The 54,938-nt window shown below is 74.5% G+C and carries 57 protein-coding genes (2 of these 57 only partly in view); 33 read left to right on the forward strand and 24 right to left on the reverse strand.

Going from position 1 to position 54,938, the window contains the following annotated elements:
* The 4 genes from ACTWM8_RS18550 to ACTWM8_RS18565 form a co-directional block, all read right to left on the reverse strand.
* Positions 1-444: the beginning of a DUF559 domain-containing protein gene (locus ACTWM8_RS18550; RefSeq protein ID WP_446210133.1), read on the reverse strand. Its footprint begins 510 nt before the window's first position; the window shows 444 of its 954 coding nt (coding positions 1-444); the start codon lies at positions 442-444; the stop codon falls past the left edge of the window.
* 119 nt (positions 445-563) lie between these two features.
* Positions 564-1,790 carry an RNA polymerase sigma factor gene (locus ACTWM8_RS18555; protein WP_446210134.1) on the reverse strand — a complete coding sequence of 409 codons (1,227 nt, stop codon included), beginning with the start codon at positions 1,788-1,790 and terminating at the stop codon, positions 564-566.
* The gene (locus ACTWM8_RS18560; protein ID WP_280840507.1) at positions 1,787-2,134 is read right to left on the reverse strand and encodes a YciI family protein; all 348 of its coding nucleotides are present in this window, start codon (positions 2,132-2,134) and stop codon (positions 1,787-1,789) included. Before ACTWM8_RS18560 ends, ACTWM8_RS18555 begins: the two co-directional genes overlap by 4 nt.
* 81 nt (positions 2,135-2,215) lie before the next feature.
* Positions 2,216-2,758: a carboxymuconolactone decarboxylase family protein gene (locus ACTWM8_RS18565; protein ID WP_446210135.1), complete on the reverse strand. Its 543-nt coding sequence runs from the start codon at positions 2,756-2,758 to the stop codon at positions 2,216-2,218.
* A gap of 229 nt (positions 2,759-2,987) precedes the next feature.
* Between ACTWM8_RS18565 and ACTWM8_RS18570 the strand changes: the two genes are divergently transcribed.
* From ACTWM8_RS18570 to ACTWM8_RS18585, 4 genes are read left to right on the forward strand one after another with little or no spacing between them, the layout of a single operon-like run.
* Positions 2,988-3,719 (forward strand): lysozyme, encoded by a 732-nt coding sequence (locus ACTWM8_RS18570; RefSeq protein ID WP_179805420.1) that lies wholly within the window; start codon positions 2,988-2,990, stop codon positions 3,717-3,719.
* 59 nt (positions 3,720-3,778) lie between these two features.
* Complete coding sequence (locus ACTWM8_RS18575; RefSeq protein ID WP_377608546.1) at positions 3,779-4,450, forward strand: peptidoglycan recognition protein family protein; 672 nt, start codon at positions 3,779-3,781, stop codon at positions 4,448-4,450.
* Positions 4,451-4,485: 35 nt separating this feature from the next.
* Positions 4,486-4,848: an ArsR/SmtB family transcription factor gene (locus ACTWM8_RS18580; protein WP_446210136.1), complete on the forward strand. Its 363-nt coding sequence runs from the start codon at positions 4,486-4,488 to the stop codon at positions 4,846-4,848.
* Positions 4,848-5,489, forward strand: a complete 642-nt coding sequence (locus tag ACTWM8_RS18585) for an SRPBCC family protein (protein ID WP_446210137.1) — start codon at positions 4,848-4,850, stop codon at positions 5,487-5,489. Before ACTWM8_RS18580 ends, ACTWM8_RS18585 begins: the two co-directional genes overlap by 1 nt.
* 139 nt (positions 5,490-5,628) lie before the next feature.
* Here the strand turns inward: ACTWM8_RS18585 and ACTWM8_RS18590 are convergent, their stop codons facing one another.
* On the reverse strand, positions 5,629-5,994 hold the full coding sequence (locus ACTWM8_RS18590) for an ADP-ribosylation/crystallin J1 (RefSeq protein WP_446210138.1): 366 nt from the start codon (positions 5,992-5,994) through the stop codon (positions 5,629-5,631).
* Positions 5,995-6,121: 127 nt separating this feature from the next.
* Here ACTWM8_RS18590 and ACTWM8_RS18595 point away from each other — a divergent pair, with 127 nt between their 5' ends.
* Together ACTWM8_RS18595 and ACTWM8_RS18600 are read left to right on the forward strand one after the other, a co-directional pair.
* On the forward strand, positions 6,122-6,724 hold the full coding sequence (locus tag ACTWM8_RS18595; protein ID WP_446210139.1) for an NADAR family protein: 603 nt from the start codon (positions 6,122-6,124) through the stop codon (positions 6,722-6,724).
* An 11-nt stretch (positions 6,725-6,735) separates the two neighbouring features.
* On the forward strand, positions 6,736-7,245 hold the full coding sequence (locus tag ACTWM8_RS18600) for an NUDIX domain-containing protein (protein ID WP_446210140.1): 510 nt from the start codon (positions 6,736-6,738) through the stop codon (positions 7,243-7,245).
* A gap of 154 nt (positions 7,246-7,399) precedes the next feature.
* Here ACTWM8_RS18600 and ACTWM8_RS18605 read toward each other — a convergent pair whose 3' ends face one another.
* Together ACTWM8_RS18605 and ACTWM8_RS18610 are read right to left on the reverse strand one after the other, a co-directional pair.
* Positions 7,400-8,806, reverse strand: coding sequence for an endo-1,4-beta-xylanase (locus ACTWM8_RS18605; RefSeq protein ID WP_446210141.1), 1,407 nt, complete (start codon positions 8,804-8,806; stop codon positions 7,400-7,402).
* 299 nt (positions 8,807-9,105) lie between these two features.
* The gene (locus tag ACTWM8_RS18610; protein WP_446210142.1) at positions 9,106-11,067 is read right to left on the reverse strand and encodes an ABC transporter ATP-binding protein; all 1,962 of its coding nucleotides are present in this window, start codon (positions 11,065-11,067) and stop codon (positions 9,106-9,108) included.
* A gap of 238 nt (positions 11,068-11,305) precedes the next feature.
* Here ACTWM8_RS18610 and pgi point away from each other — a divergent pair, with 238 nt between their 5' ends.
* The 4 genes from pgi to ACTWM8_RS18630 all read left to right on the forward strand — a co-directional run bounded on the left by pgi (position 11,306) and on the right by ACTWM8_RS18630 (position 15,263).
* Entirely contained in the window at positions 11,306-12,943 is a 1,638-nt protein-coding gene (pgi, locus tag ACTWM8_RS18615; protein WP_446210143.1) for a glucose-6-phosphate isomerase, read from the forward strand.
* A gap of 108 nt (positions 12,944-13,051) precedes the next feature.
* A complete protein-coding gene (locus ACTWM8_RS18620; protein WP_446210144.1) occupies positions 13,052-13,777 on the forward strand; it encodes a FadR/GntR family transcriptional regulator in 726 nt (241 codons plus the stop codon).
* Positions 13,765-14,604, forward strand: coding sequence for a sterol desaturase family protein (locus ACTWM8_RS18625; RefSeq protein WP_446210145.1), 840 nt, complete (start codon positions 13,765-13,767; stop codon positions 14,602-14,604). The genes ACTWM8_RS18620 and ACTWM8_RS18625 overlap by 13 nt, the downstream gene beginning before the upstream one ends.
* Positions 14,601-15,263 (forward strand): lysoplasmalogenase, encoded by a 663-nt coding sequence (locus tag ACTWM8_RS18630; RefSeq protein ID WP_446210146.1) that lies wholly within the window; start codon positions 14,601-14,603, stop codon positions 15,261-15,263. The genes ACTWM8_RS18625 and ACTWM8_RS18630 overlap by 4 nt, the downstream gene beginning before the upstream one ends.
* 88 nt (positions 15,264-15,351) lie before the next feature.
* Here the strand turns inward: ACTWM8_RS18630 and ACTWM8_RS18635 are convergent, their stop codons facing one another.
* The 4 genes from ACTWM8_RS18635 to ACTWM8_RS18650 form a co-directional block, all read right to left on the reverse strand.
* Positions 15,352-17,070 carry an acyl-CoA dehydrogenase gene (locus ACTWM8_RS18635; protein WP_446210147.1) on the reverse strand — a complete coding sequence of 573 codons (1,719 nt, stop codon included), beginning with the start codon at positions 17,068-17,070 and terminating at the stop codon, positions 15,352-15,354.
* A 25-nt stretch (positions 17,071-17,095) separates the two neighbouring features.
* Complete coding sequence (locus tag ACTWM8_RS18640) at positions 17,096-17,647, reverse strand: PadR family transcriptional regulator (RefSeq protein ID WP_446210148.1); 552 nt, start codon at positions 17,645-17,647, stop codon at positions 17,096-17,098.
* 109 nt (positions 17,648-17,756) lie between these two features.
* Positions 17,757-18,215 carry a DUF4383 domain-containing protein gene (locus tag ACTWM8_RS18645; RefSeq protein ID WP_446210149.1) on the reverse strand — a complete coding sequence of 153 codons (459 nt, stop codon included), beginning with the start codon at positions 18,213-18,215 and terminating at the stop codon, positions 17,757-17,759.
* A 94-nt stretch (positions 18,216-18,309) separates the two neighbouring features.
* Positions 18,310-18,459, reverse strand: a complete 150-nt coding sequence (locus tag ACTWM8_RS18650) for a hypothetical protein (RefSeq protein ID WP_446210150.1) — start codon at positions 18,457-18,459, stop codon at positions 18,310-18,312.
* 122 nt (positions 18,460-18,581) lie between these two features.
* On the opposite strand from ACTWM8_RS18650, the gene ACTWM8_RS18655 reads away from it, so the two are divergent.
* Positions 18,582-18,902, forward strand: a complete 321-nt coding sequence (locus ACTWM8_RS18655) for a hypothetical protein (protein WP_446210151.1) — start codon at positions 18,582-18,584, stop codon at positions 18,900-18,902.
* 218 nt (positions 18,903-19,120) lie between these two features.
* Positions 19,121-19,930, forward strand: a complete 810-nt coding sequence (locus ACTWM8_RS18660; protein WP_446214593.1) for a sigma factor-like helix-turn-helix DNA-binding protein — start codon at positions 19,121-19,123, stop codon at positions 19,928-19,930.
* 112 nt (positions 19,931-20,042) lie between these two features.
* On the opposite strand, the gene ACTWM8_RS18665 is transcribed toward ACTWM8_RS18660, so the two are convergent.
* Together ACTWM8_RS18665 and ACTWM8_RS18670 are read right to left on the reverse strand one after the other, a co-directional pair.
* Positions 20,043-20,888, reverse strand: a complete 846-nt coding sequence (locus tag ACTWM8_RS18665) for a siderophore-interacting protein (RefSeq protein WP_446210152.1) — start codon at positions 20,886-20,888, stop codon at positions 20,043-20,045.
* 4 nt (positions 20,889-20,892) lie between these two features.
* Positions 20,893-21,924: an ABC transporter substrate-binding protein gene (locus tag ACTWM8_RS18670; protein WP_446210153.1), complete on the reverse strand. Its 1,032-nt coding sequence runs from the start codon at positions 21,922-21,924 to the stop codon at positions 20,893-20,895.
* An 83-nt stretch (positions 21,925-22,007) separates the two neighbouring features.
* On the opposite strand from ACTWM8_RS18670, the gene ACTWM8_RS18675 reads away from it, so the two are divergent.
* The 4 genes from ACTWM8_RS18675 to ACTWM8_RS18690 are packed head-to-tail and all read left to right on the forward strand — an operon-like array spanning position 22,008 to position 26,084.
* Entirely contained in the window at positions 22,008-23,057 is a 1,050-nt protein-coding gene (locus tag ACTWM8_RS18675; protein WP_446210154.1) for a FecCD family ABC transporter permease, read from the forward strand.
* Positions 23,054-24,076: a FecCD family ABC transporter permease gene (locus tag ACTWM8_RS18680; RefSeq protein ID WP_446210155.1), complete on the forward strand. Its 1,023-nt coding sequence runs from the start codon at positions 23,054-23,056 to the stop codon at positions 24,074-24,076. The genes ACTWM8_RS18675 and ACTWM8_RS18680 overlap by 4 nt, the downstream gene beginning before the upstream one ends.
* Positions 24,077-24,119: 43 nt before the next feature.
* Positions 24,120-24,920, forward strand: coding sequence for an ABC transporter ATP-binding protein (locus ACTWM8_RS18685; protein WP_446214594.1), 801 nt, complete (start codon positions 24,120-24,122; stop codon positions 24,918-24,920).
* Between the two features lie 39 nt (positions 24,921-24,959).
* Positions 24,960-26,084 carry an FUSC family protein gene (locus ACTWM8_RS18690; protein ID WP_446210156.1) on the forward strand — a complete coding sequence of 375 codons (1,125 nt, stop codon included), beginning with the start codon at positions 24,960-24,962 and terminating at the stop codon, positions 26,082-26,084.
* A gap of 9 nt (positions 26,085-26,093) precedes the next feature.
* Here ACTWM8_RS18690 and ACTWM8_RS18695 read toward each other — a convergent pair whose 3' ends face one another.
* On the reverse strand, positions 26,094-27,704 hold the full coding sequence (locus tag ACTWM8_RS18695; RefSeq protein WP_446210157.1) for a sulfatase: 1,611 nt from the start codon (positions 27,702-27,704) through the stop codon (positions 26,094-26,096).
* A 343-nt stretch (positions 27,705-28,047) separates the two neighbouring features.
* Positions 28,048-28,830 carry a CDP-alcohol phosphatidyltransferase family protein gene (locus tag ACTWM8_RS18700; protein ID WP_446210158.1) on the reverse strand — a complete coding sequence of 261 codons (783 nt, stop codon included), beginning with the start codon at positions 28,828-28,830 and terminating at the stop codon, positions 28,048-28,050.
* 95 nt (positions 28,831-28,925) lie between these two features.
* Between ACTWM8_RS18700 and ACTWM8_RS18705 the strand changes: the two genes are divergently transcribed.
* The 10 genes from ACTWM8_RS18705 (at position 28,926) to ACTWM8_RS18750 (ending at position 37,113) form a co-directional block, all read left to right on the forward strand.
* Positions 28,926-29,906, forward strand: a complete 981-nt coding sequence (locus ACTWM8_RS18705) for a zinc-dependent alcohol dehydrogenase (protein WP_446210159.1) — start codon at positions 28,926-28,928, stop codon at positions 29,904-29,906.
* 4 nt (positions 29,907-29,910) lie between these two features.
* Positions 29,911-30,309 carry a 6-pyruvoyl trahydropterin synthase family protein gene (locus ACTWM8_RS18710; protein WP_179805444.1) on the forward strand — a complete coding sequence of 133 codons (399 nt, stop codon included), beginning with the start codon at positions 29,911-29,913 and terminating at the stop codon, positions 30,307-30,309.
* Positions 30,310-30,312: 3 nt separating this feature from the next.
* Entirely contained in the window at positions 30,313-31,359 is a 1,047-nt protein-coding gene (locus tag ACTWM8_RS18715) for a glycosyltransferase family 4 protein (protein WP_446210160.1), read from the forward strand.
* Positions 31,356-32,177: a class I SAM-dependent methyltransferase gene (locus tag ACTWM8_RS18720; RefSeq protein ID WP_446210161.1), complete on the forward strand. Its 822-nt coding sequence runs from the start codon at positions 31,356-31,358 to the stop codon at positions 32,175-32,177. The genes ACTWM8_RS18715 and ACTWM8_RS18720 overlap by 4 nt, the downstream gene beginning before the upstream one ends.
* Positions 32,178-32,233: 56 nt before the next feature.
* On the forward strand, positions 32,234-33,259 hold the full coding sequence (locus tag ACTWM8_RS18725) for a lysylphosphatidylglycerol synthase domain-containing protein (RefSeq protein ID WP_446210162.1): 1,026 nt from the start codon (positions 32,234-32,236) through the stop codon (positions 33,257-33,259).
* A gap of 12 nt (positions 33,260-33,271) precedes the next feature.
* Positions 33,272-33,925: a GTP cyclohydrolase II gene (locus ACTWM8_RS18730; RefSeq protein WP_446210163.1), complete on the forward strand. Its 654-nt coding sequence runs from the start codon at positions 33,272-33,274 to the stop codon at positions 33,923-33,925.
* A 1-nt stretch (position 33,926) separates the two neighbouring features.
* Positions 33,927-34,634, forward strand: coding sequence for a RibD family protein (locus ACTWM8_RS18735; RefSeq protein WP_446210164.1), 708 nt, complete (start codon positions 33,927-33,929; stop codon positions 34,632-34,634).
* A gap of 85 nt (positions 34,635-34,719) precedes the next feature.
* Positions 34,720-35,292 (forward strand): sigma-70 family RNA polymerase sigma factor, encoded by a 573-nt coding sequence (locus tag ACTWM8_RS18740; protein WP_446210165.1) that lies wholly within the window; start codon positions 34,720-34,722, stop codon positions 35,290-35,292.
* Positions 35,293-35,396: 104 nt separating this feature from the next.
* The gene (locus tag ACTWM8_RS18745) at positions 35,397-36,092 is read left to right on the forward strand and encodes a response regulator transcription factor (protein WP_446210166.1); all 696 of its coding nucleotides are present in this window, start codon (positions 35,397-35,399) and stop codon (positions 36,090-36,092) included.
* Positions 36,085-37,113 carry a sensor histidine kinase gene (locus ACTWM8_RS18750; RefSeq protein WP_446210167.1) on the forward strand — a complete coding sequence of 343 codons (1,029 nt, stop codon included), beginning with the start codon at positions 36,085-36,087 and terminating at the stop codon, positions 37,111-37,113. The genes ACTWM8_RS18745 and ACTWM8_RS18750 overlap by 8 nt, the downstream gene beginning before the upstream one ends.
* A 94-nt stretch (positions 37,114-37,207) precedes the next feature.
* Here the strand turns inward: ACTWM8_RS18750 and ACTWM8_RS18755 are convergent, their stop codons facing one another.
* Genes ACTWM8_RS18755 through ACTWM8_RS18765 form a run of 3 tightly spaced genes read right to left on the reverse strand, consistent with a single transcriptional unit; the run spans position 37,208 to position 39,188 of the window.
* On the reverse strand, positions 37,208-37,846 hold the full coding sequence (locus tag ACTWM8_RS18755) for a methyltransferase domain-containing protein (protein ID WP_446210168.1): 639 nt from the start codon (positions 37,844-37,846) through the stop codon (positions 37,208-37,210).
* Positions 37,843-38,517 (reverse strand): TIGR04282 family arsenosugar biosynthesis glycosyltransferase, encoded by a 675-nt coding sequence (locus ACTWM8_RS18760; RefSeq protein WP_446210169.1) that lies wholly within the window; start codon positions 38,515-38,517, stop codon positions 37,843-37,845. Before ACTWM8_RS18760 ends, ACTWM8_RS18755 begins: the two co-directional genes overlap by 4 nt.
* Positions 38,514-39,188: a glycosyltransferase family 2 protein gene (locus ACTWM8_RS18765; RefSeq protein WP_446210170.1), complete on the reverse strand. Its 675-nt coding sequence runs from the start codon at positions 39,186-39,188 to the stop codon at positions 38,514-38,516. Before ACTWM8_RS18765 ends, ACTWM8_RS18760 begins: the two co-directional genes overlap by 4 nt.
* 144 nt (positions 39,189-39,332) lie before the next feature.
* On the opposite strand from ACTWM8_RS18765, the gene ACTWM8_RS18770 reads away from it, so the two are divergent.
* On the forward strand, positions 39,333-40,820 hold the full coding sequence (locus tag ACTWM8_RS18770; protein WP_446210171.1) for a hypothetical protein: 1,488 nt from the start codon (positions 39,333-39,335) through the stop codon (positions 40,818-40,820).
* A gap of 171 nt (positions 40,821-40,991) precedes the next feature.
* On the opposite strand, the gene ACTWM8_RS18775 is transcribed toward ACTWM8_RS18770, so the two are convergent.
* A complete protein-coding gene (locus ACTWM8_RS18775) occupies positions 40,992-42,053 on the reverse strand; it encodes an NAD-dependent epimerase/dehydratase family protein (RefSeq protein ID WP_446210172.1) in 1,062 nt (353 codons plus the stop codon).
* A gap of 328 nt (positions 42,054-42,381) precedes the next feature.
* On the opposite strand from ACTWM8_RS18775, the gene ACTWM8_RS18780 reads away from it, so the two are divergent.
* Positions 42,382-43,662, forward strand: a complete 1,281-nt coding sequence (locus ACTWM8_RS18780) for a molybdopterin-dependent oxidoreductase (RefSeq protein WP_446214595.1) — start codon at positions 42,382-42,384, stop codon at positions 43,660-43,662.
* Entirely contained in the window at positions 43,655-44,098 is a 444-nt protein-coding gene (locus ACTWM8_RS18785; protein WP_446210173.1) for a hypothetical protein, read from the forward strand. Before ACTWM8_RS18780 ends, ACTWM8_RS18785 begins: the two co-directional genes overlap by 8 nt.
* Before the next feature lie 36 nt (positions 44,099-44,134).
* Here ACTWM8_RS18785 and ACTWM8_RS18790 read toward each other — a convergent pair whose 3' ends face one another.
* Positions 44,135-44,371, reverse strand: coding sequence for a hypothetical protein (locus ACTWM8_RS18790; RefSeq protein ID WP_446210174.1), 237 nt, complete (start codon positions 44,369-44,371; stop codon positions 44,135-44,137).
* A 201-nt stretch (positions 44,372-44,572) separates the two neighbouring features.
* Here ACTWM8_RS18790 and ACTWM8_RS18795 point away from each other — a divergent pair, with 201 nt between their 5' ends.
* Genes ACTWM8_RS18795 through ACTWM8_RS18805 form a run of 3 tightly spaced genes read left to right on the forward strand, consistent with a single transcriptional unit; the run spans position 44,573 to position 46,301 of the window.
* Positions 44,573-45,226, forward strand: coding sequence for a hypothetical protein (locus ACTWM8_RS18795; RefSeq protein ID WP_446210175.1), 654 nt, complete (start codon positions 44,573-44,575; stop codon positions 45,224-45,226).
* Positions 45,223-45,618, forward strand: coding sequence for a phage holin family protein (locus ACTWM8_RS18800; protein ID WP_446210176.1), 396 nt, complete (start codon positions 45,223-45,225; stop codon positions 45,616-45,618). Before ACTWM8_RS18795 ends, ACTWM8_RS18800 begins: the two co-directional genes overlap by 4 nt.
* A 17-nt stretch (positions 45,619-45,635) precedes the next feature.
* Entirely contained in the window at positions 45,636-46,301 is a 666-nt protein-coding gene (locus ACTWM8_RS18805; RefSeq protein WP_446210177.1) for a DUF3618 domain-containing protein, read from the forward strand.
* A gap of 13 nt (positions 46,302-46,314) precedes the next feature.
* Here the strand turns inward: ACTWM8_RS18805 and ACTWM8_RS18810 are convergent, their stop codons facing one another.
* Together ACTWM8_RS18810 and ACTWM8_RS18815 are read right to left on the reverse strand one after the other, a co-directional pair.
* Entirely contained in the window at positions 46,315-46,638 is a 324-nt protein-coding gene (locus ACTWM8_RS18810) for a hypothetical protein (RefSeq protein WP_446210178.1), read from the reverse strand.
* A gap of 130 nt (positions 46,639-46,768) precedes the next feature.
* The gene (locus ACTWM8_RS18815; RefSeq protein WP_446210179.1) at positions 46,769-47,860 is read right to left on the reverse strand and encodes an NYN domain-containing protein; all 1,092 of its coding nucleotides are present in this window, start codon (positions 47,858-47,860) and stop codon (positions 46,769-46,771) included.
* 272 nt (positions 47,861-48,132) lie between these two features.
* On the opposite strand from ACTWM8_RS18815, the gene ACTWM8_RS18820 reads away from it, so the two are divergent.
* Positions 48,133-48,366 (forward strand): hypothetical protein, encoded by a 234-nt coding sequence (locus ACTWM8_RS18820; protein ID WP_446210180.1) that lies wholly within the window; start codon positions 48,133-48,135, stop codon positions 48,364-48,366.
* Between the two features lie 147 nt (positions 48,367-48,513).
* Here the strand turns inward: ACTWM8_RS18820 and ACTWM8_RS18825 are convergent, their stop codons facing one another.
* Positions 48,514-52,167, reverse strand: a complete 3,654-nt coding sequence (locus tag ACTWM8_RS18825) for a discoidin domain-containing protein (protein ID WP_446210181.1) — start codon at positions 52,165-52,167, stop codon at positions 48,514-48,516.
* A 124-nt stretch (positions 52,168-52,291) separates the two neighbouring features.
* Positions 52,292-54,938, reverse strand: partial view of a discoidin domain-containing protein gene (locus ACTWM8_RS18830; RefSeq protein WP_446210182.1) — the 3' portion only. 221 nt of this gene lie beyond the right edge of the window; only the last 2,647 of its 2,868 coding nucleotides appear in the window; its start codon lies beyond the right edge, outside the window; the stop codon is at positions 52,292-52,294.

Here is a 54,938-nt window from a genome sequence, read left to right on the forward strand (position 1 = left end):
CAGCCGGACGAGCGGCAGACCACCTCGACTCAGGACCTGCGGTGGGGCGAGGGAGAACCCCCGTCGGTGGTGAACGAGAAGGTGTGGCCGGGGGCGGAGCCCGGAGCCGGCGGCCACGTCGAGATGCACCGGCTCACCGAGGGCCTGCCGGCGCAGCCCCCACACGTCGAGGGCGCTCAACTGACTCAACGCAGCCCGCCCGTCGGCGTACGCGAGCGCGGCGCGCTGCGCCGCCGGTGGATCGAGGCGGGCGAGCAAGGGATCCCCCGCAAGCACCGGATCGCGAAGCAACCGGGCGTCGACGTAGACCTGAGGCAGCACCCGGACGAGGTGGCCGGCGCGACAGGCTCGGCGCAGCATCCACTCCGGCACCACCTGCCGCGCCACAGCCCAGGTGACCACGCCGCCTCGATGCCTGACCAGCGACCCGAGCACCTCGTTCACGCCGCAGACCCTGCCGCGCCCCCAACACCCCCACAAGACTCCTGTGGAGAACCAGCTCCCCTGTGGACAGCGCCCATTCACTCCCGCGACCTGCTACGGCCACCGTGATCGGCTACGTGTCAGCGGCTCATCCACCGGCGTGTCGGGTCGCTGAGGCGTAGCCGATCAAGCTGGGCGCGGAGGTACGCGCGCTCGGGTTCGTTGGCGGTGCAGGTGATCGCGGCCTTGTAGGCCGCGGCGGCCTCGGCAGAGCGGCCGAGGCGGCGGAGGAGGTTGGCGCGGACGGCGTGGAAGACGTGGTACGTGACGAGGGGCAGGTCGTCGACGAGGGCGAGCGCCACGGCGGGGCCGTGTACCTCGGCGACGGCCACCGCCCGGTTCAGCGCCACCACCGGGCCGGGGGCGAGCGCCTGGAGCTGGTCGTACAGCTGGAGGACCTGGCCCCAGTCGGTGGGGGCGTCGCTGTGCACGGCGTTGATCGCGGCCTGGAGCTGGTACGGGCCGGGCCGGTTGCGGCGCAGGCAGCGGCGGACCAGGGCCTGCCCCTCGGCGATCAGAGCCTGGTCCCAGCGGGTGCGGTCCTGCTCGGCGAGCGGGACCAGCGCGCCCTGGGCGGTGACCCGGGCGGGGCGGCGGGCCTCGGTGAGCAGCATCAGCGCGAGCAGGCCCAGCGCCTCCGGCTCGTCGGGCATCAGGTCGACCAGCAGCCGACCCAGGCGCAGCGCCTCGGCGCACAGCTCCGTGCGGACCAGCCGCTCACCGGCACTCGCCGTGTACCCCTCGTTGAAGATCAGGTAGACCACGGCGAGCACGGCCCGGAGCCGGTCGGGCAGGTCGGCGTCGCCCGGGACGCGGTACGGGATCCGGGCGTCGCGGATCTTGGCCTTGGCGCGGACCAGCCGCTGGGCCATGGTGGCCTCGGGGACCAGGAAGGCGCGGGCGATCTCGGCGGTGCTCAACCCGCCGAGCAGGCGCAGCGTGAGCGCGACCCGGGCGGCCGGGCCGAGCGCCGGGTGGCAGCAGGTGAAGATCAGCCGGAGCCGGTCGTCGCGCACGGGTCCCTCCTCGGCCGGTGGCTCCTGGGCGTACAGCAGCGCGGCCTGGGCGTGCCGGTCCGCCCGCGAGGCCTCCCGCCGCAGCCGGTCGATGGCGCGGCGGCGGGCGGTGGTGATGATCCAGCCGGCCGGGCTGGGCGGCGCTCCGGTCTCCGGCCAGCGCCGCACCGCCTCGGTGAAGGCGTCCTGGACCGCCTCCTCGGCGAGGTCGATGTCGCCGAGGACGCGGACCAGCACGGCGACCGCCCGGCCGTACTCGGTGCGGAAGGCCGCCTCGACGTCGAGGGTCACCCTTCGCCCTGGAAGGGGCGTACCTCGATCGGCAGCGTGGTGGCGAGGGCGTACCGGCGGCCCCATTCCAGGGCGGCGTCGAGGTCGGCGGCGCGGATGATGGTGAACCCGCCCAGGTACTCCTTGCCCTCGACGAAGGGGCCGTCGGTGACCAGCACCTCGCCGTCCTTCGGGCGCAGCACGGTGGCGGTCTCCGGGGCGTGCAGCCCCTGCCCGAAGACCCACGAGCCGGTCGCCTCGAGCTCCTCGCGGATGGCGCCCAGCTCCCGCATCACCCCGGCCAGGAACTCCGGGTCCGGCGTCCCGCCCTCGGGCTGGTACATGCTCAACAGGTACTGCTTCATGTCGTCCTCCTGGTGTGGATCGGCTTCCACTCTCCACACGAACGGCGGGCGGGCGGATCGACACTCCGGCGACGGATTTCCTCAGGCGCGGTAGCCGGCGGTCAGGATCCGCTGCGCGGACATCGCGTACGCCCGGGGGTCGTCCGGGGTGGCGGCGCCGAGGCCGTCGACGTACCGGTTGTACATGCTGAAGGCGGCGGCGATCAGGACCACGTCGTGGATCTCCCGATCGGTGGCGCCGTGGGCGCGGGCGGCGTCGACCAGCTCGCCGGTGACGGCGCGCCCGTCCTCGCGGACGGTGTCGGCGAGCCGGAGCAGGGCGCGCAGCTTCTCCGGCACCGGGGCGGTCGACAGGTCGGCGAGGACCCGGTCGACCAGGTCGGGGCCGTCGTCGAGCTGGGCACCGGCGATGGCGGAGTGCGACGCGCGGCAGAAGTCGCACCCGTTGCGGCCCGAGACGTACGCGGCGATGAGCTCGCGTTCACCGCGGCTCAGGCTGCTCGGCCCGCGCAGCAGCACCTCGGCCAGGTCCATCAGGGGTCCCGCGGTCTCCGGCCGGTACCGCAGCAGGCCGACGATGCCGGGCTCGCGCCGTTCGTCCACGCCGAGATCGATGTGCGCCATCCGGTCACCCTTTCCGTTGGCCGCGCCCGCCGGGCTCGGCAGCTGGCCCCGCCATTCTGGCGGCTACGTCGACGTGGATCCATGGCCGGACGGTCAGGTGTGTCGGCGGGTCACACTCCATAGATAATCTTGATTTCATCTATTGAAATTTATCTACGCTTCATGACCTAATACTGACAGTTCCTTTCGTCACTCCCGCCGCCCCCGCGGCGCCCCCCAGGGAGGAAAGATGAACCGTCTCCGCGCGGCCGCGGCCGCACTGCTGGCGACCGTCACGGTGGTCGCCGCCGTCGGCCTCGGCACCAGCCCCGCCAGCGCCGCCCCCGCCGGCCTGCCCGGCATGGACGTCTCCAGCCACCAGGGCAACGTGAACTGGTCGGCCGCCTGGAACAACGGCGCCCGGTTCGCGTACGTCAAGGCCACCGAGGGCACCTACTACACCAACCCGTACTTCGCCCAGCAGTACAACGGCTCCTACAACGTCGGGATGATCCGGGGCTCGTACCACTTCGCCCGCCCGGACACCACCAGCGGCGCCACCCAGGCCAACTACTTCGTCGACCACGGCGGCGGCTGGTCCAAGGACGGCCGGACGCTGCCCGGCGCGCTCGACATCGAGTACAACCCGTACGGCGCCACCTGCTACGGCCTGAGCCAGAGCGCGATGCGCAGCTGGATCGCCTCCTTCGTCAACCAGTACTACGCGCGCACCGGCCGGTGGGCCACCATCTACACCACCACCGACTGGTGGACCACCTGCACCGGCAACACCTCGCAGTTCGCCGCCAACAATCCACTGTGGATCGCCCGCTATGCCAGCACGGTGGGCACCCTGCCGGCGGGCTGGCCGACGTACTCCTTCTGGCAGTGGTCGTCCTCGGGCGTCTTCCCCGGCGACCAGAACGTCTGGAACGGCACCCTGGACCGGCTCCGGGTGCTGGCCTGCAACGGACCCTGCTGACCCCCACCGGCGGCGGGCCGCCCGGCCCGCCGCCGGCACCACCGACGAAGGAGGCCCCCATGTCCGTACCCGTGTCCCGCCGGGCCGCGCTGCGCGGCGCGGTCCTGCTCGGCGCCGCCGCCGGCGCCTCCGCCCTGACCCAGCTCGGCGGGGGCCGCGACGCGCGCGCCGTCGCCACCCGCGTCGACCAGCCCGTCATCGCCAACTGCGCGACCTGGGGCGCCCGACCCCCGTCGTCACCGGTCAGCGTGGTGCAGAGCCGACCCAACAAGATCATCGTGCACCACACCGCGTTCCCGAACACCACCGACTACAGCCTGGCCAAGGCGTACGCGAACTCCCGCGACATCCAGAACCTGCACATGGACAGCAACGGCTGGCTCGACTCGGGGCAGCACTTCACCAACAGCCGCGGCGGTTACCTCACCGAGGGCCGGCACGGCAGCCTCTACGCGCTGCTGCACGGGCAGACCATGGTGCAGGGCGCGCACTGCGTCGGGCAGAACAGCCAGGCGATCGGCATCGAGAACGACGGCATCTACCTGGACGTGCAGCCGCCGGCGGCGCTCTGGAACAGCCTGATCGTCTTCTGCGCCTTCACCTGCCAGCAGTACGGCATCGCACCCAGCGAGATCTACGGGCACAAGGACTTCAACAACACCCAGTGCCCCGGTCTGCTGCACGGCCGGCTTCCCGAACTGCGCGCCGCCGTCGCCGCGCGTCTGGGGTGATTGCTTATATAAGCCTCGGCTGATAGAAAGGGTCCGTGCACGCCTTCGACGTCCTCGGCGACCCGGTGCGCCGCCGCATCCTCGAGCTGCTCGCCGAGGGCGAGCTCAGCGCCGGGGAGGTCTGCGTGGTGATCCAGCGGGAGTACGGCATCTCGCAGCCCGCCGTCTCGCAGCACCTCCGGGTGCTGCGAGACAACGGCTTCGCCACCGTCCGACCGCAGGGCGCCCGCCGTCTCTACGCCGTCGACCCGCGACCGCTGCGCGAGGTCGACGAGTGGCTGGCCGGCTTCCGCCGGTTCTGGGCCCCGGCCCTGGACGCCCTCGCCACCGAGCTGGCGCGCGGCCGACGCGAACGGCGCCTGCACCCACCGCCGGACCCGACCGAGGAGAAACCCTGATGACCGACGCCACACACCAGATCAGCGCCGTGCGGCGCACCGTGGGCAGCCGGACCCTGGAAGCCGGCGAGGCCCGGGTGATGACGATCAGCCAGACGTACGACGCGCCCCTGGAGGACCTCTGGGACGCCTGCACCAACGCCGAACGCATCCCCCGCTGGTTCCTGCCGATCTCCGGCGAGCTGCGGCTGCACGGCCGCTACCAGTTCGAGGGCAACGCCGGCGGCACGATCCAACGCTGCGACCCGCCGAAGAGCTTCGCCGCCACCTGGGAGTACGGCGGCGAGGTCAGCTGGATCGAGGTGCGGCTGACGCCGGAGGGCGACGGGCGTACCCGGTTCGAGCTGGAGCACGTCGCGCACGTCGACGACGAGCGCTGGACCGAGTTCGGCCCGGGCGCGGTCGGCGTCGGCTGGGACCTGGGGCTGCTCGGCCTCGCCTCCCACCTGGCCGCCGACGGCAGCGGCATCTCGCCCGAGCAGGCCGAAGCCTGGATGGGCTCCGAGGAGGGTCGGCGGTTCGTCACCCAGAGCAGCGAGAGCTGGGGCGAGGCCAGCGTCGCCGCCGGCACCGACCCGGAGGCCGCGCGGGCCGCGACGGCACGCACCACCGCCTTCTACACCGGCGCGCCCGCCGCCTGACCACCGGGCCTTCCGGGGTACGCGAGCCGATCGGCGCCGTCGGGCCAGGTCGGGAGCGCGCCGGGCTGTGCGGGTATGCACGGCCCGGCGCGCGCCTCGGTGCGCCCCGACCCTCAGCCCGTCGCGGCCGGCACGAGTTTCACCCCGTGGCGGTCGGCGCGGCGCCGAAGGTGTGCACGACCTCGATCCGGCCGACGATGTGCCGGTTGAACTCGGGCAGGTCCTCCGCCGGGACACACAGCTCCAGGATGTCCCGGCCGCCGGCCTGGCGCACCGGGTAGCGGGCGAGGAAGGCCCGGTCCACCTCGAAGCGGGTGACGAAACCCGCGCCGGAGGCGGGCACGTTCCAGTCCCGGGCGATCATGATGGCGTACCGCTCGGTGAGCACCGGGTAGAAGATCGGCTGGTCGGGCAGGCGGGGCGGCCACGCCGTCCAGCCGGAGGCCTCGACCAGCGCCAGCTCCTGCGGCCCGGTCGGTCGCCACAGCGTCGTCGTCTCGCGCATCGTCCTCACCTCGCCCGGTCGTCCGGCGGAGGCTACCGGGGCGCCGGCCCACCGGACGAGCTGGTTTCGGCGGGCCGGGGAAAAACGGGGAGGCGGAGTGTCGGTGCCCGGGGCGACACTGTCGAGCATGCCGCCGCCCCGCACCGCCGCCGACCTCACCGCCCTCGTCGAGAGTGGACAGCGGCTGAAGTACCTCTGTTTCTGGGGGCACCGGCCCCGGCGCGACGGCACCGTCGGCGCGGGCTGCCTGAGCCAGTGGTGGCCGGCGGCGTTCACCGTCGACGGCCGCCGCTTCACCACCGCCGAGCACTGGATGATGTGGCAGAAGGCGGCGCTCTTCGGTGACGAGGAGACCGGCGGGCGGATCCTCGCCGCCGGCCACCCGCACCGCGCCAAGGCGCTCGGCCGTCAGGTGCGCGGCTTCGACCAGGCGGTGTGGGAGGCCCAGCGGTACGACATCGTGGTCGCCGGCAGCGTCGCCAAGTTCGGCCAGCACGACGACCTGCGGGCGTACCTGCTGGGCACCGGGGACCGGGTGCTGGTCGAGGCGAGCCCGGTGGACCGGGTGTGGGGCATCGGGCTGGCCGCCGACGACCCGCGTGCGGAGGACCCGGTCCGGTGGCGGGGGCTGAACCTGCTCGGCTTCGCGCTGATGCAGGCCCGGGAGACGCTCCGGGAGCAGGCCGGTCGGGAGGCGCAACGGTCGCCGGAGCGCCCGCCGGGCCGGTAACGTGCGGCGACATGACCGGCTCTCCCTACGCGCACTGCTCCTTCTGCGGCGCCGCCTACCCGGCGGGCGCCGGCTGGCCGCGGGTCTGCGCGGCCTGCGGCGAGACGGTCTGGCGCAACCCGCTGCCGGTCGCGGTGGCGCTGCTGCCGGTCCGCACCGACGCCGGCCTGGGCCTGGTGGTGGTCCGCCGGGACATCGAGCCGGCGCGCGGCCTGCTCGCGCTGCCGGGTGGCTTCATCGAGTACGGCGAGGAGTGGGCCGACGCGCTGGTCCGGGAGCTGCGCGAGGAGACCGGCCTGATCGGCGAGGCCGAGCAGGCCCGGCTGTTCGCGGTGCACGGGGCACCGGCCGGCGGCACCATCATGATCTTCGGGGAGCTGCCCGAGCGGCCGGCCGACGGGTTGCCGCCGTCGTCGCCGACCGAGGAGGCCACCGAGTGGCTGGTCCTCACCGAGCCCGTCGAGCTGGCCTTCTCCACCCACACGCTGGCGATGGCCGACTTCTTCGCCCGGCAGGGCTGAGCGCCCGCCGAGGCGACCGGGACACCGGCCGGACGGGCGGCCCGCCGCCGAGTGGTGCGGGGGGTGTTCCGCCCGTCTACCGGGAGGCGTCCTCGGTGCCACCCGACCGGGTGATCCGGCGCGGAGGGTCGGCCCTCCGCGCCGGATCACTCGCTCAGCTCGCCGAGCAGGTGGGCGTGGCGGACGGTCCCACACCGGTGCCCTGGAAGCCGAAGGTGGTGCTGGCGCCTGCGCCCAGCTGACCGTTGTAGCTGAGGTTGCGGAAGGTCAGGCTGCCGCTGGTGCCGCTGGGCTGCGCGTTCCAGGAGTTGGTGACCGCGGCGCCGGCCGGCAGGGTGAGCCCCACCGTCCAGCCGCTGACGGCCGACGAGCCGGCGGTGACCCGTACGGTCGCGACGAAGCCACCGGTCCAGGAGTCGAGCGACACGCTGGCCGTGCAGGACGCGCCGCCGGGCGGCGGAGTCGACGGCGGGGGCGTGGTGGGCGGGGGCGTGGTGGTCGGCGGCGTGGTGGGGCCGCCGGAGTTGAGCGCGTCGAGCGTGGCGGTGTATGCGGGCTTCTTGTTGCCGCTGCCGTCGAAGAGCAGCGGCGTGCCGCTGGCCCGCCAGGAGTCGGTGTCCCGGATGCCCCAGACGGTGATGCCGGTGCAGCGGCTCACGGCGAGGCAGGCCCGGACGACCCGGGCGTAGTTGTCGGCCTGGGCCGACCCGGACCCCTCGATGTCCAGCTCGGTGATCTGCACGTCCACACCCAGGTTGGCGAAGCGCTGGAGGTTGGCCTGGTAGTCGGCCGGCACCGGCGAGGCGCTGTTGAAGTGGGACTGGAAGCCGACGCAGTCGATCGGCACGCCCCGGGCCTTGAAGTCCTGCACCATCGCGTACACCGCGTTGCTCTTCGCGTTCTGCCCGTCGGTGTTGTAGTCGTTGTAGCAGAGCTTGGCGGTCGGGTCGGCCGCCCGGGCGGCGCGGAACGCCACCTCGATCCAGTCGTTGCCGGTGCGCTGGAGGTTGGAGTCGCGCCGGGCGCCGGTGCCGCCGTCGGCGAACGCCTCGTTCACCACGTCCCAGGAGTGGATCTTGCCCCGGTAGTAGGTCGCCACCTGGGTGACATGGTTGACCATCGCCGAGCGCAGGGCGGTGCCGCTGAGGTTCTGCGCCCAGCCGGGCTGCTGCGAGTGCCAGGCCAGCGCGTGCCCGCGTACGCGCATCCCGTTGGCCCGGGCGTGGTTGACGATGCGGTCGGCGTTGGCGTACGTGAACTGGCCCTGCGTGGGTTCGGTCGCGTCCCACTTCATCTCGTTCTCGGGCGTGACCATGGTGAACTCGCGGTTGAGGATCGCGACGTAGGTGGCGTCGGAGAGCTTGTTCGCGGCCACCGCCGTACCGAAGTAGCGGCCGGTCTGGGCGGCGGACGCGCCCAGGGTGGTGGCGGCGCTGGCGCCGGGCGCCAGGGCGAGCGTGGTGCCGAGGGCGGCGACGCCCGCGACGGCGGCCACCAGGGTCGCGCGGAGCCGGGCTCGGGGCGTCGGACGTCCACCCGGGCGGGCGGGGACGTGGGTCATGGCAGGTCAACCTTTCGACAGTGACGGGGGTGGGACGTCGCGCCTCGACCGTCGCCCGATGCGGTGACCGGCTCCGTCGCCCGACGTGACCGCCCGGAGGCCGCGCCGGGATCCGCCGTGCTGCGAATGTCACCGCAAGGGTCGAGGGGTCCCGTCCTGACGGTACCGAAAGCTTTCCGACACTTCAACGAAAATCGATGTCTCGCCCGTTGGGTCATCGCACCCGACGGGTCAGCGGACCTGGCGACGAGGCGGAAGCTTCGGGACGCCGAAACTTTCGGGGTGGACAGGACAGCCGGTCACCCGGTCGACGGTCCTCCGGACTCCGTGCCGGCCGCCGCGAGGTAGCCGCTCGCCTGGAGTTCGAACAGCTCCCGGTAGAGCCCGTCGGCGGCCATCAGCTCCTGGTGGGTGCCCTGCTGCACCAGCCGGCCGTGGTCCAGCACGAAGATCCGGTCGGCGTGTCGGACGTTGGCCAGCCGGTGGGTGATCAGGACGACCGCCCGGTCGGGGCGGCGACGCAGGTGCTTGAAGAGGGCGTGCTCGGCCCGCGCGTCGAGGGCGGCGGAGGGTTCGTCGCAGATCAGCAGCCGGGCGTCCCGGTAGAGGCCCCGGGCTGCGACCAGCCGCTGCCACTGGCCGCCGGAGAGGTCCTGGCCGTTCTTGAACTCCCGGTCGAGCAGCGTGTCGTACCCGAACGGGAGGTCGGCGATCATGTCGTGCGCGGCGGCGGAGCGGGCGGCGTCCTCCACGGTCGGGCCGGCCTGGTCGCCGCGGCGGTCGTGCCGGCCGATGCGGATGTTCTGCCCCGCGGTGAAGGGGAACTTCCAATATTCCTGGGTCATCACCGCCACCTGGGCCGCGGCCTGCGCCGGGTCCAGCTCGGCGAGGTCGACGCCGTCCCAGCGGATCGTCCCGCCGGTGGGGCGGTAGAGCCCGGCGATGAGCTTGGCCAGGGTGGTCTTGCCGGAACCGTTCTCGCCGACCAGGGCGACCACCTCGCCCCGGCGGACGGTCAGGCTGACCTCGTCCACCGCCGGGGTGTCCGTGTCCGGGTAGCGGAGGCTGACCCGGTCGAGTGCGATGGTGTCGAACCCGGGCGCCGGGCGGCCCTCCCCCACCCCGATCCGCCCCCGCGCCCGCTCGAGGAAGTCCCGGTAGTCCTGGTAGTAGAGGGCGTCCTCGTAGAGGTTGTTGGTGGCGAAGACGGCGATGCCGAGGCTGGACCGGGCGGACTGCAGTGCCAGCAGGGCGGTCGCCGCGGCGGCCAGCGCGACCACGCCGGTGAGCAGCAGCCCGCCGAGCACGGCGTACATCCCGAAGGCGGCCACCCCGGCGGCGGACATGCCGAACGCCCGGGTGGCGCTCTGCGCCCGGACCAGGCGCAGCTCGGCCCGGGTCTCCACGGCCATCACGCGGCGGAACTCGGCCAGCAGGAAGTCGCGCATCTGGTAGGCCCGGACCTCGACGGCGGTGCGCCGATTGGCCATCAGGTGCGCCAGCATCCACATCCGGCGGCGGCGGGTGATCCGGGCCAGCATGGCCAGGTACTGCCGGCGGGCCATCCGGACCGCGGTGACCGCCTCGGGCACCGCGGCGAGCAGCAGGCACGGCAGGAGCAGGGGCTGGATCACGGTCACCGCCGCGGCGGTGGCCAGCACGCCGACCACGCCGGTGATCAGGTTGACCGTGTGGTCGACGATGGACGCCGCCTCGGCCATGCCCCGGTCCCGGACCCGGTCCATCTCCTCGGCGAAGCCGGCGTCGTCGAAGGCAGCCAGCTCCACCGCCGTGGTGGCCTCGAAGAGCCGCAGCTCCACCTCGTAGTTGATCTGTGGCATCAGCCGGGCCTGGGCCCAGCCGGCGGTCACGGTGAGGGCGCCCCGGGCCGTCACCGCCAGCGCGGCCAGGACCAGCGACGGCAGCGCGGCGCGGACCCGATCGGGTGTCGGGCCGCCGGCGAACAGCTCACGCAGCACGCCGGTGGTGGCGAGCAGCCCGAGGGTGGTCATCACCCCCGCCGCGAGGTTCAGGCCGATCGCCGCGAGGGTGTCCCGCCGGCTGGTGGCCCAGGCGAGCGTGACCGCCTCCCGGACCAGGTGGGGCAGCCGCCGGGCGACCGACCGGAAGCTGGTGTGGGCGAACTCGGTCGCCCGGTGCATCCAGTGGCCGTCCTCCAGCTCCGGCAGCTCCAGTTCGTCGGCGTCGTCGGACGCGCCGTCCTGTCGGGACGAGCGGCGTGGGCCGATCACCGTCGCCATGGGTCCTCCCGGGCCGAGGGACAGGGCAGGGAGAGAGCCTACTGTCGGCGACCGCGCGGTGTCGTGGCGTGACCGGCGTGTCGTACACGTGTCGCAACGGCGTGTCGCCGACCACCGTGCGGGACGGGTCTGCCGCGTCGCGTCGCGCCGACCCCGCCGGGGTGGCAGGCTGGAGCCGAGCCGGCGGCGGCGCGAGGAGCGCCACCGGCGTCCCGTCGTGAAGGAGAAGATCGCCCCGATGGCTGCGAGTGTGACCACCACCGACGAATGGCAGGCGCTGCGCAAGCACGCCGAGACGATGCGCGGCACCCACCTGCGGGAGCTGTTCGCCGCCGACCAGCGCCGGGGTGAGCGGTTCACCGGCGAGGTCGCCGACCTGCACGTCGACTACAGCAAGAACCTGGTCACCGACGAGACGCTGGAGCTGCTCACCGCGCTGGCCGAGCGGGCCCGGCTCAGCGACCGGATCTGCGCCATGTTCGCCGGGCGGCACATCAACTCCACCGAAGACCGCGCGGTGCTGCACACCGCGCTGCGGCTGCCCCGCGACGCCACCCTGATCGCCGACGGCCAGGACGTGGTCGCCGATGTGCACAAGGTGCTGGACCGGATGGCGGCGTTCGCCGAGCGGGTCCGCTCCGGGCAGTGGCGGGGGCACACCGGCGAGCGGATCAGCACGGTGGTGAACATCGGCATCGGCGGGTCCGACCTCGGGCCGGTGATGGCGTACGAGGCGCTGAAGGCGTACCGGGACGGTGGGATCAGCTGCCGGTTCGTGTCCAACATCGACCCGACCGACATCCACGACAAGACCCACGACCTGGACCCGGCGACCACCCTCTTCGTGATCGTCTCCAAGACCTTCTCCACCCAGGAGACCCTGGCCAACGCCAACCAGGCGAAGATGTGGCTGCTGTCCGGGTTGGATGCCGACGACGACGCGGCGATCGCGAAGCACTTCGTCGCGGTGAGCACCAACGAGCAGCGGGTCCGCGACTTCGGCATCGACCCGCAGAACATGTTCGGCTTCTGGGACTGGGTGGGCGGCCGGTACTCACTGCCCTCGGCGGTCGGGTTGTCGGTGATGCTGGCGGTCGGGCCGGACCGGTTCCGCGAACTGCTGGCCGGCTACCACGCCGTGGACGAGCACTTCCGGACCACGCCGGTGCAGCGCAACATCCCAGCACTGCTGGGTCTGCTGAACGTCTGGTACACCAACTTCCTCGGCGCGCAGACCCACGCCGTGCTGCCGTACTCGCAGTATTTGCACCGGTTCCCGGCCTACCTGCAGCAGCTGACGATGGAGAGCAACGGCAAGTCGGTGACGCTGGACGGCACCGCGGTCGACCACCCGACCGGCGAGATCTTCTGGGGCGAGCCGGGCACCAACGGCCAGCACGCGTTCTACCAGCTGATCCACCAGGGCACGCTGCTGATCCCGGCGGACTTCATCGGGTTCAGCCAGCCCAACCACGACCTCGGCGACATGCACGACCTGTTCATGTCGAACTTCTTCGCGCAGACCGCCGCGCTGGCGTTCGGGCGGACGAAGGAGCAGGTCGAAGCGGAGGGCACCGCGGCCAAGGTGGTGCCGCACCGGGTGATGCCGGGCAACCACCCGACCACCTCGATCATCGCGCCGAAGCTGACCCCGGGCACCCTCGGCCAGCTGATCGCCCTCTACGAGCACATCGTCTTCACCGAGGGCGCGATCTGGGACATCAACCCGTTCGACCAGTGGGGCGTGGAGCTGGGCAAGGTGATGGCCAACCAGCTCGCGCCGAAGCTGACCGGCGGCGACCCGGACCTGTCCGACGTGGACTCCTCCACCGCCGCGCTGATCCGCCGCTACCGCCGCGAGCGCGGCCGGGACTGAACCCCGCGAGACGGCGGCCGGGTCCATGACCCGGCCGCCGTCTTTTTCGGGTACGCGAACTGGTCCAACCAGTTGACGGGTTGATGTGGGCTGGGCCACACTGCTGCCGTGGCCTTCGTTCCCGTCCCCCGCAGCTCCGTCGCCGACCACGTCTTCGGCCAGCTCCGCGACGCCATCGTCAGCGGCCGCTACCGCCCCGACGACCCGCTGCCCGGCGAGCGCGAACTGGCCGCCGCGTTCGCGGTCAACCGGCACGCCGTCCGGGAGGCGCTGCGCCGGCTCCAACAGCTCGGCCTGCTCCGGGTCAGCCAGGGCGGTGCCACCCGGGTGCTCGACTGGCGGGTGCACGCCGGTCTCGACCTGGCGCTGTCCCTCGTGCAGTCCGGCGACCTGCTCCCCGTCGACACGCTGGTGCGGGACATGCTGGAGATGCGCGCCTGTGTCGGCGTGGACGCCGCCCGGCTCTGCGCCGAGCGGGCCAGTGCCGAGCTGCGGGGCAGCGTCACCCGCGACGTCGAGGCGTACGCGGCGCTCGCCCCGGACCTGCACGCGATGGACAAGGCCAACATCCTGCTCTGGCGGCACATCATCGACGGCTCCGGCAACACGGCGTACCTGCTGTCCTTCAACAGCCTGGTCGCCGGGGCGGTGGCCGTCGGCGAGGTGCCGCCGGAGCGGCGTGCCGCCGAGCTGCTGGACGTCACCGGCCACCGCCGGCTGGCCGAGGCGATCGCCGACGGGCGCGGCGACGACGCCGCCGCGCAGGCCCACGCGCTGCTGACCGCCTCGCTCCCCACCCCCGCCACCGGATCAGGAGAGGAATGTCGAGCATGATCCCCGCCGTGCTCTACGCCGTACCCGCGTTCCTGCTGCTCATCGTCGTGGAAGCGGTGTCGTACCGGTTCGCCCCCGACGACGACGAACGCGGCTACGAGCTGCGTGACACAACCACCAGCCTCACCATGGGCGTCGGCAGCGTGCTGATCGGCACGCCCTGGCGGCTGCTCACCGTCGGCCTCTACGTCTGGCTCTGGACCCTCGCCCCGGTGCAGCTCTCCCCCACCAGCGTCTGGACCTGGGTGCTGGTCTTCTTCGCCGACGACCTGGCCTACTACTGGTTCCACCGCACCCACCACGAGGTACGCCTCTTCTGGGCCGCCCACGTGGTGCACCACTCCAGCACGTTCTACAACCTCTCCACCGCCCTGCGGCAGGGCTGGACGACGCCGATGACCTCGCTGCCGTTCTGGCTGCCGCTGGCGCTGCTCGGCGTCCCGCCGTGGATGATCTTCCTTCAGCAGTCGATCAACCTGCTGTACCAGTTCTTCCTGCACACCGAGCGGATCACCGTGCTGCCCCGGCCGATCGAGTGGATCTTCAACACCCCGTCGCACCACCGGGTCCACCACGGCGCCAACAACGAGTACCTGGACCGCAACTACGGCGGCATCCTGATCGTCTGGGACCGGCTCTTCCGCAGCTTCGAGCCCGAACGTGCCGCCGTGCGGTACGGCCTGACCAAGAACATCGACACCTACAACCCGCTGCGGGTGGCCACCCACGAGTACGCGGCGATCTGGCGCGACGTCCGGGAGGCCGCCTCCTGGCGGCACCGACTCGGGCACCTCTTCGGCCGGCCCGGCTGGCAGCCCGCCCGATGAGACGACTCTGGCCCGGGCTGTACGCGGCGGTCGCCGCCGTCGAGCTGGCCGGCGTCGCGCTCGACGTACCCGCCCTGCAGTGGGCGGCGAAGCCGCTGCTCGCGCCGCTGCTGCTGGCCTGGCTGCTGCGCGTACGCCGCAGGTGGGACCTGGTGGCGGCCGGCCTGGTGTTCGCGACGGCGGGTGACGTGGCGCTGCTGCTGCCCGGCACCACCGCGTTCCTGGTCGGGATGGGGTGCTTCCTCGGCACCCAGCTCTGCTTCCTGACCGCCTTCCTGGGGCACCGGCGGGCGCCGCTGGCCGCGTTCGCCGGCTACCTGGCGGTCTGGGCGGGCGCGAATGCGCTGCTCTGGGAGCGGCTGGGCGACCTGCGGCTGCCGGTGCTCGGCTATAGCCTGGCGTTGAGCCTGATGGCCGCCGCCTCGGTGGGGGTGTCCCGCCGGGCGGCGGCCGGCGGGGCGCTCTTCCTCGTCTCCGACGCGCTGATCGGGCTCGGCGCGGCCGGGGCGGAGCTGCCCGGGCGCCGGCTGGCGGTGATGGTCACCTACATCGCGGCGCTGGTCCTGCTCACCACCACCTGGGCCCGTCGCGAGGCCACCGAACGGCCGACCGTGCCCGACCGCCCGTCGGGGCCGGTGGGGGCGATGACCGAGGCGTGATCGACGCCGATTGCGGCGTGTCGCGGTGTCCGAGAGCTCCGACACCGCGACACGCCGCATTCCGGGTAACCGCCGGCCGGACGGTCCGTCAGGGGTTCATCTCGTAGGCGCCGGAGAGGGCCTCCACCTGGGACCAGACCCGGGCGGTGCGCTGCGGGTCAGCGACCGGTCGGCGGACCTGGGTCAGCGCCCACGCAGCTTGCGCGTCGGTGGTGGCCGCCTTGCCGTGCAGTTCGGTGGCGTGGCCGGAGAAGTCGCGGACCAGGATGTCGAAGATCTCGTCCAGCAGATCGGTGTCCAGGCCGGTCAGCGCGGCCTGCTCCAGGATGAGCTGGCCGTAGACGACCAGCGCGAACAGCTGGCCGAGGGCGAGCAGGAAGTCCAGGTCGCGCTGCTGCTCCTCGCTCGGCGCGTGGGCGGCCAGCAGCGCGCAGAGCCCGTCGGCCTGCTCCCGGAACCGGGCCACGTTCGGCACGCCGGCGTGCGCGTCGTACGCGGCCCGCCAGTCGTGGAAGCGGATCGCGCCCAGCCCCCGGGCCGGGCCCTGCCGGAACAGGAACTCGTCGTCGGCCGGGTCGTGCCGGGTCGGCACCGGCGGGAACTCGGCCGGCCGGAACAGGTAGCTGGCCATGAACTTCAGGATCAGGGCCAGGTTGACGTGCACGGTGCCTTCGAGCTTCGGCAGGCCCCGGATGTCCCGCGCGGCCTTGTCGAAGTAGGTGTCCGCCTCGAAGCCCTTGGCGGCGATGACGTCCCAGAGCAGGTCGACGACCTTCTCGCCCTCGGTGGTCACCTTCATCTTGGTCATCGGGTTGAACAGCAGGTAGCGGCGGTCGTCCGGGCCGGCCGAGCGGAAGTAGTCCACCGCTCGGTCGCTGAACAGCTTCATCGCCACCAGCCGGGCGTACGCGTCGGTCAGCTCCCGGCGTACGTGCGGGAAGTCGGTCACCCGCCGGCCGTAGAGCACCCGGTTGTGGGCGTGGGTGACCGCCTCGTACATGGCGTGCTCGCAGATGCCGATCGAGGCGGTGCAGAGGTTGAACTTGCCGACGTTGACGGTGTTGAGGGCGGCGTCGAAGGCGGCCTTCCCGGTGTGCAGGACGTCCTCGGCGCGCACCGGGTAGTCCTCCAGCCGGAACTCGCTGACGTACATCTGCGCGTTCACCACGTTGCGCACCAGGTGGTACGCGGGGTGCCGGCTGTCGGCGGCGAAGAAGACGTACCCGTCGGGGCCGTCGACGTCGGCGCGGCGGCCGAAGACCGAGACCAGACCGGCGACGTTGCCGTTGCCGATGTAGTACTTGCCGCCGGTGGCCCGGAAGCCGCCCTTGCCGTCCGGGGTGAGCAGCATGTCGGTGGAGTAGATGTCGGCGCCGTGGCTGCGCTCGGAGAGGCCGAACGCCATCACGTGACCGCCGTCGAGCAGGGTGGCGGCGCGGGCCCGGGCGGCGGCGTTGTCGCTCTGCCAGACCGGGCCGAGGCCCAGGACGGTGACCTGCCAGGTGTACCAGTAGCCGAGGCCGTAGAAGCCGAGCACCTCGCTGAGCGCGGCGTTGCGGGCGGTGTCCCAGCGCTTGGCCGGGTCGCCGGCACCGTCGGCGGCCGGGGTGCAGAACGCCGCGAAGAGACCGGACTTGGCGGCGAAGTCGAGAAAGTCGCCGTACCAGGTGTGGTCGTTGTAGCTGTCGACCAGGACCTTCTTGCCGCGCTGCTCGAAGAAGTCGACGGTGGCGCGCAGCAGCCGGCGGGACTCGGAGTCGAGGTGGGCGGGGTCGTAGGTGCGCGGGTTGAGCAACGGGTCGGCCATGGGGGTCCTTTCCGGAGGGTGGGGGTCAGCGGGCGAGGTCGCGCAGGGTGGCGAGGACGTCGTCGAGCCAGGCCAGCACCATCCGCTCGTACGCGATGCCGCCGCGCAGCACGACGTGCTGGAGTGCGTTGCGGGCGTCGCCGGGGTCGGGCGCCGGGAAGTCGCGGCGCTCGCCGGCCAGGTAGCTGGCGAGGACCGCCTCGTGGTCGGCGCGGTAGCGCTCGACCTCGGCGACCAGGTCGGCCCGGCCCGCCGGGTCGGCGAAGGCGGCACCGCGGATCTTGACGGCCAGCTCGTGCCGGACCGCCTCGGGCTGCACGGGCGCGCGCAGCCACTCGGCGAGCGCGCTCTGCCCGGCGGCCGTGGCCGACCAGCACCGCTTGTCGGGGCGGCCGTCCTGGCCGACCTCCTCGGCGGTGACCCAGCCGTCGGTCTCCATCCGCTTGAGCACCCGGTAGATCTGCTGGTGGGTGGCGGTCCAGAACCGGCCGATCGAGCGGTCGAAGCGGCGGGCCAGCTCGTAGCCGGAGGCCGGCTGCTCCAGCAGGGAGACCAGGATCGCGTGCTCGAGGGCCATGCGGGCATCCTGCTATGCAACGAGTTGCATAGGCAAGGCCGCAGGGGCGTCGGTCACACGGACGACGACGCCGCGCCCCTCGCGGGAGCGCGGCGTCGTCGGATCAGGGTCAGCGTCGGGCGCCGCCGGGGCGGCGGGTCAGCGCCAGCCCGAGGGCGATCATGCCGACGCCGAGGAACAGGTGCAGCCAGTTGTCCGCGTTGTTGAGCGGGACGAAGTTCGCGCCGCTCTCGTGGTCGACCACCAGGCCGTAGAGCCAGAGCACCAGGTAGATCGCGCCACCGGCGACCAGGTACGTCCGCGCGCCGGACACGGTACGCGCCAGGGCGAGCCCGGCGACGCCGAGCGCCAGGTGCACCAGGTTGTGCAGGACCGACACCTGGAAGAGCCCGAGCAGCTTCGCATAGGACTCGTGCCCGGCGAACATCATCTGGTCGTAGTTCGTGGTGATGCCGGGGATGAAGCCCAGCACCCCGATCAGCAGGAAGGCCGCGCCGACCGCCTGCGCGGCGCGACGGACGGGAGACGCGGCGGTCGCCGACGCCCCGCGGCCGGGTCTGTTCACCATGTCAACCACCTCCGTCGACGTCCGTGTGGCCCCGGATGCCCGGGACCACACCCGGCAAACCTCCGGAACCGGGCGGCTGTGTGCGGGGGCCGGCTCAGGCCGGGGTGCGCGGTAGCCGGGGCGGACGCACCAGCTTCCGCACCCGGAGGTCGGCGGCGAAGCGGGACGCCAGGTCGACCGCGTCCGCGTTGCCCTTGACCAGCCAGGCGCCGAGGCTTTCCGGGGTCACCCGTCGAGTCGTCATCCGGTGCTGGTGCCCAGGACCGGCGCAGGGCAATCAGTCAACGTGGCGTTGACCACTCCACGAGGGGTTTACCGGACGCGGGAGGTGGAGATTGTCCCCCGGTACCGACAGAGGGGGAGACCGTGTCCGAGACCGACCGCCCAGAGCCGCGCGACCGGGGCACCGCGCCCGCCGGGGTGACAGATCCGCTCCTGTGGCGGCTCGCCGCCGGCGTGGCGGACGCGCACCAGCCGGACGAGACCGGACACTGCGACAACCTGCTCTGCGGCCAGCAGGAGTGGCCGTGCGACGCCGCCCGCCAGGCCCAGCGGGCGCTGGCACTGTCCGGCGACGCCCCCGAGGAGGTCGCCGACCCGGTTCGCGACGACCGGCGGGAGGAGTCGCAGGGCGACCTGACGGCCCTGGCCCACCGCCGCTCCCGGACGGCCGCCGAGGCCGCCTGACGCTTCCCGGGCGGCGCCGCCGCCCGGGTCCGCTCGCCCGCTCCCGGGCGGGATACCTCCGCACCCACTCACCGACCCGCCGTCACATCGGCCGGCTCCGCTGTGTCTACTGCTGTGAGACGCGACGAGGGGGCGACGTGACAGCGGTCGACGAGCACGAGTGGTTGACGCAGCGGTTCGAGGAGCACCGGACCCGGCTCCGGGCGGTGGCATACCGGATGCTGGGCTCGGTGAGCGAGGCCGACGACGCCGTCCAGGACGCCTGGCTACGGGTCAGCCGGGCCGACACCGGTGCCGTGGAGAACATCGGCGGCTGGCTGACCACCGTGGTCGCCCGGGTCTGCCTGAACGCGCTCCGCTCGCGGGAGCGGCGCCGCGAGGAACCGCTCGACGTACGGCTGCCCGAGCCGATGATCAGCCGCGAGCCCGGGAATGACCCCGAACACGCCGCCGTGCTGGCCGACTCGGTCGGGCTGGCGCTGCTGGTGGTGCTGGAGACGCTGACGCCGGCCGAGCGGCTCGCGTTCGTCCTGCACGACATGTTCGCTGTGCCGTTCGAGGAGATCGCCCCGATGGTTGACCGGTCCCCGGCCGCGGCCCGGCAACTGGCCAGCCGCGCCCGGCGGCGGGTACGCGGGCAGGCCCCCGTGCCCGACCCGGACCTCGCCCGGCAGCGGGCGGTCGTCGAGGCGTTCTTCGCCGCCGCCCGCGACGGCGACTTCGACGCGCTCGTCGCCGTGCTGCACCCCGACGTCGTGCTGCGTTCCGACGGCGGCCCGGGCAGCCGCCACACGGTCGTGCTCACCGGCGCGCCGACGGTCGCCGGGCAGGCGGTCACCTTCGGACGGCTCTACCCGTTCATGCGGCCGGCGCTGGTCAACGGGGCCGCCGGCGCCGTGGTCGCGGCGCAGGGCCGGCCGATCTCGGTCATGGGCTTCACCGTCACCGACGGCCGGATCGTCGCCGTCGACGTGCTCTCCGACACCGACCGCCTGCGCCGGCTCGACCTGGCCGTCCTCGACGACTGACGGCATGCGGCCCGGCGGGGCGCGGGACCTCGGTCGCCCCGCCGGGGAGCGATGTCGTCCGCACCGAGGGGTAGCCGCCGCCCGGCGCCGCGGCCGCGGACAGCCGGGCCGGTCAGGCGTCCGCCTCCGCGCGCAACTGCTCCTCGGAGGCGCCGCGCCGCCAGTAGCCGGCGAAGGTCACCCGCCGCCGGTCCAGGCCGCGGTCGGTGACCAGGTGCCGGCGGACCGCCCGGACCGTCGAGGACTCGCCGGCGATCCACGCGTACGGGACGCCGGCCGGCAGCCGCGCGGCGCGGATCGCCTCGACCAGCAGGCCGCTGCCGGGCGGGGTGGTGCCCCGGACCAGCCAGCGCACCTCCGCGTTCGCCACGGTGGGCAGTTCGCGCACGTCGGCGGCGTTCGGCACCTCGATCCACGCCCGGACGGTGGCGCCGGCTGGCAGCCAGGCCAGGATGCCGGCGGCGGCCGGCAGCGCCGTCTCGTCGGCGGCGAGCAGGACGTGGTCGGTGCCGGGCGGGGGCCGGAAGCAGACGCTGCGGTTGTCCCGCTCGGCGGGTCCGAGCAGGACGATCCGGTCCCCCGGCCGGGCCTGTCCCGCCCACCGGGTGGCCGGGCCGCTGTCGCCGTGGTGGACGAAGTCGACGTCCACCTCGGACGCCTCCGGCCGCTGCGCGCTGATGGTGTAGGAGCGCATCACCGCGCGGACGGCCGGGTCGGTGGCGCGCCAGCGCGGGTACCAGTCGTCCCCGGCGTCGAGCGGAACCACCGGCTCCGGCTGGCCCGGGTGGGGCAGGAAGAGCGAGACGCTCTGGTCCCGGCCGCCGCCGGCGAACGCGGCCAGCTCCTCGCCGGTCAGGGTGACCCGGATCAGCGAGGCGCCGATACGCCGGGTGTGCCGGACCTGGGCCTGGTAGAAGCGGTAGCGCAGGGCGACGGGGGTCGCGGTGCCGGTCGTCACGGCGTCAGCCGACCCGCTTGGCCGACCGGATGGCGGTGGCGAGGTTCTTTAGCAGCGGCGCCGCGCCCGCGTACGAGAAGCGGGGCACCGCGTCCCACGGGGTGACCTGATTGGCGCGGACGGCGGGCAGCTGCTGCCAGGTGGGCTTGGCCGCGAGGTCCTTGGGCTGCAACGCGGTGGACCGGTTGTCGAGCAGGATCAGGTCGGCGGGGAACTTGCCGGCGTTCTCCCAGCTCAGGCTCTCGAAGTAGTCGCCGGTGGCGAGCTTGTTCGGCACCACGATGTCGACGCCCAGCTCGGCGAAGTACATCAGGTCGGTGCTGACCTTCGGGTTGGAGACGTAGAACAGGTCGGGGCTGCCGGAGGCGGCGAGCACCCGGATGCCGGGGTTGGCCTTGACCGCCTGGCGGACCGACTCGGCGGCGGCCTCGAAGCGCGCCTTGGCGTCGGTGACCTTCTTCGCGCTCAGGTCGGCGCCGAGGGAGCGGGCGAGTTCCGCGTACCGCTCGATGGGCCGGGTCATCGGCACCCGGGCGGTGGTGACGGTGGCGCTGGGCGCCAGGCCGAGGATCTTGTCGCGGCTCTCGTCCGGCACGTACCAGAAGGCGCCGGGGTCGTACATGTGGGTGACCAGCAGTTCGGGGCGCAGTCCCGCGTACTTCTCGACGTTGAACTCGCCCCAGACGTTGCCGAGCACGGTGACCCGGTCGACGTCGAGGCCACCGGCCTGCGGGTCGACCGAGCCGTCGCTGCGGGTGGTCTCGCCGAACACGCCGACGATCTGCGAGTCGAGTCCGAAATCGACCAGCGCGGCGGCGACCCCGGTGAAGGCGACGACCCGGGTCGGGCGGCTCGCCAGCTCGATCTTCTTTTTGCGGTCGTCAGTGAAGGACCAGGGGCCGGTCGAGCCCTTGGCACTGGTGGAGCCGGGCTTGTCGGCCTGGCCGCAGCCGACGAGGAGGGTCGCGAGGGTGGCGCCGCCAGCGGCGAGCAGGCCCCGGCGGGAGAGTCCGCGGGCGGACATGGAAGCAGGCATGATGACGTCTTTCGATCAGGACCGGACCGCGATGATCCGCGATGGCGGGGTTAGGTTAACCTAACCTAACTCGAAGTCAACCGGTGCCATGCCGTTTCCCCCCGGAGCCGACCCTGTCCGTCACCACGCTCGCCGCCGCCCCGGCGCCGGCGCCACCCACCCGCCGCGCCGGCCCGGCTGCGGCGCTCGCCGCCGGGCTGCTGCTCCTGCTCGTCGTCGCGGTGCTGAGCATCGCCGTCGGCGCCCGACCGCTCTCCCCCACCGAGGTCTGGCACGGCCTGGTCTCCGCCGCCTCCCCCGAACACGCGGTGGTGCACCGGATGCGCCTGCCCCGCACGCTGCTCGGCCTGGTCGCCGGCGCGGCGCTCGGGGTGGCCGGGGCGCTGATGCAGACGCTCACCCGCAACCCCCTGGCCGACCCGGGACTGCTCGGCATCAACGCCGGCGCGGCGGCCGCGGTCGCCTCCGCCACCGCCCTGCTCGGCGTCGGCACCGCCGGCGGCTGGATCTGGTTCGCCCTGCTCGGCGCCGCCACCGTCACCGTCGGGGTGTACGCCGTCGGCGGCGGCCGGCGGGCCACCCCGGACCGCCTCGCGCTGGCCGGGGCGGCGCTCAACGCCGTTCTCTACTCCTACGTCAGCGCGGTCATGCTGCTCGACTCCGCCTCGCTGGACCGGCTGCGGTTCTGGACGGTCGGCTCGCTGGCCAACGCCGAGTTCGCCACCCTGCGTACCGTGGCGCCCTTCGTGCTGGCCGGCCTGCTGGTCGCCCTGGCTGGCGCGCGGTCGCTGAACGCGCTGGCCCTGGGCGACGACACCGCGCGGGCGCTCGGCGCCCGGCCGGCCCTGGTACGCGGCGGCGCGATCGCAGCGGTCACGCTGCTCTGCGGCGCGGCCACCGCCGCCTGCGGGCCGATCGTCTTCGTCGGGCTGCTCGTGCCGCACCTGGTCCGCGTGCTGACCGGGCCGGACCTGCGCTGGCTGCTGCCCGCCTGCGCGCTGTACGCGCCCGTCCTGCTGCTCGGCGCCGACGTGCTGGGTCGGGTGTTGGGCCGTCCCGGCGAACTCCAGGTCGGCCTGGTCACCGCCGTGCTCGGCGGCCCGCTCTTCCTGCGTCTGGTGGCCCGGCGATGACCGTGCTCCGCACCCCCGGTGGCCGGTCGCTGCGCTGGCGTCCCCGATCGCTGGTGGTCGTCGCCACCGCGGTGCTGCTCGCCGTCGGCCTCGGCGTGCTCGCCGTGGGCGGCGGCGACTACCCGATGAGCCCGGCCGACGTGCTGCGCACGCTGGCCGGGGGCGGCACCGCGGCCGAGGAGTTCATCGTCGGCGAGCTGCGCCTGCCCCGGCTGGTCACCGCGCTGGGCGTCGGGGCCGCCCTGGCGCTGTCCGGCGCGGTGGTCCAGACGCTGTTGCGCAATCCGCTGGGCAGCCCCGACGTGCTCGGCATCACCCAGGGAGCGGCGACCGGCGGGCTGATCGTCGTGGTGCTCGGCGGCAGCAGCCTCGCGTTGTCCGGCGCGGCGCTGGCCGGGGGGCTCTGCACCGGCCTGCTCATCCGGGCCGTCGCCGGCACCCGGGGCCTGGCCGGTCACCGCCTCGTGCTGGTCGGCATCGGCGTCACGGCGATCCTCACCGGCGTCAACGGCTGGCTGCTCACCCGGGCGCCGCTGATGGACGCCGCCCGGGCGGTGCTCTGGCTCACCGGCAGCCTGGACGGGCGCGGCTGGTCGCAGGCGGTGCCACTGCTCGGCGTCCTCGCGGCGCTCGCCCCGGTGGTGCTCGCCGGCGGGCGGGCAATGGCCATGGTGGAGCTGGGCGACGAGACCGCGACCGCGCTGGGCGTGCCGGTGACCCGGGTCCGGCAGGTGCTGCTCGGCGCGGCGGTGCTGCTCGCCTCCGTCGCGGCGGCCGCCGCCGGGCCGGTCTCCTTCGTGGCGCTCACCGCCCCGCACCTGGCCCGCCGGCTCACCCGCGCGCCGGGGCCGAACCTGGTGGCCTCGGCGCTCACCGGTGCGGTGCTGCTGGTCGGGGCGGACCTGGTGGCACAGCGCGCCCTCGCCGGCCAGCAACTGCCGGTGGGCGTGGTGACCGGCGTGCTCGGCGGGACGTACCTGGTGTGGTTGCTCGCCGCGCGGCGGGCCGGACGGAGCTGAAGGAGGTCACGTGTCGGGAAACCCACGCCTGGACGGGGTCGGGCTGACCCTGGCGTACGAGCGGCGGATCGTCGCGGAGGGGCTGTCGGTGGCCGTACCGGACGGGTCGTTCACCGTGGTGATCGGGCCGAACGCCTGCGGCAAGTCGACGCTGCTGCGGGCCCTGGCCCGGACGCTGCGGCCGCGCGCCGGGACGGTGCTGCTCGACGGTCGGGACATCCACGCGCTGCCGTCCCGGGCGGTGGCCCGTACCCTCGGCCTGCTGCCGCAGTCGTCGGTGGCGCCGGACGGCATCACGGTGGCCGACCTGGTCGCCCGCGGCCGGTACCCGCACCAGGGGCTGCTGCGGCAGTGGTCCCGGGAGGACGAACGGGTGGTCGCCGAGTCGATGGCCGCCACCGGCGTCGCCGAGCTGGCCGACCGGCCGGTCGACGAGCTCTCCGGCGGGCAGCGGCAGCGGGTCTGGATCGCCATGGCGCTGGCCCAGCAGACGCCGCTGCTGCTGCTGGACGAGCCGACCACCTGGTTGGACGTCGCCCACCAGATCGAGGTGCTGGACCTGTGCGCCCGGCTGCACGAGGAGCAGGGCCGGACGCTGGTGGCGGTCCTGCACGACCTGCACCACGCCGCCCGCTACGCCACCCACCTGATCGCCATGCGCGACGGCCGGGTGGTCGCCGAGGGCGACCCGCGCGAGGTGGTCACCGCCGAACTGGTCCAGGAGGTGTTCGGATTGCCGTGCCGGATCGTCGAGGACCCGGAGACCGGCACGCCGCTGGTGGTGCCCGCCACCCGCCGTCCACGTTTGCCGGACGTGGCCTCGCGGGTAGTGCCGACATCCTGACCGGACGCCAAGATCCGGCGTACGGCCGGAGGAGTCGCGATGGCGGGCATGGTCCGGAAATGGGCGGGGTCCGCCGTCGGCCGGCTGCGGCAGGGCTGGCGGCCGGCGGTGGAGGCGGCCGCGGCGGCCACCGTCGCGTGGATCGTCGCGGCCCGGCTGATCGGCCACCCGGATCCGTTCTTCGCGCCGAGCGCCGCGCTGATCGTGCTCGGCGAGGCGCGCGGGCAGCGGCTGCGGCAGACCGTCGAGATGGTGCTCGGGGTGGCCGCCGGAGTGCTCGCCGCCGACCTGGCCGTGCAGTCGCTCGGCCCGGGCACCGGCACCGTCTTTCTCGTGCTGCTGCTGACCATCGGCCTCATGCTCACCATCGGAGCGAGCAGCACGCTCACTGTCCAGGCCGCCGTCTCCGCCCTCTACCTGGTCGCGGTGGCCGCGCCGCAGGGCGGCGGGCTGGTGCCGTTCCGGTTCGTCGATGCGCTGATCGGCGGCGCGGTGGCGCTGGCCGCCAGCCAGCTCATGGTGGCCCGGGACCCGCTCGGCCCGCTCGTCGCCGAGGCCCGGCGCACCTACGGCGACCTGGCCGACCTGCTCGACCGGATCGACCGGGCCCTGGCGGGCGCCGACGAGGAGGCCGCCCGCGCGGCGCTGGACCGGGCCCGCGAGGTGGACGGCTGCGTGGACCGCTTCCGCATCGCCGTGCAGGCCTGCAGCGAGTCGCTGCGGCTGCGGGTCCGCAAGCGCCGCCACCTCGACCAGGTGGCGGAGGTCGAGGCCACCTGCCACCAGCTCGACTACGCGGTACGCAACATCCGGGTGCTGGCCCGCAACGGCGTGACGCTGACCCGGCTCGGCACGCCGGCCCCGCCGGAGCTGGGCGAGGCGATCCGGGCGCTCGGCGAGGCGGTGCGCGCCGCCGCCGATGCCCTCTCCACCGACCTCGGTGGACACTCCGACGCGGACCGGCACGCGGAACGCGCCGACCACGCCGCCCTGGAGGCGGTACGCCTCGCCGCCCGGATGCTCCGGGCCGACCCGCCGCTGCCACTGATCATGATCGTGGGCCAGATCCGGGCCACCGCCATCGACCTGCTGCGCGGGGTCGGGGTGGACGACGCGGCCGTGTTGGGCCGGGTCGACGAGGCGCTCGGGCTGCCGAACACCTGAGCCCCTGGCTCAGCGGGGCGACGGCGGGGCGGCCGCCCTGGCCGGCGGCTGCGGGCCGAAGGTGCGCAGGAACCGGTCCCGGAAGGTGTCCATCCGCCAGACCGGCGCGCTCGGGCCCGGCCGCAGCCCCTCGTCCCAGCCCCAGGCGGCCACCCGGGCCAGCACGGCGGGATCGTGGGCCACGATGGTGATCGGCACGTCCCGGCCGGCGTTCTCCCCGGTCACCACCGGCGCGGGCTGGTGGTCGCCGAGGAAGACCAGCACCAGGCCGTCGTCGCCGTACGTCTCCACGTAGGAGATCAGGCTGTTCAGCGAGTACTCGATGGAGCGCCGGTAGCCGGTGCGGACCTCCGTGGCGCTGCGCCCCACCACGTCCTTCGGGTTGACGGCCACCGAGGTCGGTCGGCGGTAGATCGACCCGTCGCCGACGTGGTCCCAGTCAAGCATCCGGGGGATCGCCGCCCAGGGTGAGTGGCTGGAGATCAGCGGGATCTCCGCCATGATCGGCGCGTGCCCCGGGGTGGCCCGCTCCCGCCGCTGGAAGGTGGCCAGCGTGTACTGGTCGGGCATGGGCGCGTAGTTGAACTTCGGGCCGCGGTAGTCGAGCCCGGCCGCGTCGTGGTAGCGGTCGAAGCCGAAGAAGCTCTTCTCCGGCCAGGGCTGGGTGGCCGCCGGCATCACCCCCACCGTCTGCCAGCCGCCCCGCCGGAACGCGCCGTTGAGGGTGAGCCGGTCGCCGGCCAGCAGGCTGAGGTGGCGTTGCTGGTTGTCCACCCAGAGCCCGGACAGCAGCGTGTCGTGCGCCAGCCAACTCCCCCCGCCGGCGGTGGGTGAGGTGAGGAAACCGCTGCGAGCGTAAAAGCCTCGCTCGGCGAGCCGGCGCGTACCGCCGTCGAGCACCGCGCCGACCTGCGGGGCGAACTCCGGGTCCTGCACCGCGTCCCGGCCGTAGCTCTCCACGAACGCGACGATCACGTCCTTGCCGCGCAGGGCGGTGAGCAACTCATCGCCCGGGGTGTCGCGGAAGGAGTCGGCGGCGGCCTCGGCGGCGAAGGCCTCCCGGTCCCGCAGCCCGGCACCGAGCTGACCGACATGCTGGCCGACCAGCCGGGACGTCCCCGAGTCGGCGACCGGCACGCCGATCGTCGCGCCGGCGACCCAGACCGCGGCGCACCCCGCCAGCACCCGGACCGCCCGCCGGTCGTGCCGGGCCACCAGCCGGCTCAGCCGGAGCACCGACCGGGTGGTCAGCACCAGCAGCGCACCGACCGCGGCGACCAGCGCCACGATCGCGCCGACCGCGCCGGCCCGGCCGACGGAGTCGCGGACGAAGCCGTACGCGTCGTCCAGCAGCACCCAGTCGAGGACCAGGTCGAAGGGGCGGGCGAGGCTGGCGGACATGCCCATGTCGAGCAGCTTGACGACGGCAAGCAGCCCGAGCGCGACGCCGCACAGCACCGCCAGCGCCCGCCGGGCCGCGCCGCGCAGCACCAGCAGCAGCGCGGCGGCGACCAGCCCCTCGACCGGGATGCGCAGGAACGCGGCGGGGCCGAGCTGGTCGAGCCGGTTCGGCGCCACCAGCACGGCGAACACGAGCAGGCCGGCCGCCACGGTGGTCACCCGCGCCGCGACGGTACGCACCCGTCCCCGTCCACCGGCGACGGCGTCATCCGCCGCCGCACCGGCCGAGTCTGGCGCGATCGGAGCGTCGGGTTCCTCCGCCCCGGCGGGGAGATCGGGGGCCGGCGCGGACGCGGCCTCGACGGGATCCGCCGCGGCGGGAGGGCCAGCGGGCGGGTCGAGGGCCGGCCCGACGGGCCCGCCGCGGCGAGGCTGCGGGATCGGATCGGCCGGGCGGGCCGGTCCGTCCACCGTGGCCCGGCGGCGCAGGCGCGACAGCACTGACACTGCGATGTCCCTTCCCTGGGCTACCCCGGCTGTCCGGCCGGGCTATCGGTGCGGCTCAGACGGGCTGATGCGCGGCGAGCGGGCGCTCGGCGATGGTCTCCGGCACCGGCCGGAGAGCCGGCGTCGGACGGCGCACGGGGGCGGTCCGGAACCGGCGATGCCACCAGAGCCAGCCGACGTCGTGGCCGAACGACTCGACCAGCAGCGCCAGCGAGGCCGCCAGCACGACGGCGGTGGCCGGCGCGGGCAGCACCTCCGCCGTGGCGACCAGCAGCAGCACCCCCTGGGCCGCGGCCACCACCTTGCGCCAGTACCGCGCCGGCAGTGTCCCGCGCATCCAGGGCAGCACCCAGCTCGCCGCGACGAAGGCGTACCGCATCGCGCCGATGGCGAGCACCCAGCCGCCGGTGGACGGCGCCACGTGGACGCTGAGCACCAGGATGAGGAAGGCGTCGACCTCCATGTCGAAGCGGGCGCCGAGCGCGCTGGCGGTGCCGGTGCGCCGGGCCACCCAGCCGTCGACGGCGTCCAGGGCGAGCGCCACCACGGCCATCGGCACCAGCACGGCCAGCGGCGCCGCCGCGTCGATGGCGTCCACCACCAGGGCGGTCACCCCGCCGACGAGCACCGCCCGGGTCAGCGTCACCCGGTCCGCCGGGCCCAACCGGTCCGCGCCGCGCCGGCGCAGGCCACGGTCGAGCGCCCCGCAGAGCCCGATGCCGTACGCGACGCCGGCCAGCCAGCCGGCGACGTCGAGCCCGACGGTCGCGGCCAGCCCGGCGAGCAGGACGATCTGGGCGGTCAGGCCGATCACCGGACCGGTTCGAACCTTGGACACCCTGCCTCCGTGTTTATGATCGACGGCCTCGACAGGAAACACGGAGCGGGTGGCCGTTCGGTTCGGTCCGGCGGCCAGATGAGGAGAACATCCGCGTGATCCGCGACGCCCACGCCTTCTGGCTCCGCTCCCCCGGCGTGGGTGAGATCCGCCCGGTGACGCTACCGGAGCCGGGCCCCGACGAGGTCCTGGTACGCGCGCTGTACTCGGGGGTCAGCCGGGGCACCGAGACGCTGGTCTTCACCGGCGGCGTGCCGGCCGACCAGTACGCGGCGATGCGCGCCCCGTTCCAGGAGGGCGACTTCCCCGCCCCGGTCAAGTACGGCTACCTCAGCGTCGGCGTGGTCGAGGCCGGTCCGGCGTGGCTGCGTGGGCGTACCGTCTTCTGCCTGCACCCGCACCAGAGCGCGTACGTCGTGCCGGCCTCGGCCGTGACGCCGGTGCCCGACGGCGTGCCGGCGGCCCGGGCGGTGCTGGCCGGCACGGTGGAGACGGCGGTGAACGCGCTCTGGGACGCCGCGCCGCTGGTCGGCGACCGGGTCAGCGTGGTGGGCGCCGGCATGGTGGGCTGCGCCGTCGCGGCGCTGCTCGCCCGCTTCCCCGGGGTACGCGTCGAGCTGGTGGACACCGACCCGGCGCGGGCGGCGGTGGCCGCGGCGCTGGGCGTCGGGTTCGCGTCGCCCGACGACGCGGCCGACGGGCGGGACCTGGTGGTGCACGCCAGCGCGACCGGCCCCGGGTTGCAGCGCGCCATCGACCTGCTCGCCCCGGAGGGCACGGTGGTCGAGCTGAGCTGGTACGGCGACCGGCCGGTGCAACTGTCGCTGGGCGGGTCGTTCCACTCCGGCCGGTTGACCATCCGCAGCAGCCAGGTCGGCACGGTCTCGCCGGCCCGGGCGGCACGGCGAAGCTACGCCGACCGGATGGCGCTGGCCCTGGAGCTGCTCGCCGACCCGGTCTTCGACGCGCTGCTCACCGGCCGGTCGCGCTTCGCGGACCTGCCCGACGTGCTCGACCGACTGGCCGCGGGGAACCTCCCCGCGCTGTGCCACCTCATCACCTACGACGGGGAGTGACGCCGTGTTCAGCGTGACCGTACGGGACCACATGATGGTCGCCCACAGCTTCCGGGGCGAGGTCTTCGGGCCCGCGCAGCGGCTGCACGGGGCGACGTTCGTGGTGGACGCGACCTTCCGCCGCGCCGAGCTGGACGCGGACGGCATCGTGGTGGACATCGGCCGGGCCACCGAGGAGCTGCGGGCCGTCCTCGCCGAGCTGACCTACCGCAACCTGGATGACGAGCCGGCCTTCGCCGGGGTGAACACCACCACCGAGGTGCTCTGCCGCACGGTCGCGGACCGGCTGGCCGAGCGGGCGCACGCCGGTGGGCTCGGCGCGGGGGCCCGCGAGCTGGCCGGGATCACGGTGACGTTGCACGAGTCGCACATCGCCTGGGCCAGCTACGAGCGGTCGCTGTAGCCGGTGCCCGTGGTGCACGTCGTCCTCCCCGGCGACATCGACGACCCGGCGACCCCCAGCGGCGGCAACACCTACGACCGCCGGGTCTGCCGGGGCCTCGCCGAGCGGGGGTGGGCGGTGCGCGAGCACGGCGTACCCGGGCGGTGGCCGCGCCCCGAGCCGCCGGCGCGGACCCGCCTGGCCGGGGTGCTCGCGGCGCTGCCCGACGGCACGGTGGTGCTGCTGGACGGGCTGGTCGCCTCGGCCGTGCCGGAGGTGCTGGCCCCGCACGCCCGGCGGCTGCGGCTGGTCGTGCTGGTGCACATGCCGCTGGAGGACGGCACCGAGGCCGCCGCGCTGGCCTGCGCCGCCGCGGTGGTCACCACCAGCGGGTGGACCCGCCGCCGCCTGCTCGACCGGTACCCGCTGCCCGCCGACCGGGTGCACGTGGCCGCCCCCGGGGTGGACCGGGCGCCCCCGGCGACCGGCACGGGCGCCGGCACGGGCGCCGGCACGGCGCTGCTCTGCGTCGCGGCGGTCACCGCGCACAAGGGACACGACGTGCTGGTCCGCGCCCTGGCCGAGGTCGCCGACCTGCCCTGGACGCTGGACTGCGTGGGCGCGCTCACCCGCGATCCCGACTTCGTCGCCGGGCTGCGCCGGGTGGTGGACCAGCGGGGGTTGGCCGGGCGGGTACGGCTGACCGGCGCGCGCACCGGGGCGGACCTCGACGCCGCGTACGCCGCCGCCGACCTGCTGGTGCTCGCCTCGCACGCCGAGACGTACGGGATGGTGGTGACCGAGGCCCTGGCCCGCGGCCTGCCGGTGCTCGCGACCCGGGTGGGCGGGGTGCCCGAGGCGCTGGGCCGGGCCCCGGACGGCGAGCCGCCCGGCCTGCTGGTGCCCGCCGACGACCCGGCCGCGCTGGCCGGCGCGCTGCGGCGCTGGCTCACCGGGGCGCCGCTGCGGCACCGGCTGCGGCGGGCGGCCCTGGCCCGCCGGGACGGCCTGGCCGGCTGGCCGGACACCGCCGCCGCGATCGCCCACGTCCTGAACGGAGTGAGGATATGACCACGCACGTCAGCGACCCCTTCGCCGACTGGCTCGCGCTGCGCGAGCCCGCCGACGCCGCCGCCCGCGCCGACGACCTGGTCGACCGGGTCCGCGCCCGGCTGGCCGCCGACCGGCCGCTGGTGGTACACGACCTGGGCAGTGGCACCGGCTCCATGGCACGCTGGCTGGCTCCCCGGCTGCCCGGCCCGCAGCACTGGGTCCTCTACGACCGGGACCCCGGGCTGCTCGACCGGGCCCTCGCCGCCCCGCCACGCGCCGCCGACGGCAGCCCGGTGCGCATCGAGACCCGGCGCACGGACATCACCCGGCTCACCGCCGCCGACCTGGCCGGCGCCGACCTGGTCACCGCCTCGGCGCTGCTGGACATGCTGACCGCCGAGGAGATCGAGGCGATCGTGACGGCCTGCGTCGGGGCGGGCCGCCCGACCCTGTTCACGCTCTCCGTCATCGGCCGGGTGCGGCTCGACCCACCGGACGAACTGGACGCGGACGTCGCCGCCGCGTTCGACGCGCACCAACGCCGTACCGTCGACGGCCGGCGGCTGCTCGGGCCGGACGCCGCCGCGGCCACCGTCGCCGCGTTCCGGCGGCACGGGGTTCCCGTGACGGTCCGGTCCAGCCCGTGGCGGCTGGGCGCCGGGCAGGGCGCGCTGATCACCGAGTGGTTCACCGGCTGGTGCGACGCGGCCGTCGAGCAGCGCCCGGAGCTGGCCGCCCGGATCACCGGGTACGCGCGCCGCCGGCTGGCCGAGGCGGCGGCGGGCCGGCTGACCGTCACGGTGGGCCACGACGACCTGCTCGCCGGGGTGGAATGAACCCGACGGCCGGCCGGTACGTGGAGCAGGGGGAGATCTTCGACAGGAGGCCCCGCGTGCCACAGGCTGCCCACGACACCCCCGGCAACCCGGTCCGTCCGACGTGGGCCTGGGTGAGCAACCTCGGCGGCGTCGCGCTGGTGGCGGCGCTGCTGTGGTGGCTGGGCACCGGCCCGGCGCTGGCCGCGCTGCGCCGCATCGACACCCCGGCGGTGGTCGCGGCGCTGCTGCTCGGGGCGCTCAGCACCGTCTGCTGCGCCTGGCGGTGGCGGTTGGTCGCCGGGGGGCTCGGCGTCCGGCTCCCGCTGGGCACCGCCGTGGCGGACTGCTACCGGGCGGTCTTCCTCAACGCCACCCTGCCCGGCGGGGTGCTCGGCGACGTGCACCGGGCGGTCCGCCACGGCCGGGAGGCCGGCGACCTGGGCCGGGCCGTGCGGGCGGTGGTCTGGGAACGCAGCGCCGGTCAGGTCGTCCAGGTCACGCTCGCCTCGGCGCTGCTGCTGGCGCTGCCGTCGCCGGTGCGGCCCTGGCTGCCGGAGGCCACCGCGCTGGCCCTGGCGGTGGCCCTCGGCGTGGTGCTGCTGGCCCGGGCGCTGCCCCGCTCCGGCCCGTCCCGGCGGGCCCGCGCGCTGCGCGCCGCCGCCGCCGACGTCCGCGCCGGCCTGCTGACCCGCCGGACCGGGCCGGGGGTGCTGCTCGCCTCGGCGCTGGCGGTCCTCGGCCACCTGGGCACCTTCCTGGTGGCGGCCCGGGTCGCGGGCGCGACCGCCCCGCTGGCGCAGCTGCTGCCGCTGACCCTGCTGGCGCTGCTGGCGATGGGGCTGCCGGCGAACGTGGCCGGGTTCGGCCCACGCGAGGGGGTGGCCGCCTGGGCGTTCGGGGCGGCCGGCCTGGGCGCCGCCCAGGGGGTGTCCACCGCGCTGGTGTACGGGGCGCTGGTGGTCGTCGCCGCCCTGCCCGGCGCCGCCGTGCTGCTGCTGGGCCGGCTTCCGGCCCGGTTTCCGTACCGGTCCACGACTCGTACGGTGGGCCAGGGCGGTTCTGCCGCGGTACCCGCTGCCGGGCTGGCCGGCAGCGCCTGACGGAGGAGACACATGTACGGAGCACTTCCGGTCGCCACGGTCCGCACGCAGGTCACGGTCCCCCTCCGCCTGCCCGACGGGTACGCCACCACGGCCCGGGTCTTCACCTTCGACGGGCTGGTGGACGGGCGGGAGCACCTGGCGTTCGGGCTCGGCGACTGGGCGGGCGCGCTGCGGCGACAGCCGGCCGGGCCGGCGCCGCTGGTCCGCCCGCACAGCGAGTGCCTGACCGGGGACGTCTTCGGCAGCCAGCGCTGCGACTGCGGTCCGCAGCTGCGCGAGGCGGTGGAGCGCATCGCCGACGCCGGCGGATTCCTGCTCTACCTGCGGCAGGAGGGGCGCGGCATCGGCCTGTACCCGAAGCTGGACGCCTACGCGTTGCAGGACGCCGGCCTGGACACGTACGAGGCGAACGTGGCGCTCGGGCACGGCGAGGACGAACGCGACTACCGGGCGGCCGCGCAGATGCTGGCGGTGCTGGGGGTGCGGCGGCTGACTCTGCTGAGCAACAACCCGGAAAAGGCCGAGCAGCTCGACGGGCTGGGCGTGGCGGTGACGGAGGTGGTCCCCACCGGGGTCTACCGCTCCCCCGCCAACGCCGACTACCTGGCGGCGAAGGCGAGCCGGGCGGCCGCCCGCACCGCCGACTCGCCGTCGCTGACCTGAGATGGACGCCGTGCCGGCGGGCCGGCGGCCGTACGTGCTGCTGAGCTGCGCCACGTCGATCGACGGGTACATCGACGACGCCACCGGGCAGCGGCTGCTGCTGTCCAACGCCGATGACCTGGCCCGGGTCGACGCCGTCCGGGCCGGCTGCGACGCGATCCTGGTCGGCGCCGGCACCGTCCGCCGCGACGACCCGCGGCTGGTGATCCGCTCGGAGCGACTGCGCCAGGCGCGGGTGGACCGTGGGCTGCCACCGTCACCCGTGAAGGTGACGCTGACCGGGCGCGGCGACCTCGACCCGAGCGCCCGGTTCTTCACCGTCGGCGACGCGGACCGGATCGTGTACTGCGCCTCGCCGGTGGTGGCGAAGACCAGCGAGGTGCTGGACGGGCTGGCCACCGTCGTGGACGCCGGCGACCCGCTGGACCCGGCCCGGGCGCTGGCCGACCTGGCCGGGCGCGGGGTGGACCGGCTGATGGTGGAGGGCGGCGGGTCGGTGCATGCCCAGTTCCTCACCGCCGGGCTCGCCGACGAGCTGCACCTGGTGGTCGCCCCGTTCTTCGTCGGCGACCCCCGGGCGCCCCGCTTCGTCCGCGACGGCCCGTTCCCGTGGCACCCCGGCCGGCGGGCCCGGGTGGTCGAGGCCCGCCAGATCGGTGACGTGGTGCTGGTCCGGTACGCCCTGTCGGATCGCTGCCCGGACGCCTGAGCCGGTGAACCGGCGGGCCCCTTCGTCCGTACCACCGGCCGACCCGGAGAACCGACCTACTACGCTTCGTCGTAGGAGGTGGGGCGTGGCGGACGAGGGAGCGGCTGTGGTGGACGAGGGCGACGAGCAGGTGACCGCGTGGGCGCTGGCCGCCGGGCGGGGCGACCCGCTGGCGCTGGCTGCGTTCGTCCGGGCCACCCAGGGCCCGACCTGGCGGTTCCTGCACCATCTGCTGGCCGACGCGGAGACCGACGACCTGGTCCAGGAGACGTACCTGCGGGCGATGCGCGCGCTGCCCCGGTTCGCCGCCCGGTCCTCGGCGCGGACCTGGCTGTTCGGCATCGCCCGGCGGGTCGCCGCCGACCACCTCCGGTCCCGGCGGGCCCGCCCACCGGCCACCACCATCGACGGGTACGACCCGCCGTCGGCGGGCCGGTTCGAGAACGTCGTGGTGCTGGACGCCCTGCTGCGGCAACTGCCAGCCGAGCGGCGCGAGGCCTTCGTCGCCACCCAGCTCCTCGGCCTGTCGTACGCCGAGGCGGCGCAGGTCTGCGACTGTCCCGTCGGCACCATCCGGTCGCGGGTGGCACGGGCCCGGGCGGACCTGGTCGACGCCATGGCCGAACGGGACACCCGGACGGAAACCCGCGCCGGCTGACCCGCCACCGGCCCAGATCGTTCGTAAGGACATCGCAAGGTTTCCGCGCCCCGGCACCGGCCCGACCCACGGCTACGCTGACCGGCACGAGGGGGAGGTCCGCCGTGCCGCAACGGGTGCTGGTCGTCGACGACGACCAGACGGTCAGCGACGTGGTCTGCCGCTACCTGGAACACGCCGGCTACCAGGTGGACCACGTCGGGGACGGCGCCGCCGCGCTGGCCGCCGTCGCCGCGGCGCCGCCGCAGCTGGTGGTGCTCGACGTGATGCTGCCCGGGGTCGACGGGCTGGAGGTCTGCCGGCGGCTGCGGGAGCGGCCGGACGGCGTACCCATCGTGATGTTGACCGCGCGCGGCGACGAGGCCGACCGGATCCTCGGCCTGCAACTGGGCGCGGACGACTACCTGAGCAAGCCCTTCTCCCCCCGTGAGCTCGTGCTGCGGGTGCGGTCGGTGCTGCGCCGGGCCGGCGGCGAACCGGCTGATGCGGCGGCGGAAGTGCTCACCGACGGCGGCCTCACCGTCGAGACCGGCCCCCGGGTGGCCCGGCTGCACGGTCGGGAGCTGGCCCTCACGCTGCGCGAGTTCGACCTGCTGGCCCACCTGATGCGACACCCGGCGCGGGCGTTCCGCCGGGCCGAGCTGCTGGAGCGGGTCTGGGGCTGGAGCTTCGGCGACCAGTCGACCGTCACCGTCCACGTGCGCCGGCTGCGGGAGAAGATCGAGGCCGACCCGGCCGACCCGCGCCGGATCGTGACGGTGTGGGGCGTCGGCTACCGGTACGAGCCGGTCGATGGCTGACCTCGCGCTGATCTTCGGGGCGGCGCTCGCCGCGGCCTGCTGCGTCGGGCTGCTCGGCGCGGGGGCGCTGCGGCTGCTGCGCGGCCGGTCGATCACGGTGCACATCTCCGTCCTGCTGGCCATGACGGTGAGCGCGGTGGCGGCCGGCGTCGCGGTGATCGCCGAGGCGATGTTCCTCTCCCCGCACGACCTGGAGGTGGTGCTGATCACCGTCTCCGCCGCGGCGGTGGTCAGCCTCGCCGTCGGCTGGCTCTTCGGCCGGCGGCTCGCCGCGGCGGCGGTCTGGGCGGACCAGGCCCGGGAGCGGGAGCGGCGGATCGAGAAGGGCCGCCGGGACCTGGTCGCCTGGGTGTCGCACGACCTGCGCACGCCGCTGGCCGGGCTGCGGGCGATGGCCGAGGCGCTGGAGGACGGGGTGGTCGCCGACCCGGAGACGGTGCGCGAGTACCACCGCCGGATCCGGGTGGAGACCGACCGGATGACCCGCCTCGTCGACGACCTGTTCGAACTGTCCCGGATCAACGCCGGGGCGTTGCGGCTGTCGCTGTCCGCCGTGCCGCTGGGTGACGTGGTCTCCGACGCCCTGGCCGGCACCGCGCCGCTGGCCGCGGCCCGCCGGATCCGGCTGGTCGCCGCCGAGTCGGGCTGGCCGACGGTGACCGCCAGCGAGCCGGAGCTGGCCCGGGTGGTGGGGAACCTGCTGCTCAACGCGGTCCGCTACACCCCGGACGACGGCACCGTGCGGGTCGACGCGGGCCGCGACGGCGACGCCGCCTGGCTGGCCGTGGCGGACACCTGCGGCGGCATCCCCGAGGACGACCTGCCCCGGCTCTTCGACGTGGCCTTCCGGGGCGAGCCGGCCCGCACGCCCCGGCCGGGCAACGGCGGCGCCGAGGGCTCCGGCGGGCTGGGCCTGGCGATCGTGCGCGGGCTGGTCGAGGCGCACGGCGGCCGGGTCGACGTGCGCAACGTCGCCGGCGGGTGCCGGTTCGTCGTCCGGCTGCCGCTGGCCGACGGCTGACCCGCCCGTCCCGGCCGCCCGTCGGACACCCACCCACCCGCCCGACCGTCGGACACCCACCCGCCCGGACCGGCGGGCCGGCGCGGCCGGGCGGTCAGGGGCGGGTCAGCTCGGCGAACCAGCGGCGGCCGGCCCGGAACACCTCGCCCACGGCCAGCCCGGCCGCCGCCGCCGGGCCCGCCACCGCGGCGGTGTCCAGCCAGGCCCAGCGGAAGCTCGGCCCCGGACGCCGGCCGGTCAGCACCTGAACCTGCCCCTGCCAGGCGCCGGACCCGGGCGGCTCCAGCTCCACCAGCACCGTGCCGGCCGGCCGCAGCAGCGCCCGGCACCGGCGCAGCAGCGCCACCGGGTCGCCGCCGATGCCGACGTTCCCGTCCAGCAGCACCGCGTGCGCCCAGCGCCCCTCCGCCGGCAGCGGGCCGAACAGGTCGGCCTGCACGGCCACCGCACCCCGGGCCCGGGTCAGCGCCACCGCCCGGGCCGACACGTCCACCCCGACGGTGGTCAGCCCGGACCGGGTCAGGGCCAGGGCCACCCGGCCCGGTCCGCAGCCCAGGTCCAGGGTGGGGCCGACGCAGCGGGCGAGCACCGCCGCGTCCGCCGGGTCGGCCGGGCGGTGCCACCGGTCCACCGGCAGCCGGCGGCGCAGCCCGTCGGCGGGCACCAGCCAGTGCGCGGCCACGCCCCGGTCGCGCAGGGTGGCGGCGAAGCCGTCCACGGCCGGCGCGGTCATGCCCGCACCACCATGGCCCGGCGTACCGCGGCGACCTGCCGGGCGAACCGGCCACCCGGGACCACGGCGGCCACCGCCCGGGCGTCCGACCAGTCGTCCACGTCCCGCAGCACCGGCAGCGGCACGGTACGCAGCCCCCGCCCGGCCAGCGCCGACCAGGTCGACCGGGCGGTGTCCGGGGTCGACATCGCCACCCCGCGCAGCGCCACCGCCTGCCGGGGGTCGCGCAGCCCCAGCGCCCACCAGCCGCCGTCGGCGGCCCGCCCCAGCACCGCGTCGGCGTCGGCCAGCCGGCGTACGGCGGCGGCCAGCCGCGCCGGGGTCAGCTGCGGGGTGTCCATGCCGATCTGGAGCACCGGACGGCCCGGGAAGGCGTCGGCGACATCGGCGTGGGCGTGCACCAGCCGGGCGGCGAAGTCCGCGCCCCGCTGCGGCAGGACCGGCCAGCCGGCCACGGCGGCGATCAGCGCGGCGGCGTCCTCGGCGTCGGCGAGGCGCCCGGCCAACGCCAGCACCGGCGTCACGCCGGGGGTCTCCCGGACGGCGTCCAGGGTGTCCCGCAGCGCGGCGGCGGCCACCCGGGCGGCCTGCACGCCGGTCGCGGGCGGGCAGAGCCGGGTCTTCACCGCGCCGGGCACGGGCGCCTTGGCGACCACCAGCAGCACGGTCACCGGGGACCGTCCACGCTGCGCAGCACGGCGGCGAAGTCGCGGGTGGCGCGCAGGGTGCCGCGGACCGAGCCGGAGACCTTGGAGCGGGTGCCCACGGCACGGGGGGCGTAGGCGACGTCGAGTTCGTGGATGCGCCAGCCCGCCGCCGCGGCCCGGATCAGCAGCTCCAGCGGGTAGCCGAAGGCCCGGTCGGTGACGCCGAGACCCAGCAGCGCCTCGCGCCGGGCCACCCGGATCGGGCTCAGGTCGCGCAGCGGTACGCCCCGGTGCCGCAGCAGCGCGGCGACCAGCGCGGTGCCAGCTCGGGCGTGCCAGGGCCACACCCCGACGCGGACCGGGCGGCGGCGGCCGACGGCCAGGTCGGCGATCCCCTCGGCGACCGGGGCGACCAGGGCGGGCAGCTCCCGAGGGGCGAAGGAGCCGTCGGCGTCCAGGACGCAGACCAGCTCCGTCTCGGCGGCCTCGATCCCGGCGTGCACCGCCGCGCCGTACCCCCGGCGGGGCTCGTGCACCACCCGGGCGCCGTACCAGGCAGCCACCTCGGGCGAGCCGTCCCGGGAGCCGTTGTCCACCACGATCGCCCGGTAGCCGGGCGGCAGTGCGGTCAGCACGCCGGGCAGGGCGGCGGCCTCGTCCAGGCACGGCAGCACCACGTCGATCTGTGTCGGCATACCGCCGACGCTAGGTCCGCCCGGGGCCGCCCGCGCCCCGTTCGGCCTTACGGAACGCTTACCGAGCAGGCGTTTCTTACCGTCCGGTGACGTACCGGTGGTTCGGCTGACGAGTCGGCGCGCACGCCGTACCGTCCGGTCGACATGAGACCCGGTGCCACGCTCCCCCGCTCGCCCGCTCCCGACCGGGCCCCGGCCCGCGACCGGGGCGATGTCGTCGTGTTGGCGGTCGAGGCGGCGCTGCTGGCCACCGCGGTGGCCGCCGGCGCGGTGCTGAACCACCGGGGGGTGGGGCTGCACGCCGACGCCGCCCCGCTCTACGCCACCTGGCGGCCGCACCTGGGCTGGGGCACGCCGGCGGCGCTGCTGGTCGCCGGCGTCGTGCTCGGCCCCGGGCTGCGCTGGGCCCGGACCGCCCGGTGGGGCCCGCTGCTCGGCGCCGGCTACCTGGCGGCGGTGGCGTGGACCCTGGCCCTGGCGCTGGTGGACGGCTGGTCGGTGGGGCTGACCAGGCGGCTCACCGCCCAGGCGGAGTACCTGCACGAGGTGCCCGGGGTGACCGACGTCCGGCGGATGCTGGCCGGCTTCACCGACCGGATCCTCGACTTCCAGCCGGACTCATGGTCCACCCACACCGCCGGCCACCCGCCGGGCGCGCTGCTGTTCTTCGTCGGCCTGGACCGGGTGGGCCTGGGCGGCGGGACGGCGGCGGCGCTGGCCTGCGTCCTGGTCGGGGCGAGCGTCGTGGTGTCCGTACCGGTGGCGCTGCGGGCGCTGGGCGCCGGCGAGGCGGCCCGGGCGGTGCTGCCGTTCCTGGTGCTGCTGCCCGGGGCGGTCTGGGTGGGCGCCTCCGCCGACGGCGTCTTCACCGGCGTGGTCGCCGCCGGCCTGGCCCTGCTGGCGGTACGCGGACCCGCGACCGCGCTGGCCGGCGGGCTGCTGCTCGGCTTCGCGCTGCACCTGTCGTACGGCTTCGTGCTGGTCGGGCCGCTGGCGCTGGCGGTCCTGGCGCTGCGGCCCTCGGGTCGGCGCAGGGCGCTGCTCGCCGGGGCGGCCGGGGTCAGCGCGGTGGTGCTGGCGTTCACCCTCGCCGGCTTCCACTGGTGGCAGGGGTACGACCGGGTGGTCGAGCGCTACTACCAGGGCTGGGCGGCCGACCGCCCGTACGGGTACTGGGTCTGGGCGAACCTGGCGGCGCTGCTGCTCTCGGCCGGACCGGTGGTCGGGCCGGCGCTGCGTCGCACGCTGCTGGCGGCCCGCGCGGCCTGGCGCGGCACGGCGCGGTCCGGTGCGGTGGAGTCGCCCGCGTCCGCCCCGGCGGTCGGGGCTCCCGGACTCGGTGAAGGCCGGCTGGTGGGCGGCCTCCTCGCGCACCGCCGGTCGGTCGCGCTCGCGTCCCGGGTGCGGCTGCTCGGGCCGACCGTGCTGCTGCCGGCCGCCGCCGCACTGGCGGTGATCGGCGCCGACCTGTCCGGCATGAGCAAGGCCGAGGTGGAACGGATCTGGCTGCCGTTCGCGGTGTGGCTGCTGGTCGCCGCCGCGCACCTACCCGCACCGGCCCGCCGCTGGTGGCTGGCCGGCCAGGCAATCACCGCCCTCGCCGTCAACCACCTCCTCTTCACCGTCTCCTGACCGGAAACCCCTCCCCCGACGCCTCGCCCCCGCCAGTCCCCAGGCACGCCACCCCGCCGGCCCCCCGAGGCGTGCGGCCGCAGTGTCGGAGAAAGAGGGCGCATTCCGCCGCCCGAGGCCACTCTTTCAGAGAAAGTGCACGCGGCGCGGGGCGGCGCGGCGCGGGGGGGGTCAGGCTGCTACGGCGGCCGGGGCGCGGAGTGGGTCGGTGGCGAAGGCGGTCACCCCGTCGAGGAAGCCGACCCGGGCGGTGTAGCCGAGCAGCTCGCGCGCGCGGCCCGGGTCGGCGACCACGTGCCGTACGTCCGCGGCGCGGGCGCCGCCGACCACCACCGGGGCCGGCCCGCCCATCGCGGCGGCCAGCGCGGCGGCGAGGTCGCCGACGGTGTGCGGCTCGCCGGAGCAGACGTTGAGCGGCACCAGGCCGTCCGGGGCGGGTGCGGTCAGCGCCAGCAGGTTCGCCCGCGCCACGTCGGTGACGTGCACGAAGTCGCGGCGCTGCCGGCCGTCCTCGTACACCCGGGGCGGCCGGCCGTCCGCCAGCGCGGAGCGGAAGATCGAGGCGACCCCGGCGTACGGGGTGTCGCGGGGCATCCGGGGACCGTAGACGTTGTGGTAGCGCAGCGCCCACACCCCGCCCCCGGTCTGCCGGGCCCAGGCGGCGGCCAGGTGTTCCTGCGCCAGCTTGCTGGCCGCGTACGTGCTGCGTGGCTCCAGCGGGGCGTCCTCGGGTACCAGCAGGGCGGCGAGGGTGCCGCCGCACTCCGGGCAGGTGGGGTCGTACCGGCCGGCGGCCAGGTCGGCGGCGCGGCGCGGGGCGGGCCGGACGACGCCGTGCCGGGCGCAGCCGTAGCGCCCCTCGCCGTAGACCACCATGGAACTGGCCAGCACCAGCCGGGACACGCCGGCCCGGTGCATCGCGGCGAGCAGCACCGCCGTGCCGTAGTCGTTGTGGCTGGCGTAGTCGGGGGCGTCGGACGGGTCCAGCCCGTGCCCGACCATTGCCGCCTGGTGGCACACCGCGTCCACCCCGGCCAGCAGGTCGTCGAGCAGCCCCGGGTCCCGCACGTCGCCGACCACCGGGTCGTGCCGGCGCGACCACTCCGGGAGCGTGCCGCCGTGCGCCTGCGGCAGCAACGCGTCCAGGCACACGACCTGATGCCCCTCGGCGACGAACAGGTCCGCGACCTGCGATCCGATGAACCCGGCCGCGCCGGTGACCAGTACCCGCATTCCGTCACGCTAGGTCAGGGCGGCGGCCCGGCGGGCCGGTTCGGGCCGGACGTCAGCACTCCGTAAGGGACCGGCGGTAAGCCTTCGGTAATGCGGCAAAGCGGGCCGGCGGGTGGGGTCGCCGTCTAGCGTCCAGCACGAGGGCCACCGCGCCCGAGCAGTCCCGCCCGCAGGAGGTCCCGTGCCCGCCGACCCGCCGCCGCCGCCCGGCGACCCGACGCCCGGGCGCGCCCGGCCGGGCCGGGCGGCCGATCGGTCCGGGCCGCACACCTCCGCCGCCGGGACGTCCGGCGCCACCGACACCCACGGGTACGCCTACCCGGCGCGACTGTGGCGGGCGCTGGACCGGCACCGCCCGCCCGGCGTCGACGCCACCGCCGACGCCTGGCGCAGCCCGGTACGCGGCCCGTGGTTGACCTCGGTGTTCGGGGCGGTCCTGCTCGCCGCCCTGCCGCTGGTGATCGTCACCGGGCTGCTGGACTGGGTCGCCTACGGCCCCCGGCTCGGCCAGGCGTTCCCCCGCGACGTGGGCTGGCTGCACCCGCCCGTCTTCGACTGGCCCACCCGGCCGGCCTGGCTGTTCCGGCTCACCCAGGGCCTGCACGTGACGCTCGGCATCGTGCTGGTCCCGGTGGTGCTGGGCAAGCTCTGGTCGGTGGTGCCGAAGCTCTTCGACTGGCCGCCGGCCCGCTCGGTGGCCCAGGTGCTGGAACGGCTGTCGCTGCTGTTGCTGGTCGGCGGGATCCTCTTCGAGACGGCCACCGGCCTGCTCAACATCCAGTACGCGTACCTGTTCGGGTTCGACTTCTACACCGCGCACTGGTACGGCGCCTGGGTCTTCACCGCCGCCCTGGTCACCCACGTGGCGATCAAGCTGCCCCGGATGGTCTCGGCGCTGCGCGGGCCGGGCTTCGCGCGTACCCCGGTGGAGCGGACCGGGCCGGAGCCGGCGGATCCGGACGGCCTGGTGTCCCGGCGGCCCGGCCCGGCGACGATGAGCCGGCGCGGGGTGCTGGCCCTGGCCGGCGGCGGGGCGCTGCTGCTGGCCGCGCTGACCGTCGGGCAGAGCCTGGACGGGGTACTGCGTCGCACCGCGCTGCTGCTGCCCCGGGGTCGGCAGCCCGGCGACGGGCCGAACGGCTTCCCGGTCAACCGCAGCGCCGCCGCGGCCGGCATCCAGCCCGCCGACACCGGGGCGGGCTGGCGACTGACCGTGCGCGGCGGTGGGCGCAGCGTCGAGCTGGACCGGGGCCGCCTGCTCGCGATGGCGCAGCACACGGCGGACCTGCCGATCGCCTGCGTGGAGGGCTGGTCGACGGCGCAGACCTGGACCGGGGTGCGGCTGCGCGACCTCGCCGCGCTGGTCGGCGCGGCGGAGGCGGCCACGGCGTCGGTCCGGTCGCTGGAGCGGGCCGGCCTGTTCCGCCAGGCCCGGTTGCAGGCCAACCAGGTCCGCGACCCCGACTCGCTGCTCGCCCTGCGGGTCAACGGAGTCGACCTCTCCCCCGACCACGGCTATCCGGCGCGGGTCATCGTGCCAGCGCTGCCGGGCGTGCACTGCACCAAGTGGGTCCGGGAGATCGCCTTCGAGGGGCGCGCCGATGGCTAGGTTCCGGCGGGCCTACGGCGCCGCGCCCGGGCACCTGCTGCTCCTGCTCGGCTGCTTCGCGGTGACCGGCTGGATCGTGCTGCGGCTGGCCGGGGAGGAGTCCGCGGTGCGGATGCTGCTCTGGTTCCTCGGCGCGGTGATCGCCCACGACCTGCTGCTGTTCCCGGTCTACGCGCTGGCCGACCGGGCGCTGCGCGCCGGAGCGGGCCGCCGGAGCGGCCCGTCAGCACTGAACCACGTCCGGGTGCCCGCGCTCGCCGCCGGGCTGCTCCTGCTCGTCTACCTGCCCGGCGTCCTCGGCCTCGGCGACGGCACGTACACCGCGGCGACCGGCCTGACCCCCCGGCCCCTGCTGACCCGCTGGCTGGCGGTCAGCGGGGCGCTCTTCGCCGCCAGCGCGGCGCTGTACGCGCTGCGCCGGTGGCGACACCGCTGAGCCGGGGGAAGCCGTCGGACGGCTGGCCGCCCGCCGTCACCGCTTGGGCGACAACGGGTTGTCCGTGCGGCTGCCGGCGGGGGTCATCACGTCCGGGGACGGGGTCCTGGATTCGCCGCCGGAGCCCACCCAGTTCTCGGCACCGGCGCCCTTACGCCGCCGCAGGGCCGCGGCACCGGCCGCTCCCGCGGTGACGACGACCGCCGCCAGCGGCCACCAGTTCCGGCGGCGCATCCGCGCCGCCCGCCTCTTCTGCAACATGTTCATTCTCATGCGTCCATTGTCCAAATCCGTCGGGGCGCCGGCGGCGGAATCGGCACCTACACCCGTTCGGTTGGCACCTGACAGCTCTCGAGGGACGGCCCTCCCACACCGGCACGGCCGGCAGCCGGGTGGACGTATACACCGGGCGGCGAGGGGTAACCGGCGTTCCCGTTCCTGCCCGATGGGCGGGCCCCGACGAAGGGAGATCGCATGACGACGGGTAGGGAATCCCCTCCTGCATCCGGTGACGGATCGCGCGGCGGCACCGTCGGACAGGTCCGGCAGGAGGCCGGCCGCATCGGCCAGGAGACGGCGCAAGCCGGCGGGCACACCGCCCAGCAGGCGATGGAACAGGGCCGGCAGATCGCCTCGGAGGGCCGCCAGCAGGCCCGCAACCTGCTCAGCGAGGCCTCCGCGCAGGCCCGGGCGCAGGCCGAGGAGCAGCAGCGGCGGGCCGCCGACAGCCTGCGCACGCTGGGTTCGCAACTGCGGTCCATGGCCGACTGCGCCGACCAGAGCGGCATGGCCACCGACGTCGTCCGCCGGGGCGCGGACGCCGCCCAGCAGGCCGCGGGCTGGCTGGACGAGCGCGAACCCGGCGCGCTGGTACGCGAGGTACGCGACTACGCCAGCCGGCACCCCGGGGCCTTCCTCGCCGGGGCCGCCATCGCCGGGCTGCTCGCCGGTCGGTTGGGCCGCGCCCTCACCGGCGGCCAGGACGGCCAGCGCGGAGGCGGTGACACCGGCAGGTACGCCGGCGAGGGCCCGCCGGCGGCGGCCCGGACGCCGTTGAACGTGCCGGCGAGTCCGGGGATGACCGCGCCGGTCCGCCACGGTCCGATGGGCCATGAGGTGGGCCCATGAGCGCGGGCGGGGGTCCGGACAAGACCCAGGCCTCCATCGGTGAGCTGCTCGCCGACGCCACCCGCAACTTCTCCTACCTCCTGCGCAAGGAGGTCGAGCTCGCCAAGGCCGAAGTTCGGGAGGAGGTACGCAGCCTCGGCATGGTGGGAGCCATGTTCGCCGCCGCGGCGATCGCGGCGCTGCTGACCCTGGTGTTCCTGTCCCACGCCCTGTGGTGGGCGCTGTCCAACGTCATGGACCAGGGCTGGGCCGCGTTGATCGTCGCCATCATCTGGGCGGTGATCGGCGCCGTGCTCGCCTCCCGGGCGCGCAAGCAGCTACGCACGGTGAAAGCCCTACCGCGTACCAAGCAGACCGCGCACGAGATTCCGGACGCGGTCAGAGGCCGCTGAAACCGAAGGGAGACGTCATGTCCACCGATCCGGACCGGATCCGGTACGACATCGAGGCAGCCAGGGCCGAGTTGAGCAGTGACGTCGACGCGTTGACCGACAGGGTCAACCCGCGTCGGATCGCGGCCGCGCCGGTGAACCGGGCCCGGGGCCGGCTCAGCCGCATGGTCGACACGATCATGGGCAACGCCAGGCACGCGCGGGACGTGGCCAGCCACCAGGCGTCCGGCGTGACGCAGCGGGCCTCGGCCACCACGCATCGGCTGTCCGACACCACGCAACGGGTGACCGGTACGGCGCAGCACGGCGCCGCCACCACCGGCGAGCGGGCGCGGGGCCTCACCCACGCCTCGCGGGAACGTGCCGAGGGCAATCCGCTCGCCGCGGGCCTCATCGCCTTCGGCGTGGGCGCGCTGGCCTCGTCGCTCCTGCGGCCCAGCCACAAGGAGCGGGAGCTGGCCGGGCGCGTCAAGCACGAGGCCATGGAACACTCGGACCAGTTCAAGCAGCAGGCCAGCGGCGTGATGCACGGCGTGCAGGACAACCTGCGCGAACCCGTCCACCAGGCGACCGAGCAGGTCAGGTCCACCGCGGCCCAGGGCGTGGCCTCGGTCCGCGACACGGGCGTCGGGGAGGCGCAGCACATCCGCGACGACGCGCGGGAGGCGCCGCGCAGGTGGTGAGCCGGCGGCGACCTCAGCCCCGGCCGGCGGGGTCCACGCGGTACTGGTCGTGGCGGGCCCACAGGTCGACCCACTCGTCGTTGCTGAGGGTCCGTCCCGACGCGCCGATCTGCGCGAGCTCCCGGAAGTACGCCTCGCGGGGCGCGCCGGGAGCGAACAGGACCGTGGGTCGGTGGGGCCGTCGCCGGTCGGGCGCGACCGGGCGGCCGCCGGTCGGGCCGGGGTCGGTGAGGACGCCGCAGGGTGCGGACGCACCACCGGTCGCCCTCAGCGAGGACGGTACGGCAGTCAGTGGCCGGTTGTTCAGGTCCAATACGCCGGCCCTGCGCTGGGCCACCGGGGCGGGATGCCTCGATCCGGTGAGCCGACGGCGGTGTCGGGTGCCGGCGGCCCGGCGTGCCGGCCGTCGCCGGCGGCGTCGACGAAGGCGGTCGGTGCGGGGGCTGCCTCCGCGGTGGGCGGCCGGGTCAGGAAGCCTGCGGGGTGAGCAGGTAGTCGTCGGCGTCGGCGTTCCACTCCAGGTGGACCACGCCGCTGGTGGCGGCCGCCTTGCAGAACTGGAGGAAGCTGCGGTAGCCGAGCTTCTTCTCGCTGAAGTCGGGCCGTGCCCGCCGGAGCTGGTTCTTCAGGCCGGACAAGGCCGCCGCGCCGTCGGCGCCGGCCAGGTCCTGGACCACGGCGCGCAGCAGCCCGAACGCCTCCTCCCGGTCGCCGTGTTCGGGCAGGGAGACCTCCGGGTCGCCCTTGGCCGGCCCCTCCGCCAGCTCGACGACGTTCTGCTTGGCGAGGTGGCGGAGGAGTTCACCGAAGGTGCGGAACCCGTAGTCGGACTCGCTGAAGGTCGGGTCCTTGCGCAGCAGGGTGCGCTTCAACGTCGACGCGGTCACCTCGCCGCCGGAGCTGCCCTGCAGGCCGGCCACCGTCTGGGCCACCAGGCCCGCGAGGGTGTCCACGTCGCGGACCGGTTCCTCGACCGCCACCTGGGGCTCGGCTTCCTGCTCGACCTGTTCCTGCTCCACCTGCTGCGGTTCCGGGCTGGGCACCCGCGCCGGACGGGCCCGCCGGGCCCGGGTCGGCGGGATGTCGACCCCCTCCAGCCGGTCGTAGTAGAGGAACTCGTCGCAGGCCGGCGGCAGCAGCGCGGAGGTGGACTTCTCCACCCCGACGCCGATCACCCGCTTGTTGAGCTCGCGGAGCTTGTGAACCAGCGGAGTGAAGTCGCTGTCGCCGGTGCAGATCACGAACGTCGAGATGTAGTCGCGCTCGAAGGCCAGCTCCACCGCGTCGACCGCCATCTTGATGTCGGCGGCGTTCTTGCGGGAGGCGCCCATGCGCTGGGGTATCTCGATCAGCTCGACGTGGGACCGGGTGAGCATCCGACGGTCCTCGTCGAAGTACGACCAGTCCGCGTACGCCCGCCGCACGACCACCCGGCCCCGCTCGGCGAGGGCGTCGGCGATGGGGCGGAAGTCGAAAGCCATGCCACCGCGGTGGTCGCGCGCCCCCAGCGCGAGGTTCTCGTAGTCGAGGAACAGGGCGATCCGGTCTTCGTGATCCACCAGGTCAGCCTACGCCCGGGGCCGGCCGCACACCGCCGACGTCGCCCGGCGCGCCCGGCGGGCCGCGCCGGCCACCCGCGCCGCCCTGGCGGCGGCGGACGGCGCGCCCGCCGGGCCGGGCCGCCCCGCAGCACCTGGCGCGGGCGGGCCGCAACGAGTCAGGCCCGTCACCGGCCATCAGCCGCTCGTCCTGTGAATGGAACTCATCGGCGGTGGGATTGGCGGCCCGAATGTCCGAGAATCGTTCACAGCAGTACGGAGATCGGAGACCGATGCCCGATCCACATGACCCGGCGAGTCCGTCGTGGCAGTGCCGCGACTGCGGGCGCGACTGGCCCTGCCCGAGCCGCCGGCAGATCCTGCTCGACGAGTACCGGCAGCAGTCGACCAGCCTGCGGGTGTACCTCGCCACCTGCCTGACCTCGGCCACCCAGGACCTCGCGGCCAACCCGGCCGACCTGCGCGACCGCTTCCTCGGCTGGGTGCCGCACCGGGTGCCGTCCTGAGCGGACCCGCCCGCGCGGTTGGCCCGGGCGACGGTGCCGCGCGGGTGAGCGGCGCCCCCGGGCCGGGGCGCGGATCCGGCCGGCCCCGGGCGACCGGACGCCGCCGGACGGCGGTGAGCCCGCCGACGGCGTCCGGTTCCCCGACGGTCAGTTCCGGTTGATGGTGAAGGTGGACGTGGTGTTGCGGATGTCCTGGTCGTTGTTGCTCAGCCGCAGGTTGGTGAAGGTGGCGGAGCCGACCGCCGGGCCCTGTCCGGCCTCCGGCATCTCGTTGACCCAGATCCCGAAGCCGGACTTGGCGTCGAAGGCGTCCCCGCTGCGCCGGGCGCCGCTGATCGAGACGTTGGTGAAGACGGTGTCGGTGACCGGGTACTGCGGCTGCCCGCCGACGTAGTTGGTCTGGAACATGATGCCGCTGTAGGTCGGGTCGACGATGTCGACGTCGCTGACCCGGATGCCCTGGAACACCTTCGAGGCGGAGAAGACCCAGATCGCCGGGAAGGTCTGCGCGCCCCAGAAGTGCCCGCCGGCCCGGACGATGGAGATGTTCTCGAACCGGGTGGGCGGATCGGCGCCGAAGCCGTTCATCGGGTAGCCGAAGTCCAGCGAGCTGATCGTGATGCCGGAGTAGACCAGCGTGTCGGCGATGTAGATGTTGCGGAACGTGTTGCCGTACCCGCCGTACACGGCCACCCCGGCGGCGCGCCAGGTCAGCAGCGACGTCAGGTTCTCGTAGACGTTGTCCTTCATGTCGGCGCCGCCGGCGTCGATCGCCGAGAAGAGCGCGAAGCTGTCGTCGCCGGTCGCCCGCGCCTCGTTGTTGCTGACCAGGTTGTTGGTGCTGCCGTTGGTCATGTTCACGCCGTCGGCGAAGGTGTTGCGGATCCGGGAGTTGCGGATCGTCGTGCGGTCGGTGTTCGCGCCCCAGTAGAGGCAGACCTGGTGCTCGGCCCAGATGTTGTCGATCACCATGTCGGCCACGTTGGCGAAGTCGAACACCTTGCCCGGCCCGTCGATGCGGGAGGTGTAGTTGCCGAAGTAGGCGAAGCCGGCGAACGTCGAGCCGTTGGCGGTGGCGTCCGCCCGGAAACCCACGTCCGTGTTCTCCTGGGTGCGCGGCGCGACGAACCGGGTGTACCAGGGGCCGGCGCCGAGCACCGTGACGGCCTTGCCGTACACCTGGAACTTCTGGGCGGTCGCGTACGTCCCCGGCGGCAGGTAGACCCCGAGCGCCGTCGCACTCTGCCGGGCGGCGTCCAGCGCGTTCTGCACGTCCTGGTGACCGAAGCCGGCCGGCACGAGGTACCGCGCCGGGTCCGGGTTGGCGATCGGCGCGACCTGCTCGGTGTTGATGAAGTCGATCGCGTACGTGGTGGTGTTGGCCGGGTCCTTCTGGAGCCGGATCCGGCTGCCGGCCGGCACGGTCGCGTTGAGCATGACGTTGGCCTCGTCGTAGATGTGCCGCGGTCCGCCCGCCCCCGGCGAGTTGCCCGGGCCGGCCTCGTTGCCGTACAACCACGCGTGCCGGGAGGTGAGGTCGATGGCCTTGTGGAAGGCGCCGTTGACGTAGACGTTCAACGTCGCGTCGATCCCGCCGCCGCCCGGGGCGTCCGGGATGGAGAAGCGGGTGACCAGCGTGTTGGTGCTGGCCCGGGTGGTGAACTCGACGTAGCTGCCGGTCGAGTTGAGGGTGACCGCGCGCCGGCCGGACGCCTCGCCGGCCAGGTCGCCGACGGTCCGGTTCGGTCCGACGACGGCCGCGCCGCCGCCGAGCACGCCGTCCTCGGCCTCGTACATGTCGTACGGCATGTTCGCGCCCCGCCCGACGAAGAGCGCCCGCTCGCTGGTGTTGTTCTGCTGCTTCGCCGGCAGCTCGTTGGCGTCGGCCGCCACCACCACCCGGACGGTGTACCGGCCGTTCGCCGCGGTCCAGCTGCCCAGTCCGACCGGGCCGGTGGTGGCGCCCGGGTTGATCACCCCGGAGTACGAGCCGGTCAGCGTGCGGACCACCGCGCCCGACTGGTCGAGCAGGGTCAGCGTGACCGCGTGCGTGCCGGCGGCCGAGGCGACGCTGCCCGCGTTGCGCAGCGTCACGGAGAAGGCCACCGCGCTGCCCGCCGACGGGTTGCCCGGGGTCCAGCCGACCGACGCGGCGACCAGGTCGGAGCTGGCCACCGGGTTCACCACCAGCGGGGACGGGCTGGTGTAGCTGTTGTTCGTCTCGTCCCGCTCGATGACGGCGTTCGCCTCGTCGACCTTGGCGCTCAGCGGGTAGCTGCCGGCCGCGCGGGCCCCGATGTTCGCCGTGACGGTGGTCGAGGCGCCGGCGGCCAGGGCGCCGACCGGCGCGCTGCCCACCCGCACCCCACCGAGGTAGAGGTTGACGGCGGTGGCGGTGGACGCGAGCGTGCCCGCGTTGCGGACGGTGGCGGAGAGGGTGACCGCGTCGGCCTCGGTCGGGTTGGCCGGGCTGGCCGAGAGGGCGGTGACGGTCAGGTCCGGGTTGGGGGCGGGCACGCCGATCACCTGGAACTCGGCCACCTGCCCGCCCGGTGCGCCGGAGTTGGCGGTGAAGGTCAGCCGCAGGTCGGCGGCGGTGGCGGAGACCGGAATGGTCACCGTGTTGCCGGACGCCGGGTTGAAGGTGTACCCGGCTGCGCCGACCAGGCTGGTGAACGACGTGGCGCTCTGCTCCCGGCCGAGCACCTGCACGGTCTGCGTCCGGGTGCCCCACACCGGGTCCGGGTTCAGCTTCAGCACCACCGCGCTCACGCTGGCGTTCGCCCCGAGCTGCACGGTCAGCGTGCCCGGGTAGCCGGCGCTCTCCCAGTAGGTGGCCGTGTTGTTGTCGTTGGCGTTGGTCGCGACGAAGGTGTGCACGTACGACGAGGCGGTGATCGGCCGGCCGACCGCGAGGTTGCTGCCGCCGGTGCCGCTGCCGGTGCGGGTGACCGTGTTGCTGTTCGCCGACTGGTTGCCGGCGGCGTCCCTCGCCCGCACGTGATAGCTCACCGTGGCGCTGGCGGGCTGGTTGTCGGTGAAGGCCAGCACGGTGCCAGCGACGCTGCCGCGCAGCGCGCCGTTGGCGTACACGTCGTAGCCGGTGACCCCGACGTTGTCGGCGGCGGCGTTCCAGGTCAGCCGGATCTGCCCGCTGGTGGGTTCGGTGTAGGCCAGGTTGGTCGGGGCGGTCGGCGCCTGGGTGTCCCCGGTCGCCGTGCCGTAGACCTCGAACTCGGAGAGCTGCCCGGCGGGCCAGCCGGTGTTGCCGGTGAAGGTGAGCCGGACGTAGCGGCTGCCGGTGGCGGTCAGCGGGACGGTCACCGTGTTGCCGGTGGCCGGGTCGAAGGTGTAGCCGGCGGACGGCTTCAGGGTGGTGAAGGTCGAGCCGTTGGTGCTGCCCTGCACGGACAGCGTCTGGGTCCGGGTCTGCCAGGCGGCGGCCGGGGGCAGCTTCAGCACCAGCCGGTCCACGGTGACGGTGGCGCCGAGGTCGGCCTGGATCCACTGCGGGAAGGCGTTGTTGGCGCTCTCCCAGTAGGTGTCCGGGTTGCCGTCGTTGGCGTTGGCCGGGCCGTACACCTGGTTGACGCTGCTGGCGGTCATGGTGGCGGCGATCCCGGCGAGCGCCGCGGCGGTGGCGGGGGCCGGCGCGGCGGCCCGAGGGGCGCCGGCGCGGGAGCCGGCCGGGGCCGCGGCGGCGGGCACGGCGGGCCCGCCGGTGACCAGCAGTGCGGTGGCCAGCAGGCCGGCGGTCAGCCACCGGCCGGGGTTACGTCGTCTCGTGCTGTTTCCGGGCATGGCGGAGCTGCACCTTCTCTCGGGGTGGTGGTGCCCGCCGGAGGGCGGGGGGTGCCCCGGCGGGATGGAGCTGCCGGGCCGGCCGGGTCGCGGGGACGGCCGACCGGCCCGGAGACGGGCGCCGTCAGGCGGCGTGGACCTCGAACTCGGAGACCTGGCCGGCCGGCCAGGCGGTGTTGCCGGTGAAGGTCAACCTCAGGTGCCGCTGGGTGGTGGCAGGGAAGGTGATGGTGACCGTGTTGCCGGTCGCCGGGTTGAAGGTGTACCCGGCCGAGGGCTTCAGCGTGGTGAACGTCCCGCCGTCCGCGGAGCCGAGGACCGCGAGGGTCTGGGTACGGGTCTGCCACGCCGTCGCCGGCGGCAGCCTCAGCACCACCCGGGACACCGAACGGGGGGCGCCCAGGTCGACGGTGAGCGACTGCGGGAAGGCGTTGTTGGCGCTCTCCCAGTAGGTGGCCGGGTTGCCGTCGACCGCGTTGCCGGCGCCGTACACGTCGGCGTGGCTGGTCTCGGTGACCGGCCGGCCCAGCGCCAGGTTCCCCGACGGCGGCGGGGTGGTGGTGGGCGGCGGGGTGGTGGTCGGCGGCGGGGTCGTGCCGCCGCCGTACACCTCGAACTCGGCGACCTGGCCCGCCGGCCACCCGGTGTTGCCGGTGAAGCTCAGCCGCAGGAACCGCCGGCTGCCGGCCGGCAGGGTGATCGACACGGTGTTGCCGGTGGCGGGGTTGAACGTGTACCCGGCCGACCCGACGACCGTCGAGTACGCCGCGCCGTCCGTCGAGCCGGCGACCGAGAGGGTCTGGGTGCGGGTCTCCCAGCCCGCCGGCAGCTTCAGCACGATCCGGTCGGTGTTGACCGCCGCGCCGAGATCGACGGTCAGCGTCTGCGGGAACGCGCCGTTGGCGCTCTCCCAGTAGCTGCCGGCGTTGCCGTCCACGGCGTTGCCCGCCACGTAGTTCTGCGACACGCTCGACGCGGTCACCGGACGGCCCTGCGCCAGGTTGCCGCCCGTCGGCGGCGGGGTGGTCGGAGGCGGGGTGGTTGGGGGCGGGGTGGTGGTCGGGGTGCCGGTGGGCGGGCTGGTCGGGCCGTTGCCCCACTGCGGGGTCGGCCACGGTCCGCAGTACGGGGTGGCGGTGTACCAGCCGGAGTTGCCGGCGCCCTGGCTGATCTGGAAGCCGCTGCCGATGCAGTTGTGCATGGGGTTGCTCTGCGCGATGCCGGTGGCGCGCACATCGGTGAACGACACCTGGCTCGGCGCCTGCACCTGCAGCGCGTACGTGCCGGCGCCGTCGATCCGGACGTTGGCGAAGCTGATCCCGCTGGTCTGGCCCTCGATCCAGTGCAAAGCCGCGTAGGAGCTGTCCAGGATGTCGGTGTCGGTGACCCGGATGCTGGCGCCCTGGATCGGCTCGTTCAGCGCCGAGAACCAGATCGCGCCGACGCCGAAGTTCCAGTTGTAGTCGGAGTTGCCGTTGCGGATCAACGTGTTCCGGGCGACGGTGATCGTCCCGGCGACCGCGGTCGGGCCCTGCACCCCGGGATAGCGGTTGGCGATGTGGATGCCGCCGCCGTTGGTCACCGAGTCGGCGGTGACGTTGTCGGCGATGGTGATGTCCCGCCCGCCGTAGGTGACCAGGTGGTTGGCGAGCACGGTCACACCGATGGTGTTGTGGGTGAAGGAGTTGCCGACGTTCGGCACGTTCTGCGCCCACATCGCCAGGGCGTCGTCGCCGGTGTTGCGGACGAACGTGTTGGTCACCGTCGAGTTGGTGACGCCCCAGTGGAAGTTCACCCCGTCGGCGGTCTGGTCGAGGATGCGGCTGTTGCGGATGGTGAAGTTGTCCATCGGGCCGTCCATCCAGGCGCCCACCTTGGTGTGCTGCATCCAGACGTTGTCGACCACCGAGTTGCTCATCGCGCCGCCGATGGCGTTGACCTGGTCCTCGTCGACGCGTTCCCGGATGTCGCCGATGATGGCGAAGTCGCGCAGGGTGACGTTGCGGCTGGGGCCGCCGGCCTCGTGCGGCCGGAGCCCCCCGCTGTACCCGCCGCCGGGAACGTACTTGCCGTAGATGCCGGCGGCGCGTTTGCGGTCGGTGGGGTGCCGGCCGCCGAGCACCGAGTACCAGGGCCCGGCGCCGCGCAGGGTCACCCCGTCGACGACCACGTGGTCCCAGAGGGTGAAGGTGCCGGCGGGGATCCACACCGCCCGGCCCTGGGCCTTCCCGGCGTCCACGGCGGCCTGGAACTTCGCGGTGGAGTCGGTGGCGCCACTCGGGTCGGCGCCGAAGTCGCTGACCACGTCCAACACGCCGGCGGGCTTGGCGATCTGCGCGCCGACCAGCTCGAAGTCGGCCAGGTCGATGGTGAAGCTCGGCGACTGGGCGGTCGAGGAGACCTGCAACCGGATCCTGGTGCCGGTCGGGTAGGTGGTCCCGAACATGGTCCGGGTCTCGTCGTAGAAGTGGTGCGGGTTGGTGTCGCCGGGGTTGTTGTTGAATGGGTATCCGCCGTAGAACCAGCCGTACCGGGAGGTGACCGGCACCGCCTTCACCAGGCTGCCGTTCGCCCGCAGGTCGAGGCTGGCGTCCCGGCCGGTGCCGGCGGCGCTGTCCGGGAGGCTGTAGCGGAAGGTCACCGCGTTGGCCGGCGCGGTCAGGGTGAACTCGACGTACTCGCCGACGGCGTCGAGGGTGACCGCCTCCCGACCGGACGCCTCGGACGGCAACTGACCGTAGTAGCGGGTCGGGCCGATCTTCGTGCCGTTG

The sequence above is a fragment of the Micromonospora sp. IBSANI012 genome (genome assembly GCF_052814045.1).

Bases quoted from the DNA above. Each gene is read 5' to 3' on its own strand.
- ACTWM8_RS18735 (WP_446210164.1), top strand. From the start codon at position 33,927: ATGGACGCCGTGCCGGCGGGCCGGCGGCCGTACGTGCTGCTGAGCTGC.
- ACTWM8_RS18610 (WP_446210142.1), bottom strand. From the start codon at position 11,067: ATGGCGACGGTGATCGGCCCACGCCGCTCGTCCCGACAGGACGGCGCG.
- pgi (WP_446210143.1), top strand. From the start codon at position 11,306: ATGGCTGCGAGTGTGACCACCACCGACGAATGGCAGGCGCTGCGCAAG.
- ACTWM8_RS18585 (WP_446210137.1), top strand. From the start codon at position 4,848: ATGACCGACGCCACACACCAGATCAGCGCCGTGCGGCGCACCGTGGGC.
- ACTWM8_RS18750 (WP_446210167.1), top strand. From the start codon at position 36,085: ATGGCTGACCTCGCGCTGATCTTCGGGGCGGCGCTCGCCGCGGCCTGC.
- ACTWM8_RS18795 (WP_446210175.1), top strand. From the start codon at position 44,573: ATGACGACGGGTAGGGAATCCCCTCCTGCATCCGGTGACGGATCGCGC.
- ACTWM8_RS18720 (WP_446210161.1), top strand. From the start codon at position 31,356: ATGACCACGCACGTCAGCGACCCCTTCGCCGACTGGCTCGCGCTGCGC.
- ACTWM8_RS18765 (WP_446210170.1), bottom strand. From the start codon at position 39,188: ATGCCGACACAGATCGACGTGGTGCTGCCGTGCCTGGACGAGGCCGCC.
- ACTWM8_RS18625 (WP_446210145.1), top strand. From the start codon at position 13,765: ATGTCGAGCATGATCCCCGCCGTGCTCTACGCCGTACCCGCGTTCCTG.
- ACTWM8_RS18630 (WP_446210146.1), top strand. From the start codon at position 14,601: ATGAGACGACTCTGGCCCGGGCTGTACGCGGCGGTCGCCGCCGTCGAG.
- ACTWM8_RS18650 (WP_446210150.1), bottom strand. From the start codon at position 18,459: ATGACGACTCGACGGGTGACCCCGGAAAGCCTCGGCGCCTGGCTGGTC.
- ACTWM8_RS18645 (WP_446210149.1), bottom strand. From the start codon at position 18,215: ATGGTGAACAGACCCGGCCGCGGGGCGTCGGCGACCGCCGCGTCTCCC.
- ACTWM8_RS18690 (WP_446210156.1), top strand. From the start codon at position 24,960: ATGGCGGGCATGGTCCGGAAATGGGCGGGGTCCGCCGTCGGCCGGCTG.
- ACTWM8_RS18820 (WP_446210180.1), top strand. From the start codon at position 48,133: ATGCCCGATCCACATGACCCGGCGAGTCCGTCGTGGCAGTGCCGCGAC.
- ACTWM8_RS18640 (WP_446210148.1), bottom strand. From the start codon at position 17,647: ATGGCCCTCGAGCACGCGATCCTGGTCTCCCTGCTGGAGCAGCCGGCC.
- ACTWM8_RS18595 (WP_446210139.1), top strand. From the start codon at position 6,122: ATGCCGCCGCCCCGCACCGCCGCCGACCTCACCGCCCTCGTCGAGAGT.
- ACTWM8_RS18785 (WP_446210173.1), top strand. From the start codon at position 43,655: ATGGCTAGGTTCCGGCGGGCCTACGGCGCCGCGCCCGGGCACCTGCTG.
- ACTWM8_RS18605 (WP_446210141.1), bottom strand. From the start codon at position 8,806: ATGACCCACGTCCCCGCCCGCCCGGGTGGACGTCCGACGCCCCGAGCC.
- ACTWM8_RS18800 (WP_446210176.1), top strand. From the start codon at position 45,223: ATGAGCGCGGGCGGGGGTCCGGACAAGACCCAGGCCTCCATCGGTGAG.
- ACTWM8_RS18565 (WP_446210135.1), bottom strand. From the start codon at position 2,758: ATGGCGCACATCGATCTCGGCGTGGACGAACGGCGCGAGCCCGGCATC.
- ACTWM8_RS18770 (WP_446210171.1), top strand. From the start codon at position 39,333: ATGAGACCCGGTGCCACGCTCCCCCGCTCGCCCGCTCCCGACCGGGCC.
- ACTWM8_RS18680 (WP_446210155.1), top strand. From the start codon at position 23,054: ATGACCGTGCTCCGCACCCCCGGTGGCCGGTCGCTGCGCTGGCGTCCC.
- ACTWM8_RS18730 (WP_446210163.1), top strand. From the start codon at position 33,272: ATGTACGGAGCACTTCCGGTCGCCACGGTCCGCACGCAGGTCACGGTC.
- ACTWM8_RS18635 (WP_446210147.1), bottom strand. From the start codon at position 17,070: ATGGCCGACCCGTTGCTCAACCCGCGCACCTACGACCCCGCCCACCTC.
- ACTWM8_RS18570 (WP_179805420.1), top strand. From the start codon at position 2,988: ATGAACCGTCTCCGCGCGGCCGCGGCCGCACTGCTGGCGACCGTCACG.
- ACTWM8_RS18590 (WP_446210138.1), bottom strand. From the start codon at position 5,994: ATGCGCGAGACGACGACGCTGTGGCGACCGACCGGGCCGCAGGAGCTG.
- ACTWM8_RS18600 (WP_446210140.1), top strand. From the start codon at position 6,736: ATGACCGGCTCTCCCTACGCGCACTGCTCCTTCTGCGGCGCCGCCTAC.
- ACTWM8_RS18825 (WP_446210181.1), bottom strand. From the start codon at position 52,167: ATGCCCGGAAACAGCACGAGACGACGTAACCCCGGCCGGTGGCTGACC.
- ACTWM8_RS18560 (WP_280840507.1), bottom strand. From the start codon at position 2,134: ATGAAGCAGTACCTGTTGAGCATGTACCAGCCCGAGGGCGGGACGCCG.
- ACTWM8_RS18660 (WP_446214593.1), top strand. From the start codon at position 19,121: ATGCTGGGCTCGGTGAGCGAGGCCGACGACGCCGTCCAGGACGCCTGG.
- ACTWM8_RS18790 (WP_446210174.1), bottom strand. From the start codon at position 44,371: ATGAGAATGAACATGTTGCAGAAGAGGCGGGCGGCGCGGATGCGCCGC.
- ACTWM8_RS18575 (WP_377608546.1), top strand. From the start codon at position 3,779: ATGTCCGTACCCGTGTCCCGCCGGGCCGCGCTGCGCGGCGCGGTCCTG.
- ACTWM8_RS18775 (WP_446210172.1), bottom strand. From the start codon at position 42,053: ATGCGGGTACTGGTCACCGGCGCGGCCGGGTTCATCGGATCGCAGGTC.
- ACTWM8_RS18755 (WP_446210168.1), bottom strand. From the start codon at position 37,846: ATGACCGCGCCGGCCGTGGACGGCTTCGCCGCCACCCTGCGCGACCGG.
- ACTWM8_RS18805 (WP_446210177.1), top strand. From the start codon at position 45,636: ATGTCCACCGATCCGGACCGGATCCGGTACGACATCGAGGCAGCCAGG.
- ACTWM8_RS18670 (WP_446210153.1), bottom strand. From the start codon at position 21,924: ATGCCTGCTTCCATGTCCGCCCGCGGACTCTCCCGCCGGGGCCTGCTC.